We start from the raw sequence: 56746 nt of genomic DNA on the forward strand, positions 1-56746 counted from the left end.
GCATAAGTAATAATAGCCGGAATCCCAGTGACGCCCAACTTCCATTCTCGGCGAAAGGCGCACGATCATGGCACGGGCCAGGGTGCCCTTGCCATGCTGCTCGGCAAACTCGCTGAGGAAATGCATCAATCTCGGATACTGCTCGGCAGGCCCGGCAAGCTTGGATTCCTGTACGTCCATCATGACATCGACGTTGTCGCGCCCGGACATGGGGATGAATTCGGCTGAGCGTAGCATGATGGCGTCGGTGTGCTGCTGGACACCGATCGCCTTGCGCTTGGTGCCGAAGTCCCAGTTTCCCGGATGCGCATCAATCTCTTGCAGGAAGCCGCTGAGGTCGATCCCGCTCAATATCTTGGCGAAGTGGGACAGCGTTCGGCCGAGGCTTGCATGGTGCATGCCCATCGGCTCCGACGCGTATTGCGTCCACCACCAGCGCCAGAAATCGTTTCTGTCGCTGCGCAGCCGCCGCAGGATTTCAGGAACGGAGCAATCGAACATGCGCGCGAAGCTGTCGAGATCCATCTGGCCGGCTCCGTCTACGGCACCCGCTCTGCCGTCGCAGAGCCAAGCGCATGCCTTGCACTGCGCTCCTTGGGCGGGCAGCTCAAACAAGGGCCATGGCGCTCAGTCATGACCGCCACTTGTTGCCACCACCCCACACTCTCGCAAGGTGAGAGCATCTCGCCCCCTCTGCTCGTCCGGCGCCTGCCAGGAAGGTTCATTCGCTTACTATGCGGGTCGTCGGTTGTAAACGCCCTTTGGTTGAAAGCGCGCGCGAAGGATCGGTCGAAACTGGGATTCAGTTCAACTATCTCTCTTTCATCCGTGATCGAGGTATGGGAACGGGCATCGTGCAGCTTGAAGAGTACAGCATCGAGCCGACGCTGATGGGCTCCAAGAAATGACCGCGTCGGTTCCCATCATGCGCAAAATATCGCGGAGCCCCCCGATGAAACCGCCTTAGCAATACGGTGACAGTGTCACCGTAACGCCGGCGAGGTCGGATGCTCAGCATATCATCGGGTTATCCCCGTGGTCGCAAACTCCACCCGGTTGATCCGAGGGCACTGGCGCAAATGCGCGGTAGGCCGGCGCACCGATCGACCGGTCGCCCTCGATACGATGGATGCTCGACCCCGCGCTCTGTCCGGCGTGTCGATCGCTGGTGCGGTGCTCACGCGCCTCGAGCGGCGTGCTGAAGATTGCGGTGACGACCAGTCCGGTCAACAAGGCCTTGGACAGGACTGACCCGATGGGATTTTTGAATGTAGTCATGGTGGTGGTTCCTTTCGATTGGGTGATCCCCCGCGAGGCAGGAGATCCGATCCACCACCCATAGACGTGCGTTGTCGCGCGCTTATTCCCAAGTCACGAAGTAGTTTTCGATTTGCCTGAGGCGCCGACAATCTTCGCGAACACGAGGCAGAGATCCGGATTCGGCTACTCTGCATCGAACGTGAGTAAAAGTTTAGTTGACCGAGAACCAAGCGCGCCCACGCAGTGCGAGGCGAGCCTTTACGAAGCCGCGACAGCGAGACCATGGCCGAAAACGCACATGGACCCACAGCGCGTATCGGATCATATTAACCGGGCATCACTTTGTTCGACGAGCAAGGGAGCCACCGAATGTACGCCAACATCCTCTTGAGCACGGATGGATCGGAGGTCGCGCGAAAAGGCGTTGAGCATGGCATTGCCTTGGCGAAGGCTTTGAACGCCAGGCTGACAATCATCACGGTGACGGAAGCGCTGCCGGTCGACTATGGGGGCGGACACGACTCGGGATGGATTCCGACGCAGGACGAGATCGACAGCTTTGACGCGGCCTGCAAGGTCCGTGCGGGCAAAGTGCTTGACGAAGCGCGCGCCATGTCGGAGCAGGTCGGTGCGTCTGCAGAACTCCTGCATGTTCCGAATGCGCACCCGGCCACAGCGATCATTGAAACAGCAAAGTCCAGGGGCTGCGACTTGATCGTCATGGCCTCTCATGGGCGCCGCGGCCTCAGGAAGCTGTTCCTGGGCAGCCAGACATCCGAGGTCCTCGTGGACGGAAGCGTGCCGGTGCTGGTGGTGCCGAAGCCGGCATAAGTGTAGGGCTTACCCGGCGCCACCTGGCTGTTCCGCCGGGCTACCGCACAAGACCGCGCTCTCGCGGCAGGAGAATTTCATGACTAGTGAAAAAGGCCCGAACATCAAGAAGAAGCAGAAATGCAAAAATTGCGAAGGCAAAGGCTTGCTCAAGAAGGGCGACAAGGTGGTGAAGTGCCAGCGCTGCAAAGGCACGGGGGTGCGGTGATATTGAGTTGATGACCGCTCTTTGACCGGGGGGTTGCGATGACAGTGCACGTCCCCAGCGATCGGATTTATTTTCGATCTGCGAGGCTGGATCGGGCCAAAGTCACGGCGTCACCGATGCGCCTTAGCGTATTCGTGGTGCGCAACGTGCCGACGCCTTTCAGGCGTCCCGCACCTAACGCCGAAAGCAGACGCGATCGCGCTGGATCGCCGGTAAAATGGATCCAGAGATCGCCACCGGCGACGGCAATTCGTTCATCGCTGATATAGCGTGCCAGGGCGTTTTCGCCGCCTTTCGGGATCGGGCTGCGCATCACGCGAACGGCGACCCTTCCCGGGTCAGCGGCCGCTTCGGCACTGAACGGGTTTGCGCGCAGCAGGCGTCGCCACGCGTCAGCATTGCGAACGATAATTGCGACATGCTTGCCGAACCGCACGTTGAAGGCGGCTTCAAGATTTTTCTCCAACCCGGAAATCGACGCCTTGTCGCTCTCGAAAGTCAGATTTCCCGTCGCGCCGACGGTTCTGGGGTTATGGAGACCGAGGCCTTGCGCCATGGCACGCAGCTCGGCCATCGCCAATCGCCGGCCGAGCGGGAGAACCACACTGTAAAGCAGGGCCACATAGGTCGTCATCGCTGGATGGCTCTCGTTTTCGGTCGACTATCCTGACCAGCCTTATCTTTCGCAAGGTCAAATATCTTAGGGGTGCAGTCCAGCACTGTCACCGTAATAGCCCGCACCATGAAGCCACTGGTATTCCGGCCGGCAACATCAAGCTTCGTGCAGTATTCCGGGCGATCCATCACAGAAAGGTCGTGAACTCATAAGCCAGCACGGCTCCGCCAAGACAGCGCCGCCATGGGTTCACCCCGCGGAAAATCTCGTCGAGGGCCCAAACGATGAGGCCGCCTTTGAACACGATGTCCAGGGCAATAGCGGCAGCGCCCGGCGGCTGCCAGCCCCAGCGCAGGACGCCGGCCACGATGACGACCCAGAGAACGAGGTTGGGGGCCTGGGCGATCGTGATGTCACCGGTTTCGCGGCTCCGAAAGAACCATTGCAGGAACCTGGGCATGATCGCGCTTGCCTCTCCGATCGCGAAGATACTCGAATACTCCGGTCGCCGCGATTGCGGCCGTCCCGATGTCTGCCATCGAGGGCCGCATCAGGTCTTTCGCGATTTCGGGAGATGACGACAACTGCGCTGGATTGCATGCCATCGACGGGCCGCCCATGCGTCCCGACGCATTGCTTCTTGTTCGGTGGAGCAGCCACATAAGGGCGCCGTCGCCGGCGCCTTTCATCGCTTGCCGCTCAATCCCGGCTGCGATGCAGCACGTGCCGTTGCTGCTGCGGCGCGTAGGCCCGCATCGGGTTGATACCGCAGCTCTCGTCGGTGCCGCTCGCGGTGGCCTGGCACTGCTCATAGGTGGAAAACTCGCAATTGCCGGGGTAGCCCGATTGGCGGCCCTGCAGGCAATAGGTGTCTTGCACCTCGGTTGCGGACGCGGCGGTAGAGGTTGCCGCGACGGTCAGGGTGGAAAGGGCCGCAAGGACGGCGATGGCGAGATGACGATGCATGAGGGAGCTCCTGCGTAGCGCTCGCTGGATGCGAGAACTCTCGCAAGCTAACGTTTCAGATCTCGAATACGTCGCAGGCGGAGAGATTAAATCGCTGTTATGTGCCACAGGGGCGGCACGCCCGTGCTCCACTCTTGCGCGCGGCGATGCAGCCACCGGCCGCGTCGCGAGCTCACCCTCCATCCACCACGCACTCCGCGCCATCGATCACGTAGGCTGCGTGACGAAAATCCCTGATGGTGGCGAGCTTGTCGGCGGACCAGTTCAGCAGCATGAAATATTTCGCCCGCCCGTTCGGCTCATTCGGATCGAACACCAGGATCGCGGGACGTCCGTCGACCTGCCCCGTCACCAGGTGCCAGTCGCTGATCTTCGAATAATTGCCGAAATAGCGCGACACCTCGGCCTTGCCATTCAGCCTGGTGCGGTTGACGAGCTCGAGCCTGACGTCATCGGCGATCATGGCGCGGATCGCGTCGAAGTCGCGGGCATTGAAATGGCCGACATAGGCGTTGAGCCGCGTGCGATCGGCGTCCGACAGGCCCGGCTGCGGCACATCGTCGGGCTCCTCGGCAAACTCACGCAGCTGCGTGCGCCCGCGATGCAGCGCGGCCTTGACCGCCGGCAGGCTGAAATCCATGATGTCGCAGACCTCGGCAAGCGAGCAGCCGAGCACGTCCATCAGGATCACGCTGGACCGCTGCGCCACCGGCAGCCGCATGAAGGTGCGCAGGCTGGTCGCAGCGATCTGGCGGCTTTCCACATCATCGAGCTGGTCGGCAATCATCTCCACCTCCTCAGCCGAATGCAGCGCCTCCTGCCGGTTGCGACGACGCAGGAAATCCAGCGCGGTGTTGTGCGCGACGCGGAACAGCCAGCCCTCCGGATTGACGACGGGCGTGACCGATTGCAGCGCTTCCACCGCCTTGATCAGCGCATCCTGCAGCACATCCTCACCGTCGACGACCGAGCCGACCATGCGCGCGCAGTAGCGATGCAGTTTCGGCCGCATTCGCGCCAGCAGGGCCTCGATATCGACGGTGGCCAGCGGGTCTGGCGCCATTTCTCCTCCGCCTCGCCTGGTCAGGACTCGTCCAGCATACGGTAGTTGCCGACGATCCTCACATCACGAACCAGCGGCGGCTCCACGCAGCGGTCGCGGATGCCGTCCTGGAATGCCTGAAACGCCTTGAGCTTCGGGATCGGGCTCGAGCCGTCCTCGGCCGCGGCCTCGACAAGATGGATGAAGGTGTCGTCCTCCAGCCGCAGCGTCAGATAGCGCACGCCGTCCGGCCCGGCCGCCTTCAATTCGGCAAATACGGCCGAAACCAGCTCGGCGTTCCTGTCGGCCAGCTCCGGCTTGGCCTTGTATCTGATCAACGTCCTTCTCATCGCGTGCTCCTTGCTCATGTCGCGACCTGGCTCGCTCATCGCGCGCCATCTCTCCATTTTAGCATGCCCTTCCCGGAAAACCGTTGCCCCGCTGTTCCGGATCGAGCTCGCGCAAATGGCCACGACACCCCTAGGACGTTTGCCGGCCGGCGAAGGATGCGGCCCGGCAAAAATTATTTCCGGGCGCATCCTTTGCCCCTCCGGCCTCGTCTAGCCGGCAGAACGCGCCGCGACAGGGCGGCGCGACACACGGAGACAGGGCGATGCAGACCCCGACCAATCGCGCCGAGCAGAACTGGGTGCTTGGCGTCACCGCGCTGGCATCCTTCATGATGGCGCTGGACGCCATGATCGTTACGACGGCATTCGCGGCCATCCGCGCCGAATTCGGCAGCCCGGTCGAGACGCTGCAATGGACCGTCAACGCCTTCAACCTGACCTTTGCCGTGCTGCTCCTGACCGGCGCCGCGCTCGGCGACCGCTTCGGTCGCCGCCGCATGTTCGCGGCCGGGATCGCCTTGTTCGTCGTTGCGTCGGCGGCCTGTGCGCTCGCGGGCAATGCCACCGCGCTGATCGCCGCCCGCGCGCTGCAGGGCGCCGGCGCCGCGCTGGTGATGCCGCTCGCAATGGCGATCCTGAGCGGCACGTTCGGCCGCGAGGAGCGCGCCCGCGCGCTCGGCATTTTCAGCAGCATCACCGGCTGCGCGCTGATCATCGGCCCGGCCATCGGCGGCTTCATCACCGAGCAACTCGGCTGGCGCTGGGTGTTCTGGATCAACCTGCCGATCGGGCTGATCGCGATCGCCCTGGTGCTGGCACGGTTGCGCGAAAGCTTCGGACCGGCCGCCGCATTGGACATCCCCGGACTGTCGCTCGTCGCCCTTGCGGCGCTGGCGCTGGTCTGGAGCCTGTTGCGCGGCAACGCCGTGGGGTGGGCGAGCGCCGAGGTCATGGGCGCGCTGATGTCAGGCCTGGTGTTCGCGGCCGGCTTCGTGCTCTGGGAGTTGCGCGCGGCCGCGCCGATGGTGCCGATGCGGCTGTTCGCATCGCGCGCCCTCGCCTCCGGCATGTCCGCAAGCGTCCTGTTCTACGCCGCGATGTATGGCGTCGTGTTCCTACTGCCGCAGTTCCTGCAGACCGCGCTGGGCTTCGACGCCTTCGGCGCCGGACTTCGCCTGCTGCCCTGGACGGCGACGCTGTTCGTCACCGCCCCGATCGCCGGCGCGGTCGTCAACAGGTTCGGCGAGCGGCCGCTGGTGGTGACGGGATTGCTGATGCRGGCGGTCGGCCTTGGCTGGATCGCCGAGATCGTGAATCCCGCGGTTGCCTACTCCGCGCTGGTCGCACCGCTGGTGCTGGCCGGCGTCGGCGTCTCGATGGCGATGCCGGCAGCGCAGAACGCCATCCTGAGCTCGGTCGCGGTGGCCGAAATGGGCAAGGCGTCCGGCGTCTTCAACATGGGCCGCTTCCTCGGCGGCATGTTCGGCATCGCTGCGCTGGTGGCGACTTTCTCGGCCAACGGTGGGGTCGATTCGGCCGTGCATTTCGAGAGCGGATTTGCCGCGGCGATGAGCCTCGCCGCAACGCTGTCGCTGGCCGGCGCGATTGCGGGGTTTTTCCTGCCGGCACGGCAACGCACCGCCGCAGCAGCCGCGCCACAAGATGCGTGACGCTCACAGATGACAGTGACAGTGCACTTGATGGCTTCGGCTGCTTTCGCGGGTTCGAGGCCCAGGAGCTAAGTGCACTGTCACCGTGGTAAGATTAGATGGTCGGAGTGACCTGCCGGGAACTCATACCTTGGTACGGCCACCCGCCGCCCGACACATCGTCCAGGGCGCTGTCACCAAGTCCATCCTTGTCGGACCTGGACGAGATCTTGGTCTCGGCGACGTCCTTCAGGTCGCGAGGTTCGGCTTCACCTTTGGAATTGGCGCCGTGCGCGTTGCTCATATTCAATCTCCACCTTCAGCAATGCTGGGCCGGTCAGGCCCCAAGATCAGATCCCCTTGTTGTATGTATTACCGCTCATGACCTGGGGCCAAAGGCCGCCTGAGACATCGTCCAGCGCGCCATCGCCGAGCGCATCCTTCCCCGGCGGCGACGAAATCTTGTTCTCCACACCGTCCTTGAGGTTCTGGTGAGGTACGACGTCGCCTTCGGAATTCGTGTCTTGCTTGTTGGTCATGTTAAATCTCCACCTTCATCAATGTCGATTGGGTCAACCCGACGTTGGAAATGCTGCGCTGGTCTTGTTTCGTAAGGACTTCAAGAGCCGGAGAAAACGATTTCCCCGGCGTCGCCCTTTGTTTCGTGGCATCGGCCGGGGCTTTGGCGATGGGCCATTCCCCACCGACGCGCGGCGGAGCGCTTTTCGGCTAGCCCCCCGGGCCGTTGACGCTGTAGCTGGCCGCCGCAGTGGGGCTGAACGGCCAGGTGCCGCCTGACACTTTGTCCAGCGAGCTGTCGCTAAGCGCATCAGTCGCCGGCGAGATTTGGGACACTGTGTTCTGAGCGCCGTCCTTGAGGCTCTCGCCGGGTACCGCGTTCGCTGTGGAATTCGTGTCCTGCTGATCGGTCATGTTCGATCTCCAGCTCTCATCAATGCCAAGCGCGGACGTCAGAACCCGTGGGTCGGAGGCACGCGGCCGCCGGAGACGTCGTTCAGGGAGCTGTCGCTGAGGGCATCCTTTTCAGAGGTCGAGATCTGGGATGCCTTGTTCTGAGCGGCATCCTTGCGGCTATCGAGAGATTCGGCTGCCGGCTTCGAATTCGTGTCCTGCTTATTGGTCATGTTCAATCTCCACTTAAAATGATGATCTTCCAACCCTGAGTTGCAACGACGCTCAATGACGTCATTCCTGAATATTCAAGGGCTTAGGAAAACGGCTTCTGGCGTCGCGCATGGCTTCATGCGCTTGAGGGTGAAGGTACCGCCGGATCGATTGGCGAGCGATACGGCAGATGCCGTATTTTCGTCGTCGGTCACGAGGACGTGTCGAAAGGGCCCCCTTCGAAAGGCGCTGCCTTCGAAGGGATTTGCCTTCGATCTCAGGATCCGGCGCCTTTCATCGCGACCTCCTCCACGAGCTTGAGCAGACGGTCAAATCGCTCGCCCGCGATCGACACCTGGTCGAGCACGGCAGGATCAAGCTCGTCCTTCAACCGCGTCGCTTCGTCCCCCAGTCCGGTTTCCTGCTCACCATAGGCCATCCTGCGCTCGGTGGCGCGCAGCCGGTCCGACAGCAGGATGGCGAGAGCGCGATAAAAGCGGCTGGCAAAGGCGTGGTCTCCCGCGAGCTTTCGCAGCAGGACCTGCTTGTCCAGGAACAGTGCAACCGAATCGACCTTGGCAGCCACCGTGGCCGAGGGCGGCGCGGAATCGACCAGCGACATCTCACCGACGAAGTCGCCCGCCTCGAGCTGGGCGATCTCGCCGATGCCGGACACGCTCACGCCCATTCGTCCCTGCAACAGCAGCACAATCGACGAGATCGGCACGCCCTCTTCGATCAGGACCTCCTGTCGCCCGATGCCGCGGCGGGAGCCGGTACGGGCCATCCAGTCGATGTCGGAGTCGTTCAGCACGCCGAATATGAAGAGGACCTTGCGCATATCGGTGATCCCTAAAGCGCGTCATCGCGCTTTAGCTCCTTGTTTGAGCATGATCCATTCGGAAAACCGCGGCACACTTTTCCGGATCATGCTTCAGATCAGTTGACGTTCCGCGAAATCCGCAAACAGGCCCGGCTGCGCCATCAACTCGGCGAAGCTGCCGGTCTGCACGATCCTGCCGCCGCCCAGCACGACAATCCGGTCCGCCGACCGAACGGTGCTGAGCCGGTGCGCGATGACGATCCGTGTCAAATTGAGCCTCGATATCGACTCGCTGACGATGGCCTGGGACCGGTTGTCGAGCGCACTGGTGGCCTCATCCATCAGCAGGAGCCGCGGCCGATGCGCCAGCGCCCGCGCGATCAGCAATCGCTGGCGCTGGCCGCCCGAAAGCGTGTTGACGCCCTCGGCAACGAGCGTCTGCATGCCCATGGGCATGGCCTCGAGATCACGGTCCAATCCCGCCAGCCGGGCGATCTCCCAGGCCTGGTCAATCGACAGACGGGCTGTGCCGCAGATGTTTTCATAGACGCTGCCGGAGGCGAGCCTGGAGTTCTGCAGCACGACCCCGACATCGCGGCGCAACAAGCCGAGGTCGATCGTCTCGAGCGACTTGCCGTCGACAAAGATCACGCCGGATTCCGGCTTCTCGAACCCGAGCAGCAATCGGAACAGTGTCGACTTGCCGCTCCCCGACGGACCGACAATGGCGAGGTATTCTCCTGTCCCGACACTGAGGCTGACATCGTCGAGGATCAGCGGCCCGCTCTCGCCATAGCGGAACGACACGTTGGCAAACTCGATCGAGCCGCTGATCTCGCCGACCGACTTCCGCTCGTCACTGATCTCGGTCGGCGTCGAGATGATCGGCTTGATCCGCTCGATCCTCGGGATTGCGACCAGCAGTTCCCCGATCGCCAGCGCCCACTCGCCGACCGCGGCGAGCGACAGACCGAATGCCGCATAGAATGCCAGGAACGTCCCAAGCTCGTGCACCGGCCTCGCGCCGGACGTGGTCTGGGCCAGGGCAAAGATGAGCAGTGTCGCCAACGCAGGAAACGCCGCATCGAGGCTCTTCTGGAGGTTTTGCGCACGCTGCGAGGCAATGAAATGGCGCTTCTGCTCGGAAAAGCGCTCGACCCAGATCGAGAGCGCCTGCATGGTCGCGTTCGCAATCCGCAGTTTTCCAACGCCGGTGAGGAGCTGTAGAACCAACCCCTCCAGCCATCCCTGAAGATGAAGGCTCTCGCGCTCCTCCGACAGCCGGACCAGGCTGATCGCGACCACCATTGCGACGCGCAGCATGGCCAGCGCGGCGGCCAACAGGCCCAGCCTGATGTCGAGGGCGAACATCACGGCAAAACTGAAAACGCAGGACACCAGCGCCAGAAATCCGCGAATGGCGCGGCCGGTGACAATGGTGCGGACGGCTTCGACACCAAGCGTGCGGTCCGCGAGGTCGCCAACTGAGAAGTCGCGGAAGAAAGCGGTCGGCATCCGCAGCAGGCGGTCGACAATTGCCGCCTGCACCACAAAGTCCAGCCGGCTCTCGAGCCGGAGCATGGCGATGCCTTGCATCATCTGAAATCCGCCGGCCACCAGCGTCACGACACCGAGCGCGATGGCGCAGATCAGGAGCTGGTCGACTTCCGCGCGCGGGAGCACGGAATCGATCAGCAGCTTGGTCACGAGCGGCGTCGCCAGCGCGAGAAGGCCGAGGCACAGGGCCGCCAGCATGATCCGCAGGACATCGCCCCGGACCGTCGCGGCGCCGAACTTCAGGAGATCGCGAACCGTCAGGGCCCGCGACGGCAGCGGGCGATAGAACATCACCGCCTCGGGGGCCAGTTCGGCGGCGACGGCCCGCGTCAATTCGCGGCGCGTGCCGGCGCCGGGGTCGACGATGATGTGGCGGCCGCCTGCCTTGGGGAGGATCGCGACGGCCCGCCGGTCTTCGCCAAGGAACGCGACGAACGGACCGGCACTGTTGGTCTGCCAGTCCGCGCGCAGCAACAGGCGCCGTATTCGCACCCGCGACGCCGCTGCGATCCTCACGGCGCGCGCAAGATCGTCAGCGTCCGACGCCATATTGGCGGGAGCCTGGAGCGAGAGGCCCATGGCGGCTCCAACCTCCCGGCAGGCGGCGAGCAGACGGCCGGCCCCTTCCGCGCCGGGCTGCGATGCTTCGGACCCGGCCGTGATGATGCCGGCAAGACGGCCGACAATGCTGGTCCGGCGCTGCCGGTTGAGACCTGAGCGCAGGCTCAGGCGCCTGGCCTCCGCCAGGGTGTCCTCGTCGATCCTGCGACACAGGCTCTCCATGACGCGTCCATGGAAGCGATCGAGCGCGGCCCAGATCTCGGCAAGCGAGAATGCCGTGCTCTCCCGAACCTCCAGGGTCGCGGCCTCGCGGGCAACGATCCACGTCCCCGGCGGCATCGGCGAGGGCCCCTCTCCGGGGCCATGGGGCTGCGGCAGCTCCATCACGCCGATGGTCCCATGCGCGATTGCGATCCAGCCGACCTGGCGGCCGGACAGCCGAACAATGTCGCCGGATGCCAGCGCGTATCGCGAGCCGATCGCGGCCTGCTGCACGACCGCTCCTTGAGGAGAGGCCGCGATGATTCCCGACACAAGCGCGGTCCATGCGTCGATCGCGTCCCGATCCGCAAAACGGCCACGATGATCGACCACGGCCTCGGTCTCCAGACCGCCGACCGCAATCACGGCCACAAAATTCCCGTTTCCATCGCGGATAGCGGGCAGCCCGAAAACGACTGCGCCCTGCTCGACCCGGAACAAATGATGCCGCCGGCTCGGCTCGCCGCCGGCACTCTGCCTGACTGCAAACAGGTCGACATAGCCGCGCACGATTTGCAGCACGAGATCAGCATCATTGATCGGCAAAGGTCGATGGCTCTCGAGTGCGACCGGGCTTACCGCCGCGCCTTCGCGCCAGGGCGGCGTTTCGAGCGAGGGAGGCTGGTACGCGCTGCTCATTCGCTCGACACCAGCTGAACATATTCACCACCCTCGGCGAGCAGCTCCTGATGCGTCCCCCGCTGCACGATCCGCCCGTTGCTCATCACGAGGATCTCGTCGCAATCGCGAATCGTGCTGAGCCGGTGGGCGACGATGATGCAGGTGCATCCCCTGCGCCGGAGATTGTCGTCAATCGCCTTTTCGACGATCGGATCCAGCGCCGAGGTGGCCTCGTCGAGGACGACCACGGAAGGATTGCTCGCCAGCGCCCGCGCGATCTCGAGCCGCTGTCGCTGGCCGCCGCTGAAATTCCTGCCATCCTCGGCCACGTGGCAATCGTAATTGCCGGCGCGGACGGCGATGTCTTCATGGATCAGCGCATCCTTGAGCGCCCGCGACACGCTGGCCTCAGCCACGGTGTCGTCCCAGAGTGTGAGGTTGTTGCGGACTGTCCCCTCGAACAGCAGGATCTCCTGGTCGATATAGGCGACCGAGTTGGTGAATATCTCCTGGGGAATCTCGGTCATCGACCAGCCGTCGAGGCGGATGTCGCCGGACCATGGCCGGTAGAGGCCGCTGACCAGCCGCCCAATGGTGGATTTGCCGCTGCCCGATGCGCCGATCAGGGCCACCCGGCAACCGGGTTCGACGACCAGCGAGAAATCCTCGATCAGCGGCGGCTCGAGCGCCGAATAGCCGAACGAAACGTCGTTCAACTCGACCCGGCCTGACAGTTTTGCCGGCATGCGGGCGGGCGCACGCTCGATCGGCACCAGGGGACGGGCGGGATAGTTGAAGACGTCTTCGATCCGGAACAGATTGCCCTTGATGGCCAGGAAGGCCGTGGTCTGCTGCACGAGTGCGTTGATCGGCTCGACCAGGCTGGTGAGCAGGGCCTGCAAGGCGACAAGGCCGCCGATGGTCAATGCGCCATCGACGATGCGCAAGCCGCCCACCCCCAACACGATCGCCACGGTCAATCCGGTCAGGAAGATCGGGCAGGTGTCGAGGAAGGTGGAGTAGACGCCGAGATCACGCTCGGCGTTGAGGACCTTGGCCTGAAACCCCGCCCAGCGCGCGAAGGCGTCGTCTTCCAGACCGCCGGCCTTGATCGTCTCGATCGTGCGGATGATCTCGATGGTGCCTCCATTCAGCTTGGCACGCTCGATGGTCAGCTTGCGGTTGAGATCCTCGCGCTGGCGCGCGACCAGCCTCAGGACGAGGACATTGAGGAGAGCCATGGCGATGCTGATCGCGGCCAGGAGACCATCGTAGAACGCCATCGTGACGGCGATGAAGACGACCGAGATCAGGTTCAGGGCATTGGCGGCCACCCCGTTCGAAAGCAATTGCGCGATCTGTTCGCTGGCGGCGATTCGGTTGGCGAGGTCGCCCGAGTGCCGCTGGGTGAAGAACTCCATCGGGAGGGTCAGGACGTGCCATAGCAACTGGCTGACCATCGTCACCGTCAGCTTGGTCTGGATGCGCAGCAGCAGCGACTGTTGAAACGCCGTCATCAGCGCCCGCGCCAAGGCTGTCATCGCCATGCCGATCAGCAAGGGCGTGAACCAGCCCTCGACATGCTTGATCAGGACGTCATCGACAAAGATTTTTGCGAATGCCGGAACCAGTATGGTGGGGACCACGAGCGCCATGCTGAGCGCGACCAGCAGCAGCACCGCCCCCAACGAATTCGACAGCCGCCGCCTCAGCAGCGGAAAAAAATCGGGCTCGCGCCCGCCCGGCTTGAATTCGGGTCCCGGCTCCATCGCTAGGACGACGCCGGTGAAGGACGCATCGAACTCATCATGGCCGACCTTGCGACGCCCAACCGAGGGATCGTTGATATAGGCGCAATCCGCATCCAGCCTTTCGAGCACCACGAAATGGTTGAAGTTCCAGTGGATGATCGATGGCATCGGCAGCTCATGCAGCGTTGCCGGCTCCTTCCTGAACCCCTTTGCCGTCAGTCCGAACTGCCGCGCGGCCTTCAGCACGTTGCTGGCCTTGCTGCCATCCCGGGACACGCCGCATGCTTCGCGCAGCCTTTCCAGCGGCACCCAGAGACCGTGATGGGCCAGGACCATCGCGAGCGAGGCCGCGCCGCATTCCAGCGCTTCCATCTGGAACACCGTGGGCGTGACCCAACGCCGCCGCATGCGCCCGATCCGGTTGCCGAGGCGAGCGAAGAAACCCCGCTGGCCGTCGGTTTGCTGCGATGACGCGGTCATGCGCTGGCGATCCTAACCGCCAATTCCGGTCAGCCGCCTCGTCAGCGGGATCACCAGATCGATCGGCCGCTGCTCGCGCGTTGTGACCTCGGCGCGGGTCAGCGTGCCGCTCGAGAGCTGGATCGGCGGCCCCTTGCCGGAGGTCCAGCGATACAGGCTGAGGGTTGACGGGTCGCGCTCCAGGGCCACCTTGGCCGCATAAGGCGCGCCGTCCGCGGAGAAGCGCTTGACCAATGCATCGTTGTGCAGATCCGCCAGCATGCCCTGAGGCGTTACCGGAAAATCCGAGATCGCCACGACATGGCCGACAATCGCACCGTATTCTTCCCGCTTGATCGTGGACGGCTCGATGCGAACCTCCATGCCCGGCCTGATGGTCTTGCCGCGGTCCGGCGGCATGTAGATGGTTGCCTCCAGGACCTGTCCCGCGATCTCGATTTCGATCACCGGCGCACCAACGGCAAGCACCGCGCCACTGGACACCTTGAGTTCGACGACACGCCCGTCAACGGGGCTGAGAATTTGCGATCCGCGCTCCAGCTCGGCCGCAAGCTGCTCAACCACCCGCCTGGAATCATTGACCTTGAATTCCGACAGCATGCGATCGCGCTCACGTTGGCTCTGCAGATCCAGCCGCTGCGCGTTGAGCTTGAGACTATCGTTGCGTGCGTCTGTGATGCGTTCCCGCGCGTTGTTGAGCTCGACGCGACGGTCCTCGAGATATCTGCGTGTGACAGTTCCGTTCGCCGCGGCAGGCTCGAGCTTCGCCACTTCATCCGTGAGGTAGGCGGTGCGCTTCTCGGCAGCCGCGATCACGCTGCCAAGACCTGCTTCCTGAGCCGCATAGTTGGCAAGCTTGGCATCGATCTCCCGCGAGATCGCACTGGTGAGCTCCGCATGCTCGCGTTCGCGCTCGCGCAGGACATCTCTCGCCTGCCGAAGCCGCTGCTCGGTCTCGGTCTGGACGACGCGGGCGATCACCTGATCGCGGCGGACGGCATCGCCGATGCCGACATCGAGCGAGGCCAGCTTGCCGCTGACAGCGGATACGGCATCGACCAGGCGACCGCCGCTGCTCAGCAAGATGCCATCGCCGGACACCCGGGTCGGGATGCGGCCGAGCACGCTCCAGGCCACCAGCACGACCAGTCCCAGCGCCAGCGCCGCCGCGGCCATCCAGTCGAACGGGCGCGTGACCCCGACGACATGGTCGAGCTGTTCGGGATTCGAAAGCCGCTCGATGGCCGCTTCCCGAAAGATTCGTTCCGTCCCCCTTTTCACAGAGGCCCCCGCAAATGCCGAACCCACTTCGAGCCAACTCGATTTGGCAGGAACGTTTTCGCTTTTTCAAGCAGATATTGCCTGCCCGCGCGGGCAAAGCTTTGATCGCCCGCTTTCCAAGCCGGTCACGCTATGAACCCTGAGGTCAGATAGTCGGAGGGACGACTGCGGTTTTAGTGGTGCTGTTCGGGGCCCGACATTGCAACCCCACGCTCACTGCATGTCCGCTCTTCCAGGAATGGATAGAGCGGACATGGCTATATCGAGATTTACCATTTCCGGACCAATGCGCGGCGGCAGAGGTGACCTCTTCGAGCCGTCGTCGGCTCAGGTGCCTTCTAGCCCCCCTTGCCATAGGTACTGAACGGCCGCCAAGTGCCGCCGGAAACATCGTCCAGGGACTTATCGCCGAGCGCATCCTTTTCAGACGTCAACAAGGTCTGGGAACTCTTGTCCGGAGCGGCGTCCGCGAGGCCCTCAGCTTCCCCCTGTTTATTCGCATCTTGCGCAACGGTCATATTCCATCTCCGGTTTCATCGATGCCAAGCGTCTCAAGCGAATGCTCGAGACGAAATTCGCCCCCGAGACAGAGCTTCGTATCTTTATCTCCGCCGCTCTGCGATACGGCAGATGCCGTATTTCGTCTAAATCGCAAGGGATCACGGTGCACTCAATGGCTTTCGCCGGTTCGACGACCGCTGAATTGAGTGCACTGTCACCCCGCCAGCGAATTCCTCGTCGCGCGAAGAATATCATCCGATAGCTTGGGATCGTTCACGGCCCGGGCGAGCACAAGGGCGCCGACCAGGGAGGCGGTGGCCGCGAGCGCCTTGTCCTCACGCTGGCGCGGCTTCAGCCCGGACGGCATTCGGCTGCTCAGCAGAGCGATCATGCCGCGCACGCCGGCGGTGAAACGGTCCCTCACGCCGCTGCTTTGGCGTGACACCTCACAAGCCAGGGCGGCAAAGGGGCAGCCGCTTGCGGGATCATCGCGATGCGCCGGCGAGAGGTATTCCGAGACGTAGTCGTCGAGCGCAAACACCTCGGGCAATTCCTGCCCTTTCGCACTTATCGCATAGGCCACCGCTTCCTCGACCAGCCGCTCCTTGGAGCCGAACTGACTGTACAGGCTGCCGTGGGTCATCCCGGCCGCCTCGGCGAGCGCGTCAACACCGACGCCGGAGATGCCGTGCTCCCGCATGAGGCGGGAGGCGGCCTGAAGAATGCGCTCGCGATTTTTGGCGGCCTGTTCCTTTGAAACGCGCATGTCGCTGGTCCTGGGGGCACGGGGTCTTGACAATTATAATTACGATCGTCATCTATATCAATAGTTACGATCGTAATCAAACAGATTTTGGGACCAATTGTCAGCCCGGAGAAGCTCATGAACAGGATCACATCAAAGATCGCACTTGTGACCGGCGCCTCGTCCGGGATCGGCGAAGCCACGGCGGAGCGGCTCGCGCAAGCCGGCTACAAGGTCTACGGCACCAGCCGGCGGGGAGCCCAGGCCGGCAGGCCATCGTTCGAGATGCTGTCGCTCGACGTGACCAGCGATGAATCCGTCGAAGCCGCCGTCAGCGAAGTGATGCGGCGCGACGGCCGCATCGATCTGCTCGTGAACAACGCCGGCTTTGGGGTTGCTCCCGCGGGGGCGGAAGAGAGCTCGATCGACCAGGCGAGAGCGATTTTCGAGACCAACTTTTTCGGACTTGTCCGGATGACGCGCGCCGTCGTGCCACACATGCGGCGCCAGGGGAATGGCCGCATCATCAACATCGGCTCCGTGCTCGGCTTTCTGCCGATGCCTTATGGCGCGCTCTATGCCGCAACCAAGCACGCGGTGGCGGGTTATTCGGAATCACTCGACCATGAACTGCGCACGAGGGGCATCCGGGTCTCGGTGATCGAGCCTGCGTACACCAAGACGCCATTCGACGCGAACTTCATGGAGCCCGATGCCAAGCTCGATGCGTATCGCGAGGCGCGCGCGGGCGTGACCAGGAGGGTGAACGAGGTGATGGCCACTGCCGAGCAGCCCGGTGTCGTGGCCGAGACCGTGCTGAAGGCGGCGAGCGCGGCGCGCCCGCAGCTCCGCTACGCGGCCGGTAGCCTCGCGAAGCGCCTGCGATTTCTGCGCAGATTTGCGCCAGCCGGCCTGGTGGACGCCGGGATTCGCAAGGACCTGCGGCTTGATGCGCCGGCGGCATCGCAGCCCGCGCGCACCGCGCGGGCCTTCTGACCGCGCGCAACCGGCGCACGCGCGGCCTCCTGCCGCCGCCACTGCGAAGAACCTTCGGACCGAGAGGAAAAATGCGAGCTCTTACCTTCAAGCGTTACGGCAAGCCGGATCAGGTCGCGTTGGCCGACATCCCTCGGCCGACGCCCGCGCCGAACGAGATTCTGGTCCAGGTTCACGCCGCGGGCTTGAACCCGATCGACAACATGATTGCGAAAGGGACGTTCAAGCCCATCCTCAAGTTTGATCTGCCGGCCACGCTGGGCAGCGATCTTGCGGGCGTCGTCGTCGAGGTGGGAAGTCGGGTGACGCGCTTCAAGCCGGGCGATGCCGTCTTCGCCAGCATCTTCGATCTCGGAACCGGCGCTCTCGCTGAATTCGCGCGCGTGCCGGAGGATGCCGCCGCGCTCAAGCCGCCAAACCTGGACTTCGTGCAAGCGGCCTCGATCCCGATGGTCGGCCTGACGTCGTGGCAGGCGCTGAGGGAGCGAGCAGGTCTCAAGCCGGGTCAAAAGGTGTTCATCCCCGCAGGCGCCGGCGGTATCGGCACGTTCGCGATCCAGCTCGCGAAATATCTCGGAGCAAAAGTGGGGACGACGACCAGCACAGGGAATATCGACCTGGTGCGCAGCCTCGGGGCTGACGAGGTGGTCGACTACAAGAAACAGCAATTCGAGGAGGTGCTGCGGGACTACGACGCCGTGCTGGGCACGGTCAGGGGCGATGCGCTCGAGACATCGCTTCGGATCCTGAGGCCGGGAAGCACGATTGCTTCGCTCATCGGGCCCCCGGACACCGCGTTCGCGCGCGCCCGAGGGATGAATGTCTTCATGGTGCTGCTGTTCGGACTGCTGAGCCGCAAGATCATTCGCCAGGCCGGCAAGCGTGGCGCCGCCTATTCGTTCCTGTTCGTGCATCCCGACGGCAGGCAACTCGCCGAGATCGGCGAGCTTCTCAAGGCGGAGCGCATCCGGCCGGTGATCGACAGGGTCTTCCCGTTCGAACAGGCGAAAGAAGCGTTGGCCTATCTCGAAATGGGGCGAGCCAAGGGCAAGGTCGTCGTCCAGATGAGGTAATGGCGTCGATCCGGCCGCCGCGGCTGCCGCGCGAAGTCCAAAGCGCGACGGCAGTATCCACGGGCACCATCGGCCCCCCAAGCGTCCCGGCGGCACGCCCCCGGGGCGCCAAGCCCGCGAGATGGGCCGACAACCCCGCAAAGCGCGGGGACACTCCGTCATTCCTGGGATCACGCGGGATTTGCGCGACTGACCGCCTCCGGCGAGCGCATTTTGAAGATTATTACCCCTCCGAGGGAAAAATAACGGCCCGGTGACGCCTGACTGACGCCGGCAACGACGGCGGCATGGTTCCTGGACGTCAGGCAACCATCGTGGCGGACATTGGCGTCGAGCGAGAAGCCGATGACCCAGCCGGCTTCGGCAGCTGCCGACACCAGCGCCGTGTCAGCGGCTTGTTGCGCGCCGGCGACCACGCCCGAGTTGGAGGATTTTGACGACATGCCATCGCAAGCTTTGCAGACAAGGACGCCCGCAAGGGCGCAAGCCGCAGTTCCCGATCGGGCGCCGGTCATGCCGGTAACGGGGTTTGCCCCAGGTGATGATGGCCTGGGCGTCCGCGCGATCGTCGGCCTGCCCGTCACATGGTGGCAGCGGTCTCGTTTCAGGGCAGAGCTGCGTGCGGATCTCAGGGACAAGCGAGATTTTCTCCGCGACATCGGTCTCGGCGTGCACGAAGCGCAAGCCGAAGCGTCCCGGTKKTTCTGGGAAGCCGTGATCCTCAAGCGCCGATAGCCCAACCTCGGCAATCATTGCGGGCCCGCCAGACCGGAACGCGAGCCGGCCTCCCCTCAATGCTCCACCCGGTACAGCCGCCATCGCTCCGGCACGCCCTTGAGCTGGTGAACGCCGTGATCCCTGAAGCGGATGTCGGACTTCGACATCAGCTCCTTGACCGCGCTCGAGACCAGGACTTCGCCGGCACGCGCCTTGGCGGCGACGCGCGTGCCGATGTGGAAGGCGAGACCGACCATTTCGCCGCCGCTGACCGTGTACTCGCCCGCATGCAGCCCCACCCTGATCTCGAGCCCCAGCGTGCGCACGGCCTTCTGGATCGCGGTCGCGCAACTGACGCCGGCGGCCGGCGCCTTGAACGTCGCCAACACGCCGTCGCCCGTGGTCGTGACTTCCTTGCCGCGCGACGTCTTCAGCTCCTTGCGGACGGCCGCGTAATAGTGGCCCATGATTTTTGTCCAGCGCGCATCGCCGAGCTTGGCGGCCTTTTCGGTGGAGCCGACGATATCGACGATCAGGATGGTGGCGAGTGTCTGTTTGAGGTCGGCACTACCGGCGGCGGAGCGGCGCCGGTTCGCAATGGGTCCGGCCAGCGGCTCGTAGCGATGGTTGCGTCGCCGCGCGATCGCGGCCTTCGCATAGTCCTGGGCACGCTGCGCCGTGCCGCACCGGACTGTCTTCTCCTGCGGCAGACGGGTCCAGTAAACCTTTCGCCCGTCGCCGGCGCCCTGGACCTCAACGGCGCCCCACTTCAGGAACACCGCCGATCCAACCCGCCTGACACACCACGCCTTCGACGTGTATCCGGAAACGTTGGACTGATGGACTCCGATACGAAGGAATTTCGGCATGAAGGTGCGGCCAATCGATGGAACGTTTGGGCGGGCCTGGCGCCAAACGTAATCGCACAATCCAGCGTTGGCAACAGGGCTCCCGATCGAAGATTTGCCGATGGCTTCCGCCTCAATTCGCAATCACGATCAACCCGACGTCGTCGCGATGGCGGGCGCCCGGCGCCCGACACCTCGCATCCTACGCTCGCATCCTACGCTCCCCTGCGCGCCTCCTGCCTGCCGATCGTGCAGCGCCACGCCGCGAGACGCTCGGCCGGATGCTGCGCCATCCATTCGGCGAGCTGCGGCGCACCCATCAGGCAGGATTGCATGGTCACTTCGGCGAAGTCCGAGGTCGTGACGATCTGCTCGTGGCAGTCTGCCGGAGACGAGAGACTGCAGAGCACGGCAATGATCTTGATCATGTCACGACAGCTCCTTCGACCAGTCGTATTCCGTTCTGACGGCCGAACGCGACAATGCCCTGGCGGCATCGACGCTCGAAGCCTTCGCGGCGCGCCGCTGATAGTCATTGGCCAGCATCTCGAGCCGGGCCGCGACCGCGTCGTCCGTCATGGTCCGGGCCGCGCGGAGCAGGCTCTGCGCCGTCTCCAGATATTCCTTGCCTCGTCGTGACATCTGCATCGTCATAGGATCCTCGCGCGGTTCTCGGGAAGCATGCCCAAAGCGATCGGGAATCGACCCATCCAGTCGCGGTCGGCCTGCCGGCGCGCCGTGCAACGTTCGACGCACTTTTTCGAGCAGAGGGGCTTCCGCCAGGAGTAGTAGCGGACCAGGCCAAACTTGCCGTCGCACACGGCACAGCGCCCGGTTCGACTGCGAAGATCTTCGGAACAGTTTGGCATTGGTGTCTCCTCTCGAGGTCGCGTCCGATGTTGTCGATCACCTTTTCCGTTACATCGAGGCAGCCGCATTGACCGTCCTCGACGAAATCGAGCGGCACCAGTCGTATGGCCGCCAGTGCAATCAACATAGGAGTCCTGCGCGGAGATATCTTTCGACAAGGCGACCGATATTCCCCATCCGCACGACTTGCGGCGCGCGCATGGTGGCGTCCGCGGCAACCGTGCGATTGCGCAATCGGCGCCCGCTCGACAGCGGCGCTCCGAATGGCCGCTGCACGACGCACAGGAATGTGGTCAATGAGGATTTTCGTTCAGGGTGGCCATCGCCTGACGTGTCGCGGTCATGGTATCGGGAGAGACACGGATCGACCGATCACGCGCTCGCAGTCGAACGGACGCCTTTTACTTCCGCACCAGCGGAATCTGCAGATTGGTGGGGCGGTTCTGCTCGGTATCGAAGCCGCGACCGTCGATGTTGCGCGCGCCCCAGAACAAGAAGTCGCCCCGGAGATAGACGAGGTCGTACTCCATAAAGTTCGTTGCTTCCTGGAGACCAAAGGGAGCAAAGGCCTTTCCGAATATGCTCTGGGTCGAATTGACCGCCCAGGGGGCGTATCCCGCGGACGCGACCTTGTTGAGGATGTCGGCGAAGCCTTGCGCAAGCGGCGTTATCTCGTAGGTCTCATCGGCGACGAAGTCGACCTTCTGGGCGGCCGGCGCAATCGGATGCGGACCACGCCACAGCATGTGCCCGCCGATCCTGATCCGCACCAGCGGCACGGCACCATAGGCGTCGGCTGAATTGACGATCTCGAGCTCGAATCGATCCGACGGCAAATAGCTGAAGGCACGCTTGAGATAGAACGGCTTGAGCGTACCGTCGGCATTCTTGCTCGCGCTCGGCCGCACCTCCGGCGCGATGCTCTCCCAGGTTCCGAGCATCGCCTGCTTGATCTTCGTGACGTCTGTTTCCATGTCTGTCTTCGCCTGGTTGGAGGGAGATTGCGCCGCCGCTCCGCCGCATCCTGTCATCGCCAGAACGAGGCACAGCGATACCCAAATGCCCTTGAACATGGGCAGGCTCCGTTCGGTTCACGTACAAGCAACGATGGTGCCCTGCCTGTCAGGCAGGCCCCTGCAGGCGTGCTATACGGACCGCTGGTCTTGCTGGAAAAGACTTTGTAGGCTGGCCCCATGCCTGCAAGACATGGGAGACTGGCATGGAGCTCCGGCATCTCCGCTACTTCGTCGCCGTGGCCGATGCCGGCAGTCTGACGGTTGCCGCCGAGCAGAAGCTGCACACGTCCCAGCCGTCTCTCAGCCGGCAAATCCGCGACCTCGAACAGGAAATCGGGGTTCAGCTGATGCATCGCGGCGCTCAAGGCGTCGAGCTGACGCCGGCCGGCAAAGCCTTTCTAGAACATGCACGAATGACGCTGCTTCAGGCGGAAGCGGCAAAGGAGGCCGCGGTGCGAGCGGCTCAACCCGCCAGGCCGGCATTCGCTCTCGGCTTTCTATCGGGCGCGGAAATCGACCTGCTGCCCGAGGCGAGCCGCGTGCTTCGGGAGGCTTTTCCCGACATCGACATCCGCCTGTCGAGTGATTACTCACCTGTGCTCGCCAAGGCCCTGATGAGGCGCAAGCTCGATGCGGCCTTCATGCGACCGGAAGAGAACATGGGAGACCTCGCCTGCACGCGCGTGCGCACGGACCCTCTGGTCTTCGTTTTTCCAAGCGACCATCGGCTGGCATCGCAAGCCGCCGTCGCACCGCACGAGATCATCGACGAAAATTTCTATCTTCCGTCCAAATCGGCACCCGCGGCGCGACACGCCGTTCTGGAATATCTCAACCGGGCAGGCATCGATCTCAAGCCCGAACGGGAGGTGCACAATGTCGTGCACGCGATATCGATGATCACATCGACGCGGGCGGTCATGTTGTTGCCGGCCTACACGAAGCGCTATCTGCCGGAGTCGATCACCACGCGGCCGGTGAAGGGAGACGTGCCCACGCTCGACCTCGTCATCGCCTACCACAAGGCGAACAAATCTCCGATCCTGAAGCTGCTTCTCTCCAAGGCCGGCAAGCTGGCCGGGGCGGCGGCCCAGGCCTGAACCGGAAACCGGGAGGACCGCCCTCAGCCGGGATACGCGAACAGCTCGATCGCCTCGCTAAATCCCCGCACCTCGTATTCGCCCAACCGCTCCAGCTCGAACTCCCGCTCGACCAGCTCGGCGAACGCACGCGACAGCAGCACGGGTCGTCCCAATTGCTTGGTGAGGGCTTCGAGACGCGAGGCCATGTTGACGGCGGGACCGATCACCGTGAAGTCGAGCCGGGTGCTCGACCCGATATTGCCGTACATGACGTCGCCGACATGAACGCCGATGCCGTAGTTCAGCGGCGCGCGGCTGGTCGCGCGGTTCCTGTCGTTCAGGGCGGCCATGGCCTGACGGGCCTCGGTCACGGCGTGCAGCAGGTTGGCGCAGGCGTTGGGCGCGCTGAGCGGAAAGATCGCGAGCAGGCCGTCGCCGATGAATTTCAGGATCTCGCCGCCGTGGCGCGCGATCGGCTCCGACATCGCGTCGAAATAGTCGTTGAGGAGATCGATGACGTCGTCGCGCGGCCAATTGTCGGAGATTTTGGTGAAATCGCGCAGATCGCAGATCATGATCGCGGCGCGCACCGTGGTGCCGGTGCCGCGCCTGGTGGCGCCGGCCAGGATGAGCTCGCCGGCGTGAGCGCCGACATAGGTCTCGAGCAGCGTTCGCGCCAGACGGTTCTTGATGCGGATTTCGCTGACCAGCGCCAGCACCGGCAACAGCTTCTTCAGCGCGGCGATATGTGCCTCGTCGAAACCGCCGGGACGGTCGGTCGCGAAGGTGACGAGATGACGCTTGCCGAGGGTGTGATAGAGCGGCCACGCCACATAGTCGGTCAGGCCCTTCGTCCGCATCTCGTCATAGAGGGCATGCTTGCGGCCGAGCGCCGGATCGCGCTCGAGATTCTCGCGCACTTCGGTCGCACCCTCGAACATTTCGTTGGCGGGACTGCCGATGAATTCGGAGCGCTCGCGCACGTCATAATCGACCCGCGCGATCTCGGCCTCGCGCATGCCGTCGGACCACATGAAGCGGGCCCCCAGCCATTGCGGATGATGGATCAGGACATGAAGCGTCGACCGCTTCAGCGGAATGCCGGCCTGCTGAAGGCGGAGACACATCTGCGCAAAGATGTTGTCGATGAAGCGCTCGTCGCGCGTGCCGTTGGTCAGCCAGTCGACGACGCCGTCGGACAGCGTCGTGGGGGGATTTTTGTCTGGCGCGTTCATATCCTGCCCCTTCGCGGCGGTCTGCACAGGAGGAGATATCGTGCGCAGGCCGGGCCGCGTCAACCTGGCCAGTTGCCCGGATTGTGCGCATCGGCTCGGCGATTGCCGTCTAGCCGGCGAGCCGGATTGATCCCAGCACCGCCAGCCCCGAGACGAGTGCGAGCCTGGACGCCTCGGTCAGCTCGACCTTCAGCGTGCTGCCGTCGGGGATGACAAACTCCTCGCTATTGAGGCGAATGCTGCAATTGCCGGAAACCGCGTAAACGAGATGCGTGCCGGCAAATAATGGCCGATCGCCGGGTTCCCTGAGCGCCAGAAGCTCGATCTCCGCCGCACCGCGCCGGGCCATCAGGTTCACGACCTCGACGGGGCCGGCCTCGAGCTCGGTCACGATGTCGAGTTCGCCGGTGAAGCGCACGGTCGTGAACGGCTCGCGCTCGTCGAATTCCTGTCCCGGTGCCTTCAGCACCAGCCCGCGCCCAGCGATGACCATCTGCAAGCGGTCGATGCCCGGCATGTAAGAGAAGGGGCCGGGCGCCACGATCGGCGTCGCGGCGAAGCGCCAGAGCAGGCTGTCCCAATCCTTCACCGGGGAACCGGCACGATGGGCATCCGCGATATCGGTGAAGACGCCGCCGCCGTTCTTCCAGGGCGACCGGGTGTAGTTCTCGGATGTCAGCAGCGTGGTTTTCATGTCTTGGAGACCGTCGGGAAAGGCGAGCAGACCGATATCACAATGAACGAAGGCTTGCGATCCCCGAGCCTCAAATCGCGTCGTCGTCCTGGCGAAAGCCAGGACCCATTACCCCAAATGTTCGTTGTCGAAGCGAGCGGCAGCCACACCGTCTTCCAACAATATTGGACGGTGATTATGGGTCCTGGCTTTCGCCAGGACGACGTTGGAAAGTGTCGCACCATCCGGGTTATGCGCCCTCACTCCCCCTTGCCGCCCTTCAGCTTCGGCAGGGTCTCGACGATCTTCTGCTTGCCGTCGACGATCTCGGCCAGGAAGCTGGCGCGGTCGATGTCGCCGTTCTGGTCCCAGCTGGCTTCCATCAGCATGCCTGGGGCCTTGTCGGGCGTTAGCGTCAGGCCCTTCATCGCAGCACCGAACGCCTTGCTGTCGAACTTGCCGATCTTTTCAGTGACGTATTTGACGAGATAGACGGCGGTGTAACCCTTGATGCCGTTGTGGTCGGGCCGGTACTTGTAGCGCTCGCTGAACTTCCTGGCAAAATCCTCGATCGCCGGCACCGGCGCATCGGCGCTCAGGCCGACATGGCCGCGCACGCCGTTCGCCGCCGGGCCGGCGAGCTCGACCACCTTCTGGCTCAGCAGCGTGGTCTCGCCGAACAGCGGCGTCGACAGTCCCTGCCGCTTCGCCTCGATCAGGAAGCGCGCGCTCTCCTCCTCGTTGGTGTAGACGAAGACGGCGTCGGCCTTGGCGCTCTTGAGCTTGATGACGTCAGAGCCGAAATCGACCTGGCCCTGCTCGGTGGAGATATCGGCGGCGATCTCGATGTTGCGCGCCTTCATCTCTTTCAGAAAATTGTCGTGGCCGCCCTTGCCGAAATCATTGTTGACCCAGACCAACGCAACCGTCTTCACCTTGAGCTTGTCGTGCAGGTAATTGGCGATCTTGGGCATCGAGAATTGCTGGCCGAAAGCGGTGCGGAACACCCACGGATTGCCCTGCGTGGTGATGTCGGCGGCTTCCGCGCCGACGATCTGCGGGATCTCGGCCGCCTGCGTCAGCGCCATGTTGACCTTGACCGAGCCGGAATAGATCGGCCCGAGCACGACATAGGGATCCTTGTCCAGGATCTTCTGCACCTGCGCGCGCGAGACGCCGGGATTGCTCTGGGTGTCGAGATGCTCGCTCTGGATTTTCCGACCCAGAATGCCGCCGGCATTGTTGATCTCATCGACGGCAAGCGCGACGCCGTCGCGCCAGTTGGTGCCGGACACCGCACCGGGTCCGGACAGCTCGACGACGTCGGGAATGTAGACGGTCTGCGCCTGCGTGGCGCCCGCCCATAGCGATGCCGCGACGGCGATGATCGCCCCTGCAAGATGCTTCATGACGTTCTCCCTCCCCTTTGCTTTCGTTGTTATGATTGTTCCGCAGCGCCGTCGAAGCCGAGCAGTCTTGCCGGCGTTCGCCATAGCAGGCGATGCTGATCGTCGGCGTTTGGAAACAGCCGGGGCAGCAGCGCGAGCAGCGGCCCGTAATCGAGCCGTTCGGGCGCGCGCAGGAACGGATAGTCCGAGCCCCAGACGCAGCGATCGAGCGAAAAGGCTTCGACCAGCGCGGCGATGAACGGCCAGGTGTCTTCGTAAGGATGCGGCTGCTGCGAGAACTTGTAATAGCCGGACAGTTTTATGTGGGCGTCGCGCTCGCGGCCGATCGCCAGCAGCGCCTGGAAAGCTTTGCCCTGCAATCCCTGCGCGACCGACGGCCGCCCGCAATGATCGAACACCAGACGCACGGGTGATTTTTCGATAAGCGGCAAGAGCGGAATGAGCTGATCGTTCTCGACCTGGATTTGCAGGAACAGGCCGAGGCTGGTCAGCTTCTCCAGCAGCGGAGCCGTATCGCGATAATAATCGGCGCCGTGGAACGGCACATTGAAGGCGACGCCGACCACGCCGGCCGCCTTCAAGCGTTCGAGCTCGTCAGTGTCGACGTCGTTCTCGACCACTGCGACACCCCTGAAGCGGCCGCCGCCCTGCTTCAGCGTGTCGAGCAGGATGCGGCTGTCGCTGCCATAGCCGGTGTTGGTCGCGACCACGAGCGCGTGGCGGACATCGAAGGCGTCGAACACCCGGATCAGCTGCGCTGCGGGTGCGATCTCCTGACCGCTCGGCCGGTACGGCGTGTCGGGACCATAGGGAAAACGGACCGGGTCGATGGCATGGATGTGGCAATCGATTTTGGGGCACGCCGGCAAGGTCATGGCGTAAAACTCCCCTCGCGCGTCAGAACGTCGCCTCGATGGCCTTGATCAGCTCAGGCGTCACGTCCGGCATGATTCCGAACCAGGCCTTGAAGGCGAGCCGGGCCTGGTTGAGCAAGAGGCCGAGCCCGTTCACGGTCACGCAGCCCCGTGCGCGGGCCTCGGCCAGGAACGGCGTCTCCAGCGGCGTATAGATCAGATCGGCGGTGAGCGTGGTGGACTTCAAGCGCGAGAGGTCGATGTCGAGCGCGCTCTTGCCGACCATGCCGCGATCGGTGCAGTTGACGAGCAGCGCGACATCCGCGAGCGCGGCGCCGCGATCGTCCCAGGCAACGGTGCTGACGACGGAGCCGAATTCCTTTGCGATCGCCTGCGCTTTCTCGGCCGTGCGATTGGCGATGCGGATCTCGCGGGCGCCGTTTTCGAGCAGCGCCACGACCACCGCGCGCGAGGCGCCGCCTGCGCCCAGCAGCAGGATCGGCCCCGCATCGCCGCGCCAGTCGGCCTTGGCATCGCGCAGGCTCTGCACGAAGCCGTTGCCGTCATTGTTGAAGCCCGAGAGCGTGCCGTCGGCTTCGACGACGATGGTGTTGACGGCGCCGATGCGCTTTGCGGTCTCGTTGACATGGTCGAGCAGCGGCATCGCCGTCTGCTTGTGCGGCATGGTGACGTTGCAGCCGCGGAACCCGAGCGCGATCAGCCCGTCGAGCGCGTCCTCGAGCCGTTCCGGCTTGACGGCGAGCGGCACATAGGTGCCGCGGATGCCGTGCGCCTTCAGCCAGTAATTATGGATCACCGGCGAGCGCGAATGCGCGACCGGGAGCCCGATGATGCCCGCTAAACCAAATCCGTCCGCCTGCGACATGCTGCGCTTCCATCCTCGACCGCGCCCTTCGGCACGCGACCATTTTATTTGGTCATTTGTCCAAGACAATTAGAGGGAATGGCTAGCGCGTGCAATCTGAATCTGGGGACCTCTGCAGACCGGAATCGGGCGCCCGATTGGCGGCCTCAAATCACGCCGGCGCCCCAAATTTCCGTCGTCGTCCTGGCGAAGGCCAGGACCCATTACCCCAGGGAGAGGTTGTGGCGCGAAGTGGTAACTGCGGCCCCGCGTAACCACATCCGACGGTGGTTATGGGTCCTGGCCTTCGCCAGGACGACGTTGGGGAGATGTCGCTTCCAAGCACTCGTCGGGGTCGTAGCCGGATGGAGCTCAGCGAATCCGGGCAAGCAGCACCTGCATATCCCCGCCCGCTACGATATTTGCGTATCCACAAGCGCGACGTCATCCTGAGGTGCGCTCTTGCGCGCCTCGAAGGATGGGCCCCGAGCGGCTGTGGCCCGGATGGAGCGCAGCAAAATCCGGGGCAGTTCGCGCGTTGAGATCGCGATCCCGGATTACGCTACGCTCCATCCGGGCTACGGATCGGGACCTACATCCCGCTCAGGCCGCTATCCACCGCCAGCGTCTGCGCGGTGACGTAGACACTTTCGTCCGACAGGAAGAACAGCACGGCGTAGGCGATCTCCCAGGCTGTCGCCTGGCGGCCGAAGGGGACGTGGCCCTTGCCGCGCGAGGGCCGGCCGGCGCCGGCCTCGCGGCCGTTCGGGGTGTCGACGAGGCCGGGATAGACCAGATTGGCGCGGATGCCGCGGCGCGATCCGAGATGGGCGATGTTGCGCATCAGGCCGCCGAGCGCGGCCTTGGAGGAATCATACACCGCCATCTGCGAACCGGCCTTCAGCGCAGCGATCGAGGAAATGAAGACGATGGCGCCGCCATTGTCGAACTTCGGCATCGCTGCGCGGCAGCACAGCATCGGGCCGCGGACGTTGACGTCGTAGATCCTGTTCCACTCCTCGGGACTGACGGCATCGAGGCCAACTTGGCCGAAGGTGCCGATGTTCAAAACCATGCCGTCGAGCCCGCCCATCGCGCGGTGCGCTTCGTCGACCATGCGGACGACGTCTGCTTCGCTCGTGACGTCCGCCGCGATGGCAAAAGCCTCGCCGCCTTCGTCGGTGATGCGCTTCACCGTCTGCTCGGCGGAGGTGCGGTTGAGATCGGCCACCGCAACCTTCGCGCCCTCGCGTGCGCAAAGGATGCTCATGGCGCGGCCATTGCCGATCGGGTCGGTGGCGGCGTCGAACACGCGCTGGCCACCACCGACGATCAGGATGCGGCGCCCTTTCAGGCGTCCCCTGCCCGGGGCTTCGCCCAGCGATTCAAGGCTGGGGGGACGAACGTAGCGGTCCGGCTTGGTCTCGGAATTCTCAGCCATTTTGCTCGCCTACGTCTTGCCGCCGTCATAGACCTTCATGCCGGCCGCGGGATCGAGGTCGGTCTCGGTCGCCTCGGTGAGGCGCGCCATCATCATGTAGAAGCCGAGCGCGACGATGGATTCCACGACCTCCTGGTCGCTGAAGTGGCGACGCATGGCGGTGAAGGTGGCCTCCGCAACGCGGACGTTCTCGACGATTTCGCGGCCGAACTTGAGCAACGCGCGCTCGGCATCGCTTAAGCCGGCGGCATCGTAGTCACTGCGTTCCACCGCATCGATCTGCGCTTGCGTGCAGCCGACGCCGAGCGCGATCGGAACGTGCTGGCGCCATTCATAGGCGCCGCCTTCGAGCTGCGCGGCCTGGAGGATCAGAAGCTCGCGGTTGACGGCCGAGAGCTTCTGCTTGTGCAGGATGGAATTGCCGAGCCGCATCGCCGGGATCATGTTGGCCTCGGCATGGGCCATCATGCGAAAGATGTTGAGCTTGACCGGCATGCGGTCGAACGAGGCGCGGATGTCGCCGCTCGTCGTCTCCGGATCAATCAGGGGCAGCCTTGCCACGCGTCTCTCCCTTGGGTTTTCGTTTCTTGTTGTCGTTTGTCCCGCCATCCGCCGCGATCAGCGACAGGAAGAAAGCGAGGTAGCGATCGATCGCCTCGATCACCTTCGGCCGCGGCGACGGCGTCGCGCCCATCACGTAATGCTCGAGGCGGATGTAAATGAGGCCGGCGGCGAACAGCCGCGCGGTCTCGCGCGGATCCGGCGTCGAGACGAGGCCAGCGAGCGCAAAGCCGCGGAAGTAATCCGTCATCATGCTCTGCTCGCGCGCGTAAAAATGATCGGCGAATTTGGCGCGAATGCCGGGCACGCGGTTGCGCTCGGCGGTGATGACCTTCTGGAACTGGTGCTCGCGCGGATCGGACCATTGCTCGACCAAGTCCAACGCAAACTGCCGGCAGAACGCGGCGGGCTGGCGCGCCAGCTGCTTGTAGCGCGGCTCCTCCAGCCGGCTCGCCGAGCTGGCCGGGCCGTGCTCGGCAACGATCGCTTCGAGGATCGCGGCCTTGCCGGGGAAGTGATTGTAGAGGCTGCTCTCGCGGATGCCGACACGGCGCGCCAGCTCGCGCATCGAGGCGCCGCCATAGCCGCTCTGCGCAAACAGGTTGAGCGCCTCGGAGAGGATGCGCTCGCGGGTCGTGGGCGCAGCCGCTTCTGCCGCGCTGGAGGTGTGGACAGCCATGCGGCTTGACTAACGAACGATCGTTCGCTAGTCAACCGTACGAACGATCGTTCGTTTCGCCAGTCTGGCGGCAACGATCGCGGCCCGCAAGTCCGCTTCGGGCGCTGTTCTCGCGTTTCAACTCCGCTCCAATGAGAGGCGGAGAGCAATTTTGGGGAGACGACGTCATGGCGCGCTTCGCCCGCCTTCGCGCGGCCTGCATCCTGCTGCCGATGCTCGCAGCAAGCACAGTTCAAGCCCAAAACACAAAATACGATCCCGGCGCCGACGACAAGACCATCAAGATCGGCACCACCGCGCCGCTGAGCGGCCCGGTCTCGGCCTTTGCGCAGATCGCGAAATCGGCGGAAGCCTATTTCCGCAAGGTCAACGACGACGGCGGCGTCAACGGCCGCCGCATCCAGATGATCATCGCCGACGATGCCTACAGCCCGCCGAAGACGGTGGAGCAGACGCGGCGGCTGGTCGAGAGCGAGGAAGTCCTGTTGATCTTCGGCGGCGTCGGCACGCCCACCAACAGCGCCGTGCACAAATATCTCAACGACCGCAAGGTGCCGCAGCTCTTTTTGGGCTCGGGCGCGGCGAAGTGGGACGATCCGAAGAATTTTCCCTGGACCGTCGGCTGGCAGCCGACCTATCGCGACGAGGCGATCGCCTATGCCAAATACATCAAGGCGAGCCATGCCAATGCGAAGATCGGCGTGCTCTACCAGAACGACGATCTCGGCAAGGACTATCTGAAGGCCCTGGAGGAAGGCCTCGGCAGCGGTGAAGCCATCGTCGCACGCGCGGCCTACGAGACCACGGCGCCGACCGTGGACACGCAGATGCTCCAACTGAAGACCGCCGGCGCCGATGTGGTGCTGGTGGCGGCGACGCCGAAATTTGCCGCACAGGCCATCCGCAAGATCGGCGAGATCGGCTGGAAGCCTGTGACGATCATTTCCAACGTCTCGGCCTCGATCAGCGGCGTGCTGGAGCCGGCCGGCAAGGACAATTCCACCGGAATCATCTCCAGCCAGTATTTGAAGGACGCGACCGATCCGGCCTCGAAGGACGATGCCGGCTACAAGGAATGGGTCGCCTTCATGGACAAGTATCTGCCCGAGGCCAACAAGAGCGACTGGCTCAACGTCTACGGCTACACCATCGCGCAGACGCTGGTCACGGTGCTGAAGGCATCCGGAAACGACCTCACCCGCGCCAACGTGATGAAGCAGGCGACGACCATGAAGGACGTGCGCCTGCCGATGCTGATCAACGGCACCGCGGTGAACAATTCCCCTGAGCATTACACGCCGATGACGAGCCTCCAGCTCATCCGCTTCGACGGCACGCGCTGGGTGCCGTTCGGCGACCTCCTGAAGAACTGAGCGATGCGGGGGTTGCGGATCGGCAGCATGCGGGTCGATCTCGTCAGCGAGATCGCCGCGCTCGCCTTCGACAAGACCTGGCTGTTCGCCAACGTCACCGACGCGGTGATCGCGGAGAACCGGAGCTGGCTCGATCATCGCTATATCGAGCCGGAGACCGGCCGCTTCATCCTGAGCCACCACTCCTATCTCGTGCGCACGCCGCACTGGACCGCCATCGTCGACACCTGCTGCGGCAATCACAAGCATCGACCGCGCGTGCCGGTGTGGAACGATCTCAACCAGCCCTATCTCGACAACATGCGGGCGCTGGGCGTCGCGCCCGAGCAGGTCGACTTCGTGATGTGCACGCATCTGCATGTCGACCACGTCGGCTGGAACACGCGCCTGATCGACGGCCGCTGGGTCCCGACCTTTCCCAACGCGCGCTATCTGATGGGACGCGCCGAATACCGCCACTTCGAGGCCGCGCACAACGCATCGCCGAAGAGCCCGGTGAACCATGGCTCGTTCGCGGATTCGGTGCTGCCGGTGGTCGCGGCCGGCCTCGCCGAATTCGTCGAGACCGATCATCGCCTGTTCGATGACCGCGACGCGGCCCTGCGCTTCGCGCCGGCGCCGGGGCACACCGCCGGCAACATGCAGATCCATCTGAACGGCGGCCACGACCACGCGGTGATGTCGGGCGACGTCATCCATCATCCGATCCAGTGCGCCGCGCCGTGGCTGTCGAATGCCGCCGATGTCGATCCGGCCGCGGCAATCGCGACACGGATGGCGCTGCTGGAGGAGATCGCGGACACGCCGAGCTATCTGCTCACCGGCCACTTTCCCGCCCCGACCGCGGGACGCGTGATCCGGCATGGCGAGGCCTACAGATTTCGTTTCGAGGATTAGGGGAAACCATCATGAAGCTGCGCATCGTCACGCTGTCATTGCTCGCATTGTTGTCGGCGGCGTTGCCGGCACGCGCCGAGGATCCTGCCGCCTACCCCACCCACAAGATCAAGATGCTGCTGCCCTACGCGGCCGGCGGCGGCGGCGACGTGGTCGGCCGGCTGCTCGCGGACAAGATGGGCAAGTCGCTGGGACAGAGCATCTATATCGAGAACCACACGGGTGCTGCCGGCACGCTCGGTACGCAGATGGTCGCGACATCGCCGAACGACGGCTACACCATCACCGTCGGCGGCATGACCACGCATGTGCTGGCACCCGCGATCTATCCAAAGCTACCCTACGATTCGATCAAGGATTTTACGACCATCGGCCGCGTCGGCGTTTCCTCGATCATCCTGGTGGCGACCAAGGATTTTGCCGCCAACGACATCAAGGGCCTGATCGCGCTCGCCAAGAGGGGGGAACCGATCCAGTACGGCAGTTGGGGCATCGGCTCGACCGGGCAGTTCTGCGCGGAAATCCTGATGCAGCAGACCGGCATCAAGATGGAGCACGTGCCGTTCAACGGCATCGCGAAACTCGCCGGCGACCTGCTCGGCGGCCACATTTCGCTGGCGACGCTCGACGTAGCGACCGCGACGCCGCTGGTGAAGGACGGCTCGATCAAGGCGCTGGCGGCCTGCGGCGAACGCTCGCCGAGCCTGCCGGATGTGGCAAGCTACAAGGAGCAGGGCGTGCCGTTCGACCGCAGCCTGTCCTGGGCGATGTATGCGCCCGCGGACCTCGCCGGACCGGTCGCGCAAAAACTGTCGGCGGCGCTCAAGGACGCGCTCGGCGACGCCGAGGTGAAGGCGAAGCTGCTGGCGCTCGGCATCACGCCGCAATTCGTCTCCGGTGAGGAGCAGCGCGACATCAACGCGCGCGACATCGCGGCCTGGAAGCAGGTTGCCAAGGACGCAGGCATCGAGGTCAAGTGAATCGAGGTCGAGTGAGACAGCTGACAACGGGAGCGCGGGCATGAGCCGCATCTTCGGCGCGGTGCGCCAGAACGGATATGTGGTGCGGGACATCCACGCCGCGATGAAGCACTGGATCGACGTGATGGGCGTCGGCCCCTGGTACTACATGGACCGCGTCAAGACCGACTGGTTCCGCCATCGCGGCCAGGACTCCGCCGTCGAGATGAGCATTGCGCTGGCCAATTCCGGCGATCTCCAGATCGAGCTGATCCAGCAGCGCACCGACGCGCCCTCGATGTACAAGGAGTTCCTCGATGCCGGCCGTGAAGGCCTCCAGCACATGTCGTACTGGAGCCACGACTACCAGGCGCTCTACGACAAGGCGATCGGGCTCGGCTACAGGATCGGCCATGAGGGCCAGATCGGCGGCGACAAGGGACGCTTTGCCTATTTCGACACCCAGGCCCATCCGGGAACAGTGATCGAGATCTCCGACATCAGCGGCACCAAGGGCCCGTTCTTCGAGCGCGTCCGGCAGGCGGCAGCGAGCTGGGACGGCACGCGGCCGATCCGCGAGGTCGGCGCGAAATCGTAAGACCGGTCACTGGCCACGGCGTCCGCATATGAGGTGGGCGTTCTGCGCGCTGAAGCTTCCGCAGCGTCATGGCCGGACTTGTCCCGGCCATCCACGTGCCAGCCAAGCGGAACGAAGAACGTGGATGCCCGGGCCTTCGCCTCGCCGGAGCGGCTTCGGCCGCGCAGGCGGGACAAGCCCGGGCATGACGACGTCGTGTAAATCGTCAAATATGATTGCCTCGGAACGCTGGCAGGAAGCGCCGGACGAAACCAAATAGAAATTGTATTGCGGCCCCGGTCGGATATTGTTTCCGGCATTTCCAGATCCCGGCTTGGGGGCCGTGATGAAATTCTTTTATCTGTTTGTTGTCAGCGCCCTGGCGCTCGCCTTCCAGCCTGCCGCGGCCTTCGCCGACCAGCGCATGGCGCTGGTGATGGGCAATTCCGCCTATCAGCGCGCGCCGCGCCTCTCCAATTCCGTCAACGACGCCAACCTTCTGGTCGAGACCTTCAAGAAGGCCGGCTTCACCGTGGTCGACGCCCGCAACGACCTGTCCGCCCAGGACATGCGGCGCACCTTGCGTGATTTCGGCGCCAAGGCCCGCAGCGCCGATATCGCCGTGGTCTACTATGCCGGCCACGGCATCGAGATCGACGGCAACAACTATCTCGTGCCCGTCGATGCCCAGCTCGAGAACGACACCGACGTCTATGACGAGACCATCGGGCTCGACCGCGTGCTGGTCGCCATCGAGCCCGCGAAACGGCTGCGCCTCGTCATTCTCGACGCCTGCCGCGACAATCCGTTCGCCAAGAACATGAAGCGCACGATGGCCTCCCGTGCGGTGGCGCGGGGCCTCGCGAAAGTCGAGCCGTCGAGCCCGAACACGCTGGTGGCGTTCGCCGCCAAGGCCGGCCTCACCGCGCTCGATGGCGACGGCAAGAACAGCCCGTTTGCGACCGCGCTGGCGCACCACCTCGCAACGCCCGGCCTCGATCTGCGCAAGGCGTTCGGCTATGTCCGCGACGAGGTGCTTCAGACCACCACCAACAGGCAGGAGCCGTTCATCTATGGCTCGCTCGGCGGCGACGACGTCGTGCTGGCGCCGGCGGCCGCGCCCCCTCCTCCACCTCCGATGCCCGTCGTGTCCGCTGATACGAGCGCATCGCGCGACTACGAGTTCTCGGAGCGCATCGGAACCGTCGAAGCCTGGGACGTCTACATCGCGGCCCATCCGAGCGGGTTCTACACCGATCTGGCAAAGGTCCAACGCAACAAGCTCGCCGCAGCCGCCGGTCGCACCGCGACTGCCGCGGTCGGGATTGAGCCGAAGAAGGTGCAGACCGCGCCCGTTCTGCCACCCCCGGAGGCCGCAAAGCCCGTCGCCGCACCGAAGCTTGCGGCAGCTCCGGCCATCGTCACGCCGCTCGCTCTCGTCACCACCCCGGCAACCGAGACGAAGAGCGTCGCCGCCGTGCCGGCATCGACCTGCACCACGCGCACCGCGCGGCGCGGCAACGATGCCGCCGGCGGTCCCTTCATTCCGGTCTCGATCAAGCCGAATGTCGAGGGTGCGAGCGTCCGGACCATCGCCGTCTCTCCCAATGCCAGGGAGATCGCGACCGCCGGCGACGACGGCATGATCCGGCTTTGGGAGGCCTCCTCGTTCCGGCTGACGCGCGTGCTGAAGGGACATTCCGGTCCGGTCTACGCGCTCGACTACTGGACCGACGGCACCCAGCTCGCCTCCGCCGGATGGGACGGCAAGGTCAAGGTGTGGGATCTCAAAAGCGACAGCCCGAGCCTGAGCTTCGATGCCGGCGCAAAACAGTTCGCGGTCGCCTTCGCGCCGGAAGCATCGCTCAAATATCTGGCGTCGGCCGGCGAGGATGGCGTGGTGAGGATCTGGAATCTCGCGACCCGCGAGCTCGCCAAGAGCAGGCTCGACCACCAGAGCGCCGATCCCGCGCGCGCGGCGGTCCGCTCCCTGAGCTACGCGCCCTCCGGCTCGGGCGAGTTCGTCTCGGCCGGCTTTGACGGCAAGATCAGGTTCTATCGCACCAGCGGCACCATCGACGCCAAGGACGCCTATGGCCGCAAGGCGCTGCGCGTGGCCTATTCGCCCGATGGGATGCGCGTGGTCACCGCCGGCTCCGATGCGGAGCTGGGTTCGGCAAAAGTGTGGGACGCGAGGGGCGGCAGCTCGCGGCTCCTCGCCGGCCATCGGGATTACGTCGTGTCCGCGAGCTGGTCCGCAGACAGCAAGCGCATCGTGACCGGCGGCGGCGGGCGCGACAAATCGGTGAATTTGTGGGACGCCGACAGCGGCCGCCTGCTGGCGAGCTTCGCCGGCCATCAGGAGGATGTCGAGGCCGTGGCGTTCTTTCCGGGCGGGACGCGGCTGATCTCCGCAAGCGAAGACAAGACCATCAAGGTCTGGGACATCGCCGAACGGCGCGCATTGCTGACCGCCATCGGCTTCGGCGACGACGGCTATGTCAGCTATACACCGGAAGGGTGCTACGCCGGATCGAGCGGCGTCGAAAGCCGGCTCAGCATCTTCAACGGCAGCCGCTACGAGCCGATGTCGCTGGAAGCGCGCAAGGCGATGCAGGAACCGGCAGGATTCACCTCGCTGCTGGCGCGGTAAATCACAGACACCACCCGCTCTGTGGTATGCTTCACGTCCAGCGTTCAGCGAGGCGACCATGTCCGATGCTGATAAGGTTTTCGCGGGCTCCATCCCCGGGATCTACGACACCTATTTCGTGCCGCTGATCTTCTCCGATTATGCCGACGACATCGCAAGGCGCGTCGCGGCGCTCGCGCCTTCGGCATTGCTGGAGACGGCCGCGGGCACCGGCGCGGTGACGCGCGCCGTGGCCGCCGCACTGCCTCACGGCCTCCGCTATGTTGCGACCGACCTCAACGAACCGATGCTCGCGATTGCGGCGCAGCGTCAGCGCGCGGATCCGCGCATCTCCTGGCGTCAGGCCGATGCGTCGGCCTTGCCCTTCGATGATGCCGGGTTCGACATGGTCTGCTGCCAGTTCGGCGCCATGTTCTTTCCGGACCGCGTCAAGGCGTATGCGGAGACGAAGCGCGTCCTGAAGCCGAACGGCACGTTCGTGTTCAATGTCTGGGACCGCATCGAGGAGAATGTGTTCGCGCATGAGACGACGATGGCCCTCGGCAAGCTGTTTCCCGATGACCCTCCCCGTTTCATGGCGCGGACGCCGCACGGCTATTTCGACAAGGCCGTCATCAAGGCCAATCTGGAGCAGGCGGGCTTTCGTCACATCTCGATTGAAACGCTTCCCGCGGTGAGCCGCGCTCCGACTCCCGACCTCGTGGCCTTCGCCTACTGCCAGGGAACGCCGCTGCGCGGCGAGATCGAGGCAAGAAGCGGCGGCGACCTTCAGGCAGCGACCGACGCCGTCACCGAGGCGATCCGGGCACGCCATGGATCCGGACCGGTCGAGGCCAAGATTCAAGCCCTGGTGATCACGGCGCGTCCCTAACCGCGGGACCAGCGCGATCTGCTTCCGGTCAAGGGCGCGAGGACAAGCGAGCAACGACAGTGACTGTAGAGCCAACTGGAAGAGTCGTCATAACGCTTCACGGCATCCGCACCTATGGCCGGTGGCAGGAGCGGTTGCGGAATATCCTCGAGAAGGACCAACGATGGCAGCATGAAGAACGGCGGGAAGTACTGGTCTACAAGTACGGTTTCTTCACCCTGTTTTCATTCCTGATTCCATTTCTTCGAAACCTGGCGGTGAAGCGATTCAGGGAATACCTCGAATCCATCTTCGAAACGGAGCCTCCGCGGCGCGTCGACATCATCGCACATAGCTTCGGAACGTATCTGGCGATAGAAGCGTTGGCGAGCCCGAAGCTTCCGATCGGCGTTCGGATCCACACTGCAATCCTGTGCGGCAGCGTGCTCCCGCCAAATCGCAATCTCAGCCGTCTTCTCGGCCAGAGCCGCACAGTCGGCCGAGTCGTCAATGACTGCGGCATCCATGACGACATATTGCTGCTGACTCTGCCGATACTTGGTGTTGGCATGGCGGGGCGCCTCGGTCTGCACGGCCTCGAAGGTCGCACGCTGCGCAATCGATACCACCGCCTTGGCCACAGCGGATACTTCGAGCGGGCCGGAGGCCGATCCTATGATGGATTCATGCGACGCTGGTGGCTGCCGCTCCTCTTGAGCGACGAGCTTCCGTCCGACAGGGACCGCAGACCCAGCCGTCCACCGCTCTCCGATCGCTTCTGGCGCCTGTTGGGCGAGAATGACGGGACACTTGCCATTGCCCTGTACGCAGGAATTCTATTTTCGCTGTCCGGGACTTTCGCCTATCTGTGGCGCGAGGCCGTCGCACAGCAGAAGATTGCGGTCGCCAACGAGAGTCATGCGCTGAGCGCGCTCTCGCGCATCGCCACCGGAAATCATCGATCAGTGGACGCGGTCAAGCTCGCCCTCGCGGCTTGGCCTCGGCTTGATCTTCGACCGTTCGCAACGCAATCATCTGGCAAATATCGTCCCAAGACTGATGCAGCTCTTCAGGCGCTTGCTGGAGCGATCGGCGCCGACCCCGGGCTGACGCGACGAATGCGGCACGACGGTCCCGTCATAGGCGCGATACTGACCAAGGACGAGCAGCGACTACTGTCCTGGTCCAAGGATGGCACCTTGCGCGCGTGGAACACATCGAACGGACGCCAAATTGGACCCGCAATGAGACATTTGCGCCAGATCGAGAAAGCACTCCTCTCAAGCGACGACAAGCGCATCCTCTCCTGGGACAACAACGAACTGCGAATGTGGGATGCAACCACCGGACTTCAGATCGGTCCAACCATGACCGACAAGGAATCGATCCGCGGCGCTCTCATAACGAGCGATGAGCGCCACATCATCTCGTGGGGCTCCGATCTGCTGATCTGGAATACTCCGTCCGAACAGCAGCAATCGCCGATAAGGATTCCGGAGGTGTTCATTCGCGATGCCTCTGCCGTCATGGCTGGACAGAGGCTCGTCTCCTGGAACAGCAGCCAGATCATCGTGCGTGACGTCGCAACCGGCGCCCAGCTCGGGCCCACGACGGAACACGATGTCAGTTCCGAGGATTGCCGGGGCGGGTATTACAGGAACGCGTTGCGCGGCTGCCCGTTCGACGAGTTACGAGGCGCCATTCTGACAGACGATCAGCGCATCATCTCGTGGGGCGCCAATCAGTTGCAACTTGCCGACGCTCGTACCGCAAAACAGATCGGCAGCACGATGATGCACGAGGGTCCGGTTGGCGGCGTGCGTCTGACAAGCGACCAGAAGCGCATTCTATCCTGGTCTGATGATGGCACCCTGCGGATCTGGGACGCGCTACGTGCTCACCAACTCGGCCCTGCCATGGCTCACACGGGTGCAATTAACGGAGCCGTGTTCACCGCCGACGATCGCCGAATCTTGTCGTGGTCCGTCGACGGAACGTTGCGCCTGTGGGACGCCGCCAGCGGACGTCAGATAGGCCCGGACATGAGACATCAGGGCGCAGTTGCAGGTGCCCTCCTTGCCAAAAGTCAACGGCGTGTCCTGTCGTGGGATAGTGGAGGATTGCACCTTTGGAGCATACCTGACGGCAAGCAGATCAGCCCCACGATCTCACACCCAGGGGTCAAGGGCGCGTTGTTGAGCCGAGATGGCCGGCGGATTTTCTCCTGGTCCGAAGACGGCAGCGTGCAGATCGCCGACACCGTGATTGGACAGCAAGTTGACGCCGTTTTTCAGCAAGATTCCGTTGATGGCGTCCTCTTGAATGGAGATAGCGGGCGGGCCGTATTCTGGTCGACCGACGGGAGCTTGGGGCAGGAGAACGTCTCGACCGGCGAGAAAATTGGCACCACCATGAAGCATGGCCGTCCGGTGAAGGGGGCTTATCTCTCCATCGACAAGCGCCGTATTCTGTCTTGGGACAAGCGCGAGGTGCGCCTGTGGGACGCGGCAACTGGAATGCAGGCCGTGCCGTCGATGCTGCACCCGGTAACGCGACCCATGCCCGAGGACAAACTATCGCAGATGATCGAGGAAGGTCGTTCAGACGACGATGACAGCGGCACGCTCGTCGGCGAAGTCGAGGGCGCGCTGCTTGCAGACCAGGATCGACGTATTGTCTCGTGGACCAACGACGGAGTCCTTCGTCTATGGGACGCGGCGACCGGGCGTGAAATCGGCTCTCCGACCAAGGATAAGGTCGATGGCGTCGTGCCGTTCGATGATCGGCGACGCATCCTGACCTGGGGCGGCCGTCAACTGCGGCTGTGGGATGTCAGCGTTGGTCAACCGATCGGCGTCGCCATGTCATCGGATGGCGAACCAATTCAGGGGGCGCTGCTCAGTCATGACGAAAGACGTATTCTTTCCTGGGATAGAGCGACGTTGCGGCTGTGGGATGTTGCGACCGGCAGCCCGGTCGGAGGCGCAATAAAATACGAACCGGCGGTGGTGCGAGGCGCCCTGCTAACGCGTGACGGCCGTCGCATCGTCGCCTGGGGAGACGACAAGTTGCAAGTGTGGGACGCGCAAACCGGAAACCGTGTCGGGCCCCCACTGAAACATAACAAGGGCTTGATCCAGCAGACTCTGCTGAGCCGGGATGAGCAGCGTATCCTCACTTGGGGGGCCGATGAATTGCGGTTATGGGACGCTGCGACCGGCATGCAAATCGGCCCAACAATGAAGCATGACAATCTCTGGGGCGCGAATTTCGTCAACGGCCAACGCCAGATTCTTTCATGGGGGCGCGACGGGCAGCATCTATGGGATGTCGATTGGCCACGTGGCGACCTTTTGGCAATCGCTTGCGCGCTACTGCCCGAGCACGAACTGTCGCCCTTGTCGCAACGCTATGGAATCGAACTCACCGAGCCGATCTGCGTCTCAACTGCGCCACTGGACTCGCCGCTGATCCCGTGAGGGAAGTTCCTCATCATGAATCGGCGGTCGCGCGAATAAGGCGTCGCACGAACTTACGTCCCGCGTCCTACCAGAAGCTCCGCGGCATCGGCTGCGGCTGATAGTACTGGTACTGGCCGCGCTGGCGGCGCGGGTTGACGGGTTGCGGGTTCGGATCGCGCTGGAAGAAGAAGCCGAAGCCGTTGCCGCCATTGTCCCAGCTGTCATCGCTCGCCACGTCCATCGGAGGCGCGGTCGGCTTGCGGGTGATGAAGCCGCCCTGCGGCTGGTTGCTCAGCACTGCGACGAATTCGGTGCGATAGTTGGTCTCGCTGCTCAGCGGCTCGTCCGAGATGATGATCGACGAGCGTGGCAGCGCGGTCGGCCCGATGCGATCCCACACGTCCTGCGGGATGGTGATACGGTCGAGCGCGTTCTTGGCGTCGTCGCCGTTTTCGATCGTGACCACGCTCCAGCGCAAGCCCGTCTCGTTCTTCGCCATCGCCGTGAAGATGTGCGTGCCGAGCGGCTGGTCGGGATTGCGGATCGTGACGGGAACCTCGATGCTGGTATCGAACACCTCGCCGCCGCCATCCGGCGCCGGCTTGTGCGTGTTCCGCCGCACATACAGCTTCTGCGTCGCGCGGCTGACATAGACCGAGACCGGCTCGAGCGCGAGTTTTGCGTCCGTCGCCGCTTTGACGGCTTCAGCCTTCTTTGCCGCCGCCGCCTTGGCGGCATCCTTGGTGGCAGCAACGGCGTCGCGCTTCGGCTGCGCGGCGGCCCTGGCGGCATCGAGCTGGCTCGCCGCGTCGGCGGCCCTGGTCGCCGCCTTCTGCTGCAGCTCCTCGGCCTTGGCCCGGGCCTGATCGGTCTTTGCGGCCGCGAGCGACTTGGCGGCGAAGGCGAGCTCGGCGTCGGCGCGGGCCTTCTGCTGTTCAAGCTTGCGCAGCGAGGCGGGAAGCCCCGTGGCCTCCTTCGCCGCCGCCGCAGCAGCCTTCTTGGTCTCGTCGGCCGCGCGGATGGCCTCCTCGGCCTCGCCGGAGAGCTTGTCGACACGGTGCGGCGCCGCCTCGATGGCCTCCCGCTTCGGCATGAACAGCGCGGGATGAGAGAAATCGACCGGGGCCGCGTCGTTCGGCGAGATGATCACGCGCATGCCGATGTTGGTCTTGTCGAACAGGCCCTCCGCGAAGCCGAACGGCATCCGCACGCAGCCGTGCGAGGCCGCGTAGCCGGGCAGCGGCCCGCCATGCAGCGCGATGCCGTTCCAGGTGATGCGCTGCATGTTCGGCATCCAGGCATCGTCATACATGGTCGAGTGGTGGTCCTTGTCCTTCTCGACGATGGCGAAGACGCCGGCCGGCGTCTCGCGTCCGGTGGTGCCGGTCGAGACCGGGGCACGCAGGATCCAGCCGTCGGCGTCGTAGAAGGTAACCTGCTGGCTCTTGATCGACACGATCGCCATGATCGGCTCGCCGGCCTCGCGCGGCGCCACGGCCTCGGCCGGCTGGCGCGCCTGCTTCGCCGCGGTGGCCGGGGTCACCGCCGCAAAGACCGCCGCGGTCGCGAGCGCGATGATCCCGGGAGGCGCCCAACGCCGCATCGCCAAGGTGGATTGCGCCGTCGTCAGTCGGTTTTTCATGCCATCCTCGGTCGAAATGCCAGTCCGCTTGGGTCGATCAGGTGTCAGGTTGCTCAGTTTGCGATCTCTGGATTAAGAAATCGCAGCCGCCCTACGTTCCGTATGTGGCGATATTCGGCCCGTTCCGGCGGCAAATCTCTCATATACGACAGCTTGCGCTGGAGAAAGGGTAGCCCGCGCCCGGGGCTGGCGACGAACGCTGCGGCAGAATGTCCGCCTTGGCGGTGCCGCATCCCCCGGTTTTTTGCCCCCGCGCTGGAGCCGAGCGACTTGGAGGTCACAGTCCAGGTCACACATCGCCCCAGACGCCGCATTAACGACTGTTCACCGCGCCAGCTTTCTGGTGCAGACGGGGTCTCCCTTGGGCATGACTTTGCAATCCCAATCGGGTCCGAAGCCGGTGGCTTGATGGAAGAAGGGAAATCGCACGGAAACAAAGACGACAGCACACGCCAGGAGCAGCGCGAACACGATGCCCACAATGTCAGCTCGCGTTGGATACCACCGAGGCCATCTCATCTTTCGATCCACAGCGCTTTGCTTCGAAGCCCGCCAACGATGCGGCCCGAAACCAGCATACATTTTTTTGGACCGACAAGCTTTGGTTGAAGAAAGCAGCTGAACGATTAGCGCCTTAGGATTAAAAACTAGCCACAAGCCTCACTAAGGGGCGCGCACATTCACGACATTCAGCAGCCACGCCGCGGCGGCGTGAACCAGGCCGCCGCACGACGACACCGGCGAGGCGGTTGAGGTCAAGGCTGCCTCGCCAAAGGAGACGAGCCGCAGCCGCTCCTCATCCCACAAAGCCAGCCGCACAGACCGCAAACTCTGCAGCAGAGTAATTCGTCCAACGCCAGCGAGCTGCGGATGGTCCCGCAACACGTCCGGCAATCGATAGCAAGGAATTCGACTGGACAAATGATGGATGTGGTGGACGCCGATATTTGCGGTGAACCATCGCAAGACGCCCGGCAGGTGGTAATGGGAACTGCCGTGCAGCGCAGCTTCGTGAAAACTCCAGTTTTCGTCATGGGACCAGTAGGTGTCCTCGAACTGATGCTGGACGTAGAACAGCCAGACACCGATCGACGCCGCCAGAACCATGATCGGCAGATGTACGAGCAGGAACGGCCCATAACCGACCAGCCGGATCATCGCGGCGACGAGAACCGCGATCGCGATGTTCGTACCCATTGTACTCAGCCAGGGCTTCCAGCCGCTACGCATCACCCCTATCGGCAATCGATGCTTCAAGACGAACAAGTACGTGGGACCTACGCCAAACATCACGATGGGATGCCGATACAAACGATACAGCGTCCGACGCCATCGAGGCTGCGCGAGAAATTCGCGAACGGTCAACGTATCAATGTCGCCCAGGCCCCTGTGATCGAGATTACCGGAGCTCGCATGATGGCGTGCATGGCTATGCCGCCAATAATCGTATGGCGTCAGTGTCACGACACCGATGGCTCGGCCGACCCAATCGTTCGCCACGCGGCCGCGGAAGAACGAGCCGTGTCCGCAATCGTGCTGGATCATGAAGAGGCGGACGAGCAAGCCCGCCGCGGGCAACTCAAGCAGGAGGCCAGCCCAATAGCCGTGGTCAAGGGCGGCCCAGATCAGAGCCCAGATGATGAAGAACGGCACCGCTGTAATCGCCAGTTCGAGGACGCCGCGGGCACTGTCGGGCTCGCGATAGCTGGCGAGCAACTGCGCCAACGCGCGGATTTCCGGCGTCCTTTGAGTCAGATTTGGTCTGCTCCCGAACATGCCCACCCAAGAAGCGCGGTCATCGCACACGAACGTCCCAGGCAGCAGCTCTGAGGTCGCGCCCCGCGCACTGTCATATTGATCCGTGCTTGGACGTCTTGCTGAGCAATATTGCTCAGGCCAAGAGCCAGCGTTCCCCGAATTTGCGAGACTGCACGGCGCACCGCGGCTGAGACCGCAAGCCAGGGCCTTCATCCTGTCGTCAGGAGGCGGGTCGGACACATTCGTCGACCGGATTCTGCGGGAATGTGAGCAATATTGAACAGTGTCTGACACCGGAGCGCGGCATGCTCAGTGTGTCGCAGCCGGCGAACCGGCCGCCATCGGCGGCGGCCTCGGGTACAGCATACCCCCTATATGGGCAGGAGGTTCACATGTCCGAGGTCTATGCTCGTCCGGAACCATCGCTGATTCCGATACCCCGGCCACTCTGCCCGGCGTGCCAGAGTCGCATGATGCTGGTCCACGTCGGAGCAGGTTACAACAGTCCCAATCTGCGAGTCTTCGAATGCTCCAAGTGTGGCAACATCCACAGAGCACCCCCGGACGATCCGATCAGATCGGCCAGGTAGCGGCAGAACCCGATCGAGGAAGCGGCCCCAGCACGGGGGTGCGAACCAGGGCCGCCATTCATCGGATATGATGAGTGGGCATCCTATCCGGTCGCTATCATCAAGTAACCCCGGCGAAGTTGGTTCCAAGCAGACTCTTACGACCGCCCGGGCGCAAGAACGCGTTGGGATAGGATCCGGAGCACAACCTGTTCAGTCACGCGTCTCATATTGTCGAGGCCGCGTGTGCGAACTTTCGTCTCGTTGCTTCCAATCGCGCCTGCCAGCGCTTCCGCCGACGCCGCCCGAGCTTCCGCCCCATCGGCTCAGACGCCCGCGATGCCGCAGGCAAGCGTATCGCGAGCCGACCGAAACAGCCGCCACAATGAGTTGGTGCGGATTGCAGACGGGCCCAAGGCGGAAGCAAGATTTGCCTAACGCGCCTGGCACCGGGCCTGCTAAACTGACGATCCTTCCATCGGGCCTTGACGACGTCATGCCAAAAGCTGCGAAAAGCTCGTTTGATCCAAAACTCTTTCTCGCCAAGGTCGGCGAGGGCAAAGCCATATTGAAACTCGACAAAGACCAGGTCGTGTTTTCGCAAGGCGACACCGCGGATACGGTTTTCTATATCCAGAAGGGGAAGATCAAGGTTCTCGTTGTCTCCGAGCAGGGCAAGGAAGCCGTGGTCGGAATCATGGAGCCCGGACAATTCTTCGGCGAAGGTTGCCTGAACGGTCATGCCTTGCGGATTTCGACAACGATGGCGATGGAGCAATGCGTGATCACGTCCATCGCGAAATCCGCAATGCTTGCGGCACTCAAAAGCGAACCTAAGTTTTCCGAGCTGTTCATGGGGTATCTGCTCAGCCGGAACAGCCGCATCGAAGAAGACCTGATCGACCAGTTGTTCAATTCCAGCGAAAAGCGGCTTGCACGTCTCCTCCTGCTCCTGGCAAATTTTGGAAAGGATGGCGCTCCTCAGCCCATCTCGGCGCAGGTCAGCCAGGAGACGCTCGCGGAGATGATCGGGACAACCCGCTCCCGGGTCAGTTTTTTCATGAACAAGTTTCGCAAGCTCGGCTTCATTACCTATAACGGTAAGATCGAGGTCCACAGCTCCCTCTTGAACGCGGTCTTGTATGACAAGCCCGAGATCATGCGGGACGACTGAGGCGGCTTGGGGGAAGAAACACCTTGAGCCGTCTTCTGCGCATTACGGAACATTGAGCGCGCCGTCCGGTTGCCAACGATGGGGCAATCGGCTCTGAGACGAATTCAGATGCGCCGATTCGATTTCGTCGTTGCGACCGTGGCGGTCGTCGCGCTCGTGTCACCCTCACCTGTCCTGCAACGATATGAAGGTCCCCCATGAAGAAGCCGATCACACAAGTCGACGAGAGTGAGCCGAGAACCATTCAAAGGGCTGACGTAGCACCGGCCGATGGCTTCACGCTCGTGGTCGACGGTCACTTCAAGACTCGTTACGATAGCGAAACGGCTGCTCGGGAAGCCGGCGCCGAGCTGTTGGGCAGATTTCCAATGTTGCAAATCCTGGTCTACGATGCGGTGACCGGGATGCGGTCGCCGCTGCAATAGGGTCTCAGCCAAATGTCCAGGACGGGCAATTCGCGACTGGCGCCGCGGACCTCATGAAGGACGTGCCATCTTCAGAGACGGCGAAGCCTAGCCTCGCCCGACATCGCAGCTAGACGCCCAGCGCCTTCCGGTTGAAGGTCCGCAGGAAGCGCAGCGACAGCACCCGCACATTGGCGACGTTGAGCAGCCACGCGGCGACGGCATAAGCCAGCCCACCTGCGAGGCTTACGATGACGAGCGAGACGATGCCAGTGCCGTTCACCTGCGATCGTGCAACGAGGATCGCGCCCGCCATCGCTGCGGCCGACGCCGCGACGCCGGCGAGGCGCTTGAGGTCGAACGGCACGGGATGGGCGCGGTGCATCAGGACCACGGCGACGACGAAGCCGATCGCCTCGGTCGCGAGCGTCGCCAGTGCCGCGCCGTAGAGGCCGTAGCCTGCGACCAGCGCGAACATCAGCGCCACGCTCAGCACCAGCGTGACGAACGACTGCGCCGCCAGCATGAAGGGGCGCTCGGCGAGCTGGAAGCTGATCTGCACGTAGAACTGGTTGGCGATGCCGAAGAAGCGGGCGAGCACCAGCGTCGGCAGCAGTGCCGAAACACCGGCGCGGAAATCGACGCCGACGAGCGTGCCTGCAACCTGATCCGCCGCAAGCGCAAGCCAGACGGCAACGGGCGCAACGACGACGAACAGCAGTTCGAGGCTTTCGGTCAGCCGCTCGCGCGTCACCGCATCGTTCTTCTCGGACAGGGTCCGGAACACGAGCGGCACGGTCGCAGCTGCAACGCTGGAGGCGATCATGACCATGAACTGCCGCGGCAGATCGGCGGCGACGCCAAAGATGCCGGCGGCGTCCTTGCCGAGCAGCCAGGCGACGATGAGCCGGTCGCAGCTCGAGTAGAGCGCGACCGAGAGCCCCGCCAGCGTCAGCGGCAGGCCATAGCGCGCCAGCTGCATGAACTGGCTGCGCTGGAAACGTGCGATCCTGGTGCGGTCGCCGGCCAGATTGAGGATGATGCCGGTGAGCGAGCCCAGGCCGAACGCCGCAAGCAGGCCCATGCCGCCCCAGCCGAGCCAGATGCCGAGCAGGCCGAAGCCGACGCTCGACACGCTGCGCACGATCGAAATGGCGGCGAACCGGTAGGGCCGCAATTTCGCGCGTTCGAATTCCTGGCCGACATCGACCGCATTCGCCATGATCGCGACGAACATGCTGGCGAGCAGCAGCTCGACGCTGATGTCGCTGCGGAACAGGAAGACCAGCGGGGTTGCGGCGCAGAGCACGGCCACCGTCAGCACGAAGGCGACCATTGCCGTGCCGCGAAAGTCCACCTCTGCCGACATCGCCTGATAGCGCGACACCGACAGCTTGATCCAGGCGAAGAAGATCGCGCCCAAGATGCCGGCGACGCTGATGCCGACGACATAGACGCCGTACTCGGCCGGGGTCAGCAGCCGTGTGTAGGCGGTGACCGCGAAGAAGCCCACCGCCGCAGGCAGGATGTAGGCGACCAGGTAGATCGAGAAATGGCGATTCAGCATGCGAGCATGGGACCGGCGGCGGCCTTGCGATGAAGCGGCCGTTAATCAGTTGGACCTTGGCGTGACGATCGGAGGCCTAGCGATCGGACTGCGCCGCAGCATCCCTCAGGATAGTCACATAAGTCTGCAAATCGGCCCCCGAATGCGGCGAGCCCGCCGATTTCGCGCGTTAGCGTTAAGTTTGCCCTGTGCTTGAACCGGCCGGCGCGATCACCGAAAAGAAACCATGATTTCAAAATGCCGCCCGGCCTTCTCCAATGCGTGGACGTGACTGAGATGGACGTTGTCGAACGTATCTGGGCGAACCCGGCCTCCCTGCCGCACGGCGGCACCGATGCGCCGCTGGTTCCGGCGGACCCCGCGACCGGCGGCCGCGAACGGATGGTGCTCAACCTGTTCTTCGAGGAGCGCGACAACCGCTGGTTTCCCGGCGACCGCCACATCCGGCCGGTGCTGCGGCGCATGCTGCTCGGCAAATCGTGGATCAGCGGCCAGCGGCGCGTGTTCCTCAATCTCTGCGCCGGCCTCGACAGGGTGGGTATCCGCTACCGGGTCAACGATTACGCCTATATCCGGAAGCACCCGCAGGAGCTCGCCTGCATCATTGGGCGGCCGTTCGTGCTCGACTGGTTCGCATGGAAGAACCCGCTGCTGCTTGGGGTCGCCATGTACAACCATCCGATGGAAGCACCGGAGCGCCTGAGCGGGCTGCAAACGAAGACCATCCTGGTGCCCTGCACCTGGTACGCCGACATGTGCCGGCCGCATTGGCCCCATGTCGAGGTCTGGCCGGTCGGCATCGAGACCGATTTGTGGACGCCGGCACCCGCCGGGCAGAAAAGCGTCGACGTGCTGCTCTACGACAAGGTGCGCTGGGAGCACGACCGCTACGAGACGGAGCTGATCGCACCGATCCGCAGGCATCTTGAGGCAAGCGGCCGCACGGTCGAGATGATCCGCTACGGCCATTACAAGGAAGACGACTACAAGGCGGCGCTGGCGCGCTGCCGCAGCATGATCTTTCTCTGCGAGCACGAGAGCCAGGGCATCGCCTGCCAGCAGGCGCTGTCGAGCGGCGTCCCGGTCTTCGCCTGGGATCGCGGCGGGCCGTGGCAGGATCCGGAGTATTTCCCTCACAAGGTGAGATACGAAGGCGGGGTGTCCTCGGTGCCCTATTTCGACGCGCGCTGCGGCATGACCTTCACCGATGCGGATGGCTTTACATCCGGCTGGAGCGACTTCTGGTCGCACGTCAGCGCGGGCGACTTCGCACCTCGCGACTATGTGATGGAGAATCTGACGCTCGAGAAGGGCGCGCTTCACTATTGCGAGATCGCCGAAGCCGTGATGCAGCGTCACGCGCGCTGAGGCGCGGTCCGTCCGGCAAAAGTTAACCCAACAACAGGAAACCCCGGCGTCGCTACGCGTCGCTTGGTACGATGGCGCGTTGGTTCCGAAAGGAATGTCGCCAGGTGACCAGCAAGTGATCAAGCTCGACCGACGCGAATTTCTCCTCGGCAGCGCTGCAACGCTYGCGGCGGGCGCATCGGCGTCCGCGGTGCCGGCGTCGAAACTCGCCCAGCGCCGTCCGGGCTTTGGCGCTGCGGCGACGCTCTGGGATCTGCAAGCCGATCCGCGGCTCGGCGAAGCCATCAGCACCTATTGCACCCAGGTGGTGCCGGTGCTCGAACTGAAATGGCCGATGCTGCGGCCGGACGCGCACACGTTCGCTTTCGAGCGCGCCGATGCGATCTTTGATTTCGCCCAGCAGAACGATTTGACGATGCGCGGGCACGCGCTCGCCTGGTATCACGACATTCCGGACTGGACCAAGCAGATCAAGACCTCGAAAGGCGTCGAGCGCGCCTATGTCGATCACATCGGCACCGTCGTCTCCTATTACAAGGACAAGCTGACGTCGTGGGACGTGGTCAACGAGCCGATCCCGGACAACCCCCGCAGCCTGAAAGACCGGCGCGACACCTTCTGGACGCAGCACCTGGGCGACCGCTGGATTCCGCTGGCGTTCCGTACCGCCGCAGCCGCCGATCCTTTCGTGAAGCTCGCGATCAACGAATATGACATCGAGTCGGCCAAGGACTCGTTCATTGCCAAGCGCGCAGCTTACCGCAACCTCATCATGGACCTGCTCGACCAGGGCGTCCCGCTGCACGCGGTGGGATTGCAATCGCATCTGCATGCCGAGCTCGAGATCGACACGCACGGGCTGGCCGAATTCGTCACCGAGCTGCGGTCGTGGGGCCTCGAGGTTCTCGTCACCGAGCTCGACGTCGACGATCAGAAGCTGACGGGCAATCCGGCGGAGCGTGACGCCATCGTCGCCAAGCGCGTCGACGACCTCCTGACCGCGATCTCGACCAGCGGCCCGGTGCGCTCGATCCTGACCTGGGGCCTCTCGGATCGCTACAGCTGGATCAACGGCACCTTCGCCCGCAAGGACAAGCAGCCGAACCGTCCCTTGCCGCTCGACGGCGAGTTCAAGCCAAAACCCTTCATGGACGTCCTCACCAAATTCACGAAGGACGCCTGACGCGGCCCGCGTTCAGCGCGTCTTCGGCGTCTCGAATTCGGCCGCGCCGGCCAAATGCTCGGGAGACAGGCTCGGAGCGCGCCGGTCGCGCGAGTTCAGCCGGAACACATCGCGGATGTCGTCGACCGAGGTCGACGAATAGGACTGGATGCAGAGCGCGACCTGCTCGGGCGAGGCGGCGTGCATCATCGCCTCGATCGCCGGGCGGTCGAGGCGGGTATCCTCCCAGTGCGACACTGCGATGCTGTCTTCCGTCACCCGGTGCGCGGCCAGATGCTTCGGCGAATTGGCGACGAAGTTTCCGTAAAGCAGATACTCGGAGAATTTCTTCTTCCGGCACAGCGCCAGAGCCCAGCTGAGACCCGTCGCCGACGTGATGGCGTCAGTCATCGCGCGCGCGCTGTCCTTGTCCCAGACCAGCGCGTTTCCGACATAGTCGTCTGCCGGGAACGAGCGCTCCTTGATACCGAGAAGCTGATCGACGGTGCGGAGCCACAGGACATGCAGCGGGTGGTCGGCGTCGACCGCTTTCGGGGTCACGAACAGCGGCGTCTTCTCCGCGCCGGCATATTGGCCGACGTCGAATTCGCGGAAGAACAGATTGTCCGAATCCAGAATGCAGACGCGCTGCTCGGGCGCGTTGAGGACGCCGGCGATTTTCAGGATCTGCTGAATGTGCCAGCCGTGCACGGGTGACGACAGCAGCGACACCCAGACCCGACGGCTGCTGATAAACTGGAGGGCCCGCGGCAGCGCGAACAGCCATTTCGGCAAATAGCGCGAGGCCGGAACGATGACGCGCTTGTCGGAAGCGAACCGCTCGAACAGCGGCACGTCCTCATCATTAACGAGAACATAATGCCGCGTGTATCCCGTCAACCAGGTGTCGATGCTCTCGCTGAGCAGCGAAAAGCGTTCGATATCCTTGGCATAGCTGGCAGTCAGCAGTGCAACGGAATGCATGGAGCGCGCTCGAATGGCCATCGAGCCGCAGTCATAGCCGCGAAGGGAGGTGCTGGGAACTCACAATCCGAATCAAGGTAAAGCGGAATAAGGGGTTATCCATCCGCCGGCAACCCCTGCTCGATGCCGCGAAAGCGCAGCGGCGCCAGGGCGGATGCCCGCTGCCACCAGTCGGCGACGCGGTCGTCGAGCGCGGTCATGCCGCGGCCCTGGCCCGGAAAGATCCGGATCTGCTGGACCGCCTCGGCCTCGAAACCCTTGCCCTTGCGGGTGATCTTGATGACGGCACCTTCGCGGTCCCGCTGCGTCAGCGGCACCAGCAGACGCCCGCGCGGACGAAGCGCCTCCAGCCAGAGCGGATCCGGGTGCGAAAAGCCCGCATGCACGATGATCACGTCGGCCGGCTCGCCAATGTCCAGGCATCCGTCGCCATGGACGACCTCGACGTTGCGGTAGGCGCGAAGACAGGTCGCGGCGCGCGCCGCAAGCCGCTCGTCGCATTCGATTGCGAGCACCCTGCCCTTCGGGCCCACGATCTTCGACAGCACTGCCGAAAAATAGCCGAGCCCGCAGCCGATCTGGACGACGCGGTCGTTCTCCCCGACGTCGAGCACGTCGATGAAATGCGCCCACAGGCTCGGCAATCCCGTATCGAGCTTGCGGCGCGCGTCGATCGCGACCAGCAAATTGTCGTAGAGGCGGACCGGATCGGCATCTGGCGTCAGCCGATAGCTGCGCGCCGCCTCGCTCTTGATGCGCCAGGGCCCCCTTGCCAGAAAATCCTCGCGCGGGACGGCGGCGAGCGCCGCCAGCAGCCGCGGCGAGGAAATCCGCTCGCGCTTCGCGATCAGCTCCACATAGCGCGCGCGCGCGGCAACAAGATCGCTCATTTCACCGGATCGGCCGGTTGACGCAACGGCGCATCGGCGCCGATCTCGTTGATCAGTTGCATCGCCTGCTTCAGGTCCGGCGTGTAGAAACCCTCGCTGAACTTGCCGACGATCGGCACGAGCAGAAGCCTTGCATGCTCGTGCTTGCCGGCGTCCCGCGACAGCTGCGCAAGGCTGACGGCGGTTCTGAGCTCCCAGGACAGCGCCCCCTGCTTGCGCGCGGTCTCCAGCGAAAGGCCGAACAGGTCCTCCGCCTCCTGCACCGAGTCCGGGTTGCCGTCCGACAGCGTGATCTCGCCTTGCAGGCGATAGACCTCGGCGAGGTAGGAGTGATCACCGGTCCGCCTCGCGGTTGCCAGCGCACCGTCCAGCGCGCGCAAGGCGGCATCGCGCATGCCGACCTTGGCGTAGGCCTCCGCGAGCAGGCAGCGGAACCAGCAGCCGGCCAGCCAGGAATCCATCGCCTCGTATTCATCGAGGCCGAAGCGCATCTGGCTCAACCCTTCATCGGCCTCGCCGAGCTGAGTCAGCGCCCAGCCGCGCAGGATCGCCGCCTGCTGCTTCCAGTGCAGGAAATTGTGCTCGGTGGCGATGATCATGGCGCGGTTGGCGTGGTCGCGCGTGCCCTCGACGTCGCGCAGGTGCTGGCAGAGATAGGCGCCGAACACCAGCGCGAAAGCGAGCGTGAAGGGATGGCGGATCTTCTCGGCGTTCGCGATCGCCTGCTCGCTGTGCTGGCGCGCCGCATCGGGCCGGCCGAGGAACCACAAGAGGTAGCCGAGATAGGACAGCGAGACCACGCCGGGATCGGTGCCGTGCCGCTCCATCAGATCGGAGTGCAGATCGGGGCTGTAGAGGTTGATGCAGCGGTGCAGATGATGCTGCGAGGCGGCAAAGCGCCCGCGATAGAGCATGGTCATCGCGATCGCGCGGTGCGCCTCGATCAGATAGCCGGTCTGCTGCGCCGGCTGCGCGCGCTCGTTCAGCCGCTCGCGCTTGGCGAACTTCAACAGCTCGACGCTGAGATCGTGCGCGCGCGTCAGGTCGGCGCGGATGAAATGGCACACCCAGAGCCCGCGGGTGGCGGCAAACGCCTTCTCCTCGTCGTCGAGCTGCTGGCCGAGCTCGAGCGCGCGGATGTAGTTCTCCTCGACCTCCTGCACGGCATAGCCCTTGGCCGCGATCAGCGCGTTGCCGAGCGCGATACGCAGCTCGAGCTCCATCTCGTCGGCACCCTGCATGCGCGCATTGGCCTGCACGACGCCAAGGCCGCGACGCAGATGGCCGATCGCCTCCAGATTGGCGCCGCTCTTGGCCGCCTGCTTGCCGGCCTTGAGCCAGAAGCTCGCGGCGCCCTCGCTCTGGCCCGACTCGGTCAGATGGTGGGCGAGCAGTTCCGGCTCGCGCTCGGTCTTCTCCGGATACATCTCGGCGAGCACCTGGGCGATCCGGGCATGCAGCTTGCGCCGCTCGCTGTGCAGCAGGCTCGCATGCGCGGCATTCTGGATCATCACGTGCTTGAAGGAATACAGCGCATCCGGCGGATGACCGCGACGCATGATCAGCCCCGCCTCCTCCAGATGATTGAGCGCCGCCTCGATCTGCTCCGCCGGCGTGTTGGCGACCGCGTACAGCGTCTCGTAGGAGAACTCGCGGCCGATGGTGCCGCCGATCTGGGCGATCCGCTTGAACGGCCCCATCCGGTCCAGCCGCGCCATCAGCGAGTCCGTCAGCGTCGCCGGGATCGCGAGCTGCCGCCACGGACCCGACAGCACGTAGCGCCCGTGCCGCTCGGTCAGCAGGTTGGATTCCAGAACCGTCTTGGTCAGCTCCTCCAGGAACAACGGCACGCCGTCGGTCTTGACGATGATCTCCTCGACGACCTCCTTGGGAAGCTCGCGGCCGGCGACGCGCTCGACCATCGTCGTGCGCAACTGCCGGCTCAGGCGGTTCAGCACCAGGGTGGTGATGTGCGAATGCGCGTTCCAGCTCGGCTGGAATTCGGAGCGCGCGGTGATGATGGCGAGGATCGGCCGGTTCTGGACCCTGTCGACCAGGAGATCGACGACCTCGCGGGAGGTCGGATCGATCCAGTGCAGATCCTCGAAGGCGATCACCAGCGGCATCTCGCGCGCGAGGCCGAGGAAATGATTGACCAGCGCCGATACCGTCGCATCCTTCTGCTGCTGAGGCGATAGGTCGAGCGGCGGATAGCGATCCCCCGTCGGGATCGACAACAGCGCGGCGAACAGCGGCGTCACCTGTTCGATATCACCCTGGGCGGCGGCGATCGCAGTCTCCAGGCTCGCCAGCGACACCGCGGACACCTCCTCACGGTCGAGGCCGAGGGAGAATTTGAGCTGCTCGGCGAACGGATAGAACGCCGTGGAGGTGTAGTAGGGCGAGCACTGGAGCGAGACCTGCCCATGGCGGTCACCCGCGATGCGCTCGAAGATTTCCTGGATGACGCGCGACTTGCCGATGCCGGGCTCGCCGAACTTGACCACGACCTGGCCGTCGCCCTCCTTGACCTGCTGCCAGCGCCCCATCAGCAGCGCGATCTCTTCCTCGCGGTTGACGAGCGGCGTCAGCCGCGTGCCCATGGCGGCGGCGAAGCGGGTCTCCACGCGCGAGGCGCGCACCACGTGCCAGGCCTGGGACTTCTCCGAAATGCCCTTCAGCGCGTGGACGCCGAGATTGCGGTAGTCGAACTTGCCCTTCAGCAGCGACTGCGTCGAAGACGAGATCACGACGCCGTTGGGGGGCGCCAGTCCTTGCAGGCGCGCGGCCAGGTTGACGGTCTCTCCGACCGCGGAGTCACGCTCCTCGGTGCCCTGCCCGACGAGATCGCCGACCACGACGAGGCCGGTCGCGATCCCGATGCGGACGGCGGGTGCATGGCTGAGCGCGCCGCGCGGTTCGATCGCGCGCGCGGTCGAGAGCACCCGGACGATCTCGAGCCCGGCGCGCACCGCGCGCTCGGCATCGTCCTCATGCGCGGTCGGATAGCCGAAATAGACCAAGATACCGTCGCCGACGAAACGGGCGGCAAAGCCTTCGTAATGCTTGACCACGCGGACGCAGGTCTCGCGGAAGCTCGCGATCATGTCGCGCACGTCTTCCGGATCGAACTGGACCGAGAGTGAGGTGGAATCCACCATGTCACAGAACATGGTGGTGAGCTGACGCCGTTCGGCGCCGACCTCCGTCCGGGCTTGCGGGGGCGCCGCAGCGAGCGGCGCTTCGGCCACTTCAGCGTGGAACAACGCCGCCATCGCCCGCTGGAGCCGCTTGCGATCGCCCAGCGGCAATCCGAGCTCAACCAGATCGGATTCGGTCAGGTCAGCCATGACGTCCAGATCGAGGCGGTGCTGGGCGAAGAGATCGGTATAGTGACCGAGACCGACGCCTTCGAGCCAGCGCTTCAACCCGCCTTCCGTCCCCGGCTCTGTCTCCAGCATGGTGATTTCCGCCCGACCATCACTCCGTCGAAGGGCTTAAGGCCCCTCAA

The 56746-nt window shown here is 64.0% G+C and carries 52 protein-coding genes; 17 read left to right on the forward strand and 35 right to left on the reverse strand.

The window, feature by feature from the left end:
* The coding region (locus tag ACXJMY_RS22975; RefSeq protein WP_456621627.1) for a hypothetical protein at positions 1-525 on the reverse strand (525 nt) is incomplete at its 3' end.
* Between the two features lie 1104 nt (positions 526-1629).
* On the opposite strand from ACXJMY_RS22975, the gene ACXJMY_RS22980 reads away from it, so the two are divergent.
* Entirely contained in the window at positions 1630-2091 is a 462-nt protein-coding gene (locus tag ACXJMY_RS22980) for a universal stress protein (RefSeq protein ID WP_456621628.1), read from the forward strand.
* 79 nt (positions 2092-2170) lie between these two features.
* Complete coding sequence (locus tag ACXJMY_RS22985; RefSeq protein WP_007600646.1) at positions 2171-2299, forward strand: hypothetical protein; 129 nt, start codon at positions 2171-2173, stop codon at positions 2297-2299.
* Positions 2300-2366: 67 nt separating this feature from the next.
* Here ACXJMY_RS22985 and ACXJMY_RS22990 read toward each other — a convergent pair whose 3' ends face one another.
* The 5 genes from ACXJMY_RS22990 to ACXJMY_RS23010 form a co-directional block, all read right to left on the reverse strand.
* Entirely contained in the window at positions 2367-2933 is a 567-nt protein-coding gene (locus tag ACXJMY_RS22990) for a DUF1697 domain-containing protein (protein WP_456621629.1), read from the reverse strand.
* A 169-nt stretch (positions 2934-3102) separates the two neighbouring features.
* Positions 3103-3375, reverse strand: coding sequence for a hypothetical protein (locus tag ACXJMY_RS22995; RefSeq protein ID WP_456621630.1), 273 nt, complete (start codon positions 3373-3375; stop codon positions 3103-3105).
* A gap of 239 nt (positions 3376-3614) precedes the next feature.
* A complete protein-coding gene (locus ACXJMY_RS23000) occupies positions 3615-3881 on the reverse strand; it encodes a DUF3551 domain-containing protein (protein ID WP_456621631.1) in 267 nt (88 codons plus the stop codon).
* A gap of 172 nt (positions 3882-4053) precedes the next feature.
* Complete coding sequence (locus tag ACXJMY_RS23005; protein ID WP_456621632.1) at positions 4054-4944, reverse strand: sigma-70 family RNA polymerase sigma factor; 891 nt, start codon at positions 4942-4944, stop codon at positions 4054-4056.
* Positions 4945-4964: 20 nt separating this feature from the next.
* Positions 4965-5273, reverse strand: coding sequence for a hypothetical protein (locus ACXJMY_RS23010; protein WP_456621633.1), 309 nt, complete (start codon positions 5271-5273; stop codon positions 4965-4967).
* A 263-nt stretch (positions 5274-5536) separates the two neighbouring features.
* Here ACXJMY_RS23010 and ACXJMY_RS23015 point away from each other — a divergent pair, with 263 nt between their 5' ends.
* Positions 5537-6943 carry a DHA2 family efflux MFS transporter permease subunit gene (locus tag ACXJMY_RS23015; RefSeq protein ID WP_456621634.1) on the forward strand — a complete coding sequence of 469 codons (1407 nt, stop codon included), beginning with the start codon at positions 5537-5539 and terminating at the stop codon, positions 6941-6943.
* Between the two features lie 94 nt (positions 6944-7037).
* Here ACXJMY_RS23015 and ACXJMY_RS23020 read toward each other — a convergent pair whose 3' ends face one another.
* The 10 genes from ACXJMY_RS23020 to ACXJMY_RS23065 form a co-directional block, all read right to left on the reverse strand.
* Positions 7038-7226 (reverse strand): hypothetical protein, encoded by a 189-nt coding sequence (locus ACXJMY_RS23020; RefSeq protein ID WP_456621635.1) that lies wholly within the window; start codon positions 7224-7226, stop codon positions 7038-7040.
* A gap of 46 nt (positions 7227-7272) precedes the next feature.
* Positions 7273-7461 carry a hypothetical protein gene (locus tag ACXJMY_RS23025; RefSeq protein ID WP_456621636.1) on the reverse strand — a complete coding sequence of 63 codons (189 nt, stop codon included), beginning with the start codon at positions 7459-7461 and terminating at the stop codon, positions 7273-7275.
* Positions 7462-7651: 190 nt separating this feature from the next.
* Positions 7652-7855, reverse strand: a complete 204-nt coding sequence (locus ACXJMY_RS23030; RefSeq protein WP_456621637.1) for a hypothetical protein — start codon at positions 7853-7855, stop codon at positions 7652-7654.
* A 38-nt stretch (positions 7856-7893) separates the two neighbouring features.
* Positions 7894-8067, reverse strand: a complete 174-nt coding sequence (locus ACXJMY_RS23035; RefSeq protein WP_456621638.1) for a hypothetical protein — start codon at positions 8065-8067, stop codon at positions 7894-7896.
* 257 nt (positions 8068-8324) lie between these two features.
* Positions 8325-8888: a cyclic nucleotide-binding domain-containing protein gene (locus ACXJMY_RS23040; RefSeq protein ID WP_456621639.1), complete on the reverse strand. Its 564-nt coding sequence runs from the start codon at positions 8886-8888 to the stop codon at positions 8325-8327.
* Positions 8889-8981: 93 nt separating this feature from the next.
* Positions 8982-11888, reverse strand: a complete 2907-nt coding sequence (locus ACXJMY_RS23045) for an NHLP bacteriocin export ABC transporter permease/ATPase subunit (protein WP_456621640.1) — start codon at positions 11886-11888, stop codon at positions 8982-8984.
* Positions 11885-14101, reverse strand: a complete 2217-nt coding sequence (locus ACXJMY_RS23050; protein WP_456621641.1) for an NHLP family bacteriocin export ABC transporter peptidase/permease/ATPase subunit — start codon at positions 14099-14101, stop codon at positions 11885-11887. The genes ACXJMY_RS23045 and ACXJMY_RS23050 overlap by 4 nt, the downstream gene beginning before the upstream one ends.
* 12 nt (positions 14102-14113) lie before the next feature.
* Positions 14114-15382, reverse strand: coding sequence for an NHLP bacteriocin system secretion protein (locus tag ACXJMY_RS23055; protein ID WP_456621642.1), 1269 nt, complete (start codon positions 15380-15382; stop codon positions 14114-14116).
* A gap of 338 nt (positions 15383-15720) precedes the next feature.
* The gene (locus ACXJMY_RS23060) at positions 15721-15900 is read right to left on the reverse strand and encodes a hypothetical protein (RefSeq protein WP_456621643.1); all 180 of its coding nucleotides are present in this window, start codon (positions 15898-15900) and stop codon (positions 15721-15723) included.
* Positions 15901-16097: 197 nt separating this feature from the next.
* Positions 16098-16649, reverse strand: coding sequence for a TetR/AcrR family transcriptional regulator (locus tag ACXJMY_RS23065; RefSeq protein WP_456621644.1), 552 nt, complete (start codon positions 16647-16649; stop codon positions 16098-16100).
* A gap of 117 nt (positions 16650-16766) precedes the next feature.
* Here ACXJMY_RS23065 and ACXJMY_RS23070 point away from each other — a divergent pair, with 117 nt between their 5' ends.
* Both ACXJMY_RS23070 and ACXJMY_RS23075 read left to right on the forward strand, forming a co-directional pair.
* Complete coding sequence (locus ACXJMY_RS23070; protein ID WP_456621645.1) at positions 16767-17624, forward strand: oxidoreductase; 858 nt, start codon at positions 16767-16769, stop codon at positions 17622-17624.
* 71 nt (positions 17625-17695) lie between these two features.
* Positions 17696-18697 (forward strand): NADP-dependent oxidoreductase, encoded by a 1002-nt coding sequence (locus tag ACXJMY_RS23075; protein WP_456621646.1) that lies wholly within the window; start codon positions 17696-17698, stop codon positions 18695-18697.
* A 170-nt stretch (positions 18698-18867) separates the two neighbouring features.
* Here the strand turns inward: ACXJMY_RS23075 and ACXJMY_RS23080 are convergent, their stop codons facing one another.
* The 5 genes from ACXJMY_RS23080 to ACXJMY_RS23100 form a co-directional block, all read right to left on the reverse strand.
* The gene (locus ACXJMY_RS23080; protein WP_456621647.1) at positions 18868-19140 is read right to left on the reverse strand and encodes a hypothetical protein; all 273 of its coding nucleotides are present in this window, start codon (positions 19138-19140) and stop codon (positions 18868-18870) included.
* Positions 19141-19488: 348 nt separating this feature from the next.
* Positions 19489-20283 carry an adenylate/guanylate cyclase domain-containing protein gene (locus ACXJMY_RS23085; protein ID WP_456621648.1) on the reverse strand — a complete coding sequence of 265 codons (795 nt, stop codon included), beginning with the start codon at positions 20281-20283 and terminating at the stop codon, positions 19489-19491.
* Positions 20284-20477: 194 nt separating this feature from the next.
* Positions 20478-20690 (reverse strand): hypothetical protein, encoded by a 213-nt coding sequence (locus tag ACXJMY_RS23090; RefSeq protein WP_456621649.1) that lies wholly within the window; start codon positions 20688-20690, stop codon positions 20478-20480.
* A 1-nt stretch (position 20691) separates the two neighbouring features.
* Entirely contained in the window at positions 20692-20916 is a 225-nt protein-coding gene (locus ACXJMY_RS23095) for a hypothetical protein (RefSeq protein ID WP_456621650.1), read from the reverse strand.
* Between the two features lie 617 nt (positions 20917-21533).
* Entirely contained in the window at positions 21534-22205 is a 672-nt protein-coding gene (locus ACXJMY_RS23100; protein ID WP_456621651.1) for a hypothetical protein, read from the reverse strand.
* A gap of 146 nt (positions 22206-22351) precedes the next feature.
* Between ACXJMY_RS23100 and ACXJMY_RS23105 the strand changes: the two genes are divergently transcribed.
* Positions 22352-23248 carry a LysR substrate-binding domain-containing protein gene (locus tag ACXJMY_RS23105; RefSeq protein ID WP_456621652.1) on the forward strand — a complete coding sequence of 299 codons (897 nt, stop codon included), beginning with the start codon at positions 22352-22354 and terminating at the stop codon, positions 23246-23248.
* Positions 23249-23271: 23 nt separating this feature from the next.
* Here ACXJMY_RS23105 and ACXJMY_RS23110 read toward each other — a convergent pair whose 3' ends face one another.
* From ACXJMY_RS23110 to ACXJMY_RS23145, 8 genes are all read right to left on the reverse strand, one after another.
* A complete protein-coding gene (locus ACXJMY_RS23110; RefSeq protein ID WP_456621653.1) occupies positions 23272-24465 on the reverse strand; it encodes an adenylate/guanylate cyclase domain-containing protein in 1194 nt (397 codons plus the stop codon).
* Between the two features lie 109 nt (positions 24466-24574).
* Entirely contained in the window at positions 24575-25159 is a 585-nt protein-coding gene (locus ACXJMY_RS23115) for a HutD/Ves family protein (protein ID WP_456621654.1), read from the reverse strand.
* 239 nt (positions 25160-25398) lie between these two features.
* Entirely contained in the window at positions 25399-26547 is a 1149-nt protein-coding gene (locus tag ACXJMY_RS23120) for an ABC transporter substrate-binding protein (RefSeq protein WP_456621655.1), read from the reverse strand.
* A 29-nt stretch (positions 26548-26576) separates the two neighbouring features.
* Positions 26577-27422, reverse strand: coding sequence for an amidohydrolase family protein (locus ACXJMY_RS23125; protein WP_456621656.1), 846 nt, complete (start codon positions 27420-27422; stop codon positions 26577-26579).
* Positions 27423-27444: 22 nt separating this feature from the next.
* Positions 27445-28287 carry a shikimate dehydrogenase gene (locus ACXJMY_RS23130; RefSeq protein WP_456621657.1) on the reverse strand — a complete coding sequence of 281 codons (843 nt, stop codon included), beginning with the start codon at positions 28285-28287 and terminating at the stop codon, positions 27445-27447.
* A gap of 571 nt (positions 28288-28858) precedes the next feature.
* Entirely contained in the window at positions 28859-29707 is an 849-nt protein-coding gene (locus ACXJMY_RS23135; RefSeq protein ID WP_456621658.1) for an SDR family NAD(P)-dependent oxidoreductase, read from the reverse strand.
* Positions 29708-29716: 9 nt separating this feature from the next.
* On the reverse strand, positions 29717-30268 hold the full coding sequence (locus ACXJMY_RS23140) for a carboxymuconolactone decarboxylase family protein (RefSeq protein WP_456621659.1): 552 nt from the start codon (positions 30266-30268) through the stop codon (positions 29717-29719).
* Positions 30246-30947, reverse strand: coding sequence for a TetR/AcrR family transcriptional regulator (locus tag ACXJMY_RS23145; protein ID WP_456621660.1), 702 nt, complete (start codon positions 30945-30947; stop codon positions 30246-30248). Before ACXJMY_RS23145 ends, ACXJMY_RS23140 begins: the two co-directional genes overlap by 23 nt.
* 167 nt (positions 30948-31114) lie before the next feature.
* Between ACXJMY_RS23145 and ACXJMY_RS23150 the strand changes: the two genes are divergently transcribed.
* From ACXJMY_RS23150 to ACXJMY_RS23180, 7 genes are all read left to right on the forward strand, one after another.
* Positions 31115-32320, forward strand: coding sequence for an ABC transporter substrate-binding protein (locus ACXJMY_RS23150; protein WP_456621661.1), 1206 nt, complete (start codon positions 31115-31117; stop codon positions 32318-32320).
* Between the two features lie 3 nt (positions 32321-32323).
* Entirely contained in the window at positions 32324-33217 is an 894-nt protein-coding gene (locus ACXJMY_RS23155; protein WP_456621662.1) for an MBL fold metallo-hydrolase, read from the forward strand.
* Between the two features lie 11 nt (positions 33218-33228).
* On the forward strand, positions 33229-34197 hold the full coding sequence (locus ACXJMY_RS23160) for a Bug family tripartite tricarboxylate transporter substrate binding protein (RefSeq protein WP_456621663.1): 969 nt from the start codon (positions 33229-33231) through the stop codon (positions 34195-34197).
* Positions 34198-34237: 40 nt separating this feature from the next.
* Complete coding sequence (locus ACXJMY_RS23165; RefSeq protein ID WP_456621664.1) at positions 34238-34774, forward strand: VOC family protein; 537 nt, start codon at positions 34238-34240, stop codon at positions 34772-34774.
* A 325-nt stretch (positions 34775-35099) separates the two neighbouring features.
* Entirely contained in the window at positions 35100-37406 is a 2307-nt protein-coding gene (locus ACXJMY_RS23170) for a caspase family protein (RefSeq protein ID WP_456621665.1), read from the forward strand.
* Between the two features lie 58 nt (positions 37407-37464).
* Entirely contained in the window at positions 37465-38277 is an 813-nt protein-coding gene (locus tag ACXJMY_RS23175) for a class I SAM-dependent methyltransferase (protein ID WP_456621666.1), read from the forward strand.
* 134 nt (positions 38278-38411) lie between these two features.
* Complete coding sequence (locus tag ACXJMY_RS23180) at positions 38412-41735, forward strand: hypothetical protein (protein ID WP_456621667.1); 3324 nt, start codon at positions 38412-38414, stop codon at positions 41733-41735.
* 67 nt (positions 41736-41802) lie between these two features.
* On the opposite strand, the gene ACXJMY_RS23185 is transcribed toward ACXJMY_RS23180, so the two are convergent.
* Both ACXJMY_RS23185 and ACXJMY_RS23190 read right to left on the reverse strand, forming a co-directional pair.
* Complete coding sequence (locus ACXJMY_RS23185; protein WP_456621668.1) at positions 41803-43359, reverse strand: L,D-transpeptidase family protein; 1557 nt, start codon at positions 43357-43359, stop codon at positions 41803-41805.
* Positions 43360-44022: 663 nt separating this feature from the next.
* The gene (locus ACXJMY_RS23190; protein WP_456621718.1) at positions 44023-45114 is read right to left on the reverse strand and encodes a fatty acid desaturase; all 1092 of its coding nucleotides are present in this window, start codon (positions 45112-45114) and stop codon (positions 44023-44025) included.
* 1068 nt (positions 45115-46182) lie between these two features.
* On the opposite strand from ACXJMY_RS23190, the gene ACXJMY_RS23195 reads away from it, so the two are divergent.
* A complete protein-coding gene (locus tag ACXJMY_RS23195; RefSeq protein WP_456621669.1) occupies positions 46183-46860 on the forward strand; it encodes a Crp/Fnr family transcriptional regulator in 678 nt (225 codons plus the stop codon).
* A 197-nt stretch (positions 46861-47057) separates the two neighbouring features.
* Positions 47058-47285: a hypothetical protein gene (locus ACXJMY_RS23200; protein WP_456621670.1), complete on the forward strand. Its 228-nt coding sequence runs from the start codon at positions 47058-47060 to the stop codon at positions 47283-47285.
* A 109-nt stretch (positions 47286-47394) separates the two neighbouring features.
* Here ACXJMY_RS23200 and ACXJMY_RS23205 read toward each other — a convergent pair whose 3' ends face one another.
* A complete protein-coding gene (locus ACXJMY_RS23205; RefSeq protein ID WP_456621671.1) occupies positions 47395-48831 on the reverse strand; it encodes a lipopolysaccharide biosynthesis protein in 1437 nt (478 codons plus the stop codon).
* Positions 48832-49107: 276 nt separating this feature from the next.
* Between ACXJMY_RS23205 and ACXJMY_RS23210 the strand changes: the two genes are divergently transcribed.
* Positions 49108-50199 carry a glycosyltransferase gene (locus ACXJMY_RS23210; RefSeq protein ID WP_456621672.1) on the forward strand — a complete coding sequence of 364 codons (1092 nt, stop codon included), beginning with the start codon at positions 49108-49110 and terminating at the stop codon, positions 50197-50199.
* A gap of 115 nt (positions 50200-50314) precedes the next feature.
* A complete protein-coding gene (locus ACXJMY_RS23215) occupies positions 50315-51382 on the forward strand; it encodes an endo-1,4-beta-xylanase (protein WP_456621673.1) in 1068 nt (355 codons plus the stop codon).
* 12 nt (positions 51383-51394) lie between these two features.
* Here ACXJMY_RS23215 and ACXJMY_RS23220 read toward each other — a convergent pair whose 3' ends face one another.
* The 3 genes from ACXJMY_RS23220 to ACXJMY_RS23230 form a co-directional block, all read right to left on the reverse strand.
* Positions 51395-52345 carry a DUF6492 family protein gene (locus ACXJMY_RS23220; protein ID WP_456621674.1) on the reverse strand — a complete coding sequence of 317 codons (951 nt, stop codon included), beginning with the start codon at positions 52343-52345 and terminating at the stop codon, positions 51395-51397.
* Between the two features lie 95 nt (positions 52346-52440).
* Positions 52441-53235: a protein-L-isoaspartate O-methyltransferase family protein gene (locus tag ACXJMY_RS23225; protein WP_456621675.1), complete on the reverse strand. Its 795-nt coding sequence runs from the start codon at positions 53233-53235 to the stop codon at positions 52441-52443.
* On the reverse strand, positions 53232-56696 hold the full coding sequence (locus ACXJMY_RS23230; RefSeq protein WP_456621676.1) for an ATP-binding protein: 3465 nt from the start codon (positions 56694-56696) through the stop codon (positions 53232-53234). The genes ACXJMY_RS23225 and ACXJMY_RS23230 overlap by 4 nt, the downstream gene beginning before the upstream one ends.
* Between the last annotated feature and the right edge of the window lie 50 nt (positions 56697-56746).

The sequence above is a fragment of the Bradyrhizobium sp. P5_C12 genome, assembly GCF_054049735.1.

Excerpts from the sequence above, each read along its gene's own strand:
- ACXJMY_RS23005 (WP_456621632.1), bottom strand. The coding sequence starts at position 4,944 with ATGGCGCCAGACCCGCTGGCCACCGTCGATATCGAGGCCCTGCTGGCG.
- ACXJMY_RS23130 (WP_456621657.1), bottom strand. The coding sequence starts at position 28,287 with ATGTCGCAGGCGGACGGATTTGGTTTAGCGGGCATCATCGGGCTCCCG.
- ACXJMY_RS23155 (WP_456621662.1), top strand. The coding sequence starts at position 32,324 with ATGCGGGGGTTGCGGATCGGCAGCATGCGGGTCGATCTCGTCAGCGAG.
- ACXJMY_RS23210 (WP_456621672.1), top strand. The coding sequence starts at position 49,108 with ATGGACGTTGTCGAACGTATCTGGGCGAACCCGGCCTCCCTGCCGCAC.
- ACXJMY_RS23105 (WP_456621652.1), top strand. The coding sequence starts at position 22,352 with ATGGAGCTCCGGCATCTCCGCTACTTCGTCGCCGTGGCCGATGCCGGC.
- ACXJMY_RS22990 (WP_456621629.1), bottom strand. The coding sequence starts at position 2,933 with ATGACGACCTATGTGGCCCTGCTTTACAGTGTGGTTCTCCCGCTCGGC.
- ACXJMY_RS23145 (WP_456621660.1), bottom strand. The coding sequence starts at position 30,947 with ATGGCTGTCCACACCTCCAGCGCGGCAGAAGCGGCTGCGCCCACGACC.
- ACXJMY_RS23230 (WP_456621676.1), bottom strand. The coding sequence starts at position 56,696 with ATGCTGGAGACAGAGCCGGGGACGGAAGGCGGGTTGAAGCGCTGGCTC.
- ACXJMY_RS23110 (WP_456621653.1), bottom strand. The coding sequence starts at position 24,465 with ATGAACGCGCCAGACAAAAATCCCCCCACGACGCTGTCCGACGGCGTC.
- ACXJMY_RS23065 (WP_456621644.1), bottom strand. The coding sequence starts at position 16,649 with ATGCGCGTTTCAAAGGAACAGGCCGCCAAAAATCGCGAGCGCATTCTT.
- ACXJMY_RS23095 (WP_456621650.1), bottom strand. The coding sequence starts at position 20,916 with ATGACGATGCAGATGTCACGACGAGGCAAGGAATATCTGGAGACGGCG.
- ACXJMY_RS23205 (WP_456621671.1), bottom strand. The coding sequence starts at position 48,831 with ATGCTGAATCGCCATTTCTCGATCTACCTGGTCGCCTACATCCTGCCT.
- ACXJMY_RS23045 (WP_456621640.1), bottom strand. The coding sequence starts at position 11,888 with ATGAGCAGCGCGTACCAGCCTCCCTCGCTCGAAACGCCGCCCTGGCGC.
- ACXJMY_RS22985 (WP_007600646.1), top strand. The coding sequence starts at position 2,171 with ATGACTAGTGAAAAAGGCCCGAACATCAAGAAGAAGCAGAAATGCAAA.
- ACXJMY_RS23075 (WP_456621646.1), top strand. The coding sequence starts at position 17,696 with ATGCGAGCTCTTACCTTCAAGCGTTACGGCAAGCCGGATCAGGTCGCG.
- ACXJMY_RS23060 (WP_456621643.1), bottom strand. The coding sequence starts at position 15,900 with ATGACCGTTGCGCAAGATGCGAATAAACAGGGGGAAGCTGAGGGCCTC.
- ACXJMY_RS23175 (WP_456621666.1), top strand. The coding sequence starts at position 37,465 with ATGTCCGATGCTGATAAGGTTTTCGCGGGCTCCATCCCCGGGATCTAC.
- ACXJMY_RS22995 (WP_456621630.1), bottom strand. The coding sequence starts at position 3,375 with ATGCCCAGGTTCCTGCAATGGTTCTTTCGGAGCCGCGAAACCGGTGAC.
- ACXJMY_RS23225 (WP_456621675.1), bottom strand. The coding sequence starts at position 53,235 with ATGAGCGATCTTGTTGCCGCGCGCGCGCGCTATGTGGAGCTGATCGCG.
- ACXJMY_RS23020 (WP_456621635.1), bottom strand. The coding sequence starts at position 7,226 with ATGAGCAACGCGCACGGCGCCAATTCCAAAGGTGAAGCCGAACCTCGC.
- ACXJMY_RS23135 (WP_456621658.1), bottom strand. The coding sequence starts at position 29,707 with ATGGCTGAGAATTCCGAGACCAAGCCGGACCGCTACGTTCGTCCCCCC.
- ACXJMY_RS23150 (WP_456621661.1), top strand. The coding sequence starts at position 31,115 with ATGGCGCGCTTCGCCCGCCTTCGCGCGGCCTGCATCCTGCTGCCGATG.
- ACXJMY_RS23120 (WP_456621655.1), bottom strand. The coding sequence starts at position 26,547 with ATGAAGCATCTTGCAGGGGCGATCATCGCCGTCGCGGCATCGCTATGG.
- ACXJMY_RS23035 (WP_456621638.1), bottom strand. The coding sequence starts at position 8,067 with ATGACCAATAAGCAGGACACGAATTCGAAGCCGGCAGCCGAATCTCTC.
- ACXJMY_RS23160 (WP_456621663.1), top strand. The coding sequence starts at position 33,229 with ATGAAGCTGCGCATCGTCACGCTGTCATTGCTCGCATTGTTGTCGGCG.
- ACXJMY_RS22980 (WP_456621628.1), top strand. The coding sequence starts at position 1,630 with ATGTACGCCAACATCCTCTTGAGCACGGATGGATCGGAGGTCGCGCGA.
- ACXJMY_RS23185 (WP_456621668.1), bottom strand. The coding sequence starts at position 43,359 with ATGAAAAACCGACTGACGACGGCGCAATCCACCTTGGCGATGCGGCGT.
- ACXJMY_RS23040 (WP_456621639.1), bottom strand. The coding sequence starts at position 8,888 with ATGCGCAAGGTCCTCTTCATATTCGGCGTGCTGAACGACTCCGACATC.
- ACXJMY_RS23050 (WP_456621641.1), bottom strand. The coding sequence starts at position 14,101 with ATGACCGCGTCATCGCAGCAAACCGACGGCCAGCGGGGTTTCTTCGCT.
- ACXJMY_RS23165 (WP_456621664.1), top strand. The coding sequence starts at position 34,238 with ATGAGCCGCATCTTCGGCGCGGTGCGCCAGAACGGATATGTGGTGCGG.
- ACXJMY_RS23115 (WP_456621654.1), bottom strand. The coding sequence starts at position 25,159 with ATGAAAACCACGCTGCTGACATCCGAGAACTACACCCGGTCGCCCTGG.
- ACXJMY_RS23070 (WP_456621645.1), top strand. The coding sequence starts at position 16,767 with ATGAACAGGATCACATCAAAGATCGCACTTGTGACCGGCGCCTCGTCC.
- ACXJMY_RS23170 (WP_456621665.1), top strand. The coding sequence starts at position 35,100 with ATGAAATTCTTTTATCTGTTTGTTGTCAGCGCCCTGGCGCTCGCCTTC.
- ACXJMY_RS23080 (WP_456621647.1), bottom strand. The coding sequence starts at position 19,140 with ATGTCGTCAAAATCCTCCAACTCGGGCGTGGTCGCCGGCGCGCAACAA.
- ACXJMY_RS23195 (WP_456621669.1), top strand. The coding sequence starts at position 46,183 with ATGCCAAAAGCTGCGAAAAGCTCGTTTGATCCAAAACTCTTTCTCGCC.
- ACXJMY_RS23025 (WP_456621636.1), bottom strand. The coding sequence starts at position 7,461 with ATGACCAACAAGCAAGACACGAATTCCGAAGGCGACGTCGTACCTCAC.
- ACXJMY_RS23100 (WP_456621651.1), bottom strand. The coding sequence starts at position 22,205 with ATGTTCAAGGGCATTTGGGTATCGCTGTGCCTCGTTCTGGCGATGACA.
- ACXJMY_RS23125 (WP_456621656.1), bottom strand. The coding sequence starts at position 27,422 with ATGACCTTGCCGGCGTGCCCCAAAATCGATTGCCACATCCATGCCATC.
- ACXJMY_RS23090 (WP_456621649.1), bottom strand. The coding sequence starts at position 20,690 with ATGATCAAGATCATTGCCGTGCTCTGCAGTCTCTCGTCTCCGGCAGAC.
- ACXJMY_RS23220 (WP_456621674.1), bottom strand. The coding sequence starts at position 52,345 with ATGCATTCCGTTGCACTGCTGACTGCCAGCTATGCCAAGGATATCGAA.
- ACXJMY_RS23200 (WP_456621670.1), top strand. The coding sequence starts at position 47,058 with ATGAAGAAGCCGATCACACAAGTCGACGAGAGTGAGCCGAGAACCATT.
- ACXJMY_RS23030 (WP_456621637.1), bottom strand. The coding sequence starts at position 7,855 with ATGACCGATCAGCAGGACACGAATTCCACAGCGAACGCGGTACCCGGC.
- ACXJMY_RS23010 (WP_456621633.1), bottom strand. The coding sequence starts at position 5,273 with ATGAGAAGGACGTTGATCAGATACAAGGCCAAGCCGGAGCTGGCCGAC.
- ACXJMY_RS23085 (WP_456621648.1), bottom strand. The coding sequence starts at position 20,283 with ATGCCGAAATTCCTTCGTATCGGAGTCCATCAGTCCAACGTTTCCGGA.
- ACXJMY_RS23000 (WP_456621631.1), bottom strand. The coding sequence starts at position 3,881 with ATGCATCGTCATCTCGCCATCGCCGTCCTTGCGGCCCTTTCCACCCTG.